This window comes from Parahaliea mediterranea (genome assembly GCF_003402235.1).
Classification (GTDB): Bacteria; Pseudomonadota; Gammaproteobacteria; order Pseudomonadales; family Halieaceae; genus Parahaliea; species Parahaliea mediterranea.
In genome coordinates this window covers 454,796-512,309 of the sequence record NZ_QEWO01000003.1, presented here as the reverse complement: position 1 = coordinate 512,309, position 57,514 = coordinate 454,796, and the positions used below count along the sequence as shown (strand labels likewise).

General features: G+C 63.1%; 48 protein-coding genes and 2 pseudogenes (2 of these 50 cut by a window edge). 25 read left to right on the top strand and 25 right to left on the bottom strand.

Features of this window, described 5'->3' with window-relative positions; translation table 11 throughout:
* Window positions 1-1,897, top strand: the 3' portion of a protein-coding gene (locus DDZ17_RS11745; RefSeq protein ID WP_116367034.1) for an efflux RND transporter permease subunit. It extends 1,241 nt beyond the left edge of the window; 1,897 of the gene's 3,138 nt are visible here — the last part of the coding sequence; its start codon lies beyond the left edge, outside the window; the stop codon is at window positions 1,895-1,897.
* 100 nt (window positions 1,898-1,997) lie between these two features.
* Here DDZ17_RS11745 and DDZ17_RS11740 read toward each other — a convergent pair whose 3' ends face one another.
* Window positions 1,998-3,116: an amidohydrolase family protein gene (locus DDZ17_RS11740; protein WP_116367032.1), complete on the bottom strand. Its 1,119-nt coding sequence runs from the start codon at window positions 3,114-3,116 to the stop codon at window positions 1,998-2,000.
* A 234-nt stretch (window positions 3,117-3,350) separates the two neighbouring features.
* On the opposite strand from DDZ17_RS11740, the gene DDZ17_RS11735 reads away from it, so the two are divergent.
* The 3 genes from DDZ17_RS11735 to DDZ17_RS11725 are packed head-to-tail and all read left to right on the top strand — an operon-like array spanning window position 3,351 to window position 5,564.
* The gene (locus DDZ17_RS11735) at window positions 3,351-3,689 is read left to right on the top strand and encodes a hypothetical protein (RefSeq protein ID WP_206613530.1); all 339 of its coding nucleotides are present in this window, start codon (window positions 3,351-3,353) and stop codon (window positions 3,687-3,689) included.
* A gap of 16 nt (window positions 3,690-3,705) precedes the next feature.
* Window positions 3,706-5,289, top strand: a complete 1,584-nt coding sequence (locus DDZ17_RS11730) for a PepSY-associated TM helix domain-containing protein (protein WP_116367030.1) — start codon at window positions 3,706-3,708, stop codon at window positions 5,287-5,289.
* A complete protein-coding gene (locus DDZ17_RS11725; RefSeq protein WP_116367028.1) occupies window positions 5,286-5,564 on the top strand; it encodes a hypothetical protein in 279 nt (92 codons plus the stop codon). Before DDZ17_RS11730 ends, DDZ17_RS11725 begins: the two co-directional genes overlap by 4 nt.
* 10 nt (window positions 5,565-5,574) lie before the next feature.
* Here DDZ17_RS11725 and DDZ17_RS11720 read toward each other — a convergent pair whose 3' ends face one another.
* From DDZ17_RS11720 to DDZ17_RS11710, 3 genes are all read right to left on the bottom strand, one after another.
* Window positions 5,575-7,296, bottom strand: a complete 1,722-nt coding sequence (locus DDZ17_RS11720; protein ID WP_206613529.1) for a potassium/proton antiporter — start codon at window positions 7,294-7,296, stop codon at window positions 5,575-5,577.
* A gap of 10 nt (window positions 7,297-7,306) precedes the next feature.
* Entirely contained in the window at window positions 7,307-9,301 is a 1,995-nt protein-coding gene (gene rep / locus DDZ17_RS11715) for a DNA helicase Rep (protein WP_116367026.1), read from the bottom strand.
* Between the two features lie 100 nt (window positions 9,302-9,401).
* Entirely contained in the window at window positions 9,402-10,889 is a 1,488-nt protein-coding gene (locus tag DDZ17_RS11710; protein WP_157976599.1) for a CAP domain-containing protein, read from the bottom strand.
* A 910-nt stretch (window positions 10,890-11,799) separates the two neighbouring features.
* On the opposite strand from DDZ17_RS11710, the gene DDZ17_RS11700 reads away from it, so the two are divergent.
* Together DDZ17_RS11700 and DDZ17_RS11695 are read left to right on the top strand one after the other, a co-directional pair.
* Window positions 11,800-13,002, top strand: coding sequence for an acetyl-CoA C-acetyltransferase (locus DDZ17_RS11700; RefSeq protein WP_116367022.1), 1,203 nt, complete (start codon window positions 11,800-11,802; stop codon window positions 13,000-13,002).
* A 17-nt stretch (window positions 13,003-13,019) separates the two neighbouring features.
* A complete protein-coding gene (locus tag DDZ17_RS11695) occupies window positions 13,020-15,176 on the top strand; it encodes a 3-hydroxyacyl-CoA dehydrogenase NAD-binding domain-containing protein (RefSeq protein WP_116367019.1) in 2,157 nt (718 codons plus the stop codon).
* 6 nt (window positions 15,177-15,182) lie between these two features.
* Here the strand turns inward: DDZ17_RS11695 and DDZ17_RS11690 are convergent, their stop codons facing one another.
* The 7 genes from DDZ17_RS11690 to DDZ17_RS11660 are packed head-to-tail and all read right to left on the bottom strand — an operon-like array spanning window position 15,183 to window position 23,329.
* Window positions 15,183-15,854 carry an NUDIX hydrolase gene (locus DDZ17_RS11690; RefSeq protein ID WP_157976598.1) on the bottom strand — a complete coding sequence of 224 codons (672 nt, stop codon included), beginning with the start codon at window positions 15,852-15,854 and terminating at the stop codon, window positions 15,183-15,185.
* Between the two features lie 18 nt (window positions 15,855-15,872).
* Window positions 15,873-17,429 carry a tannase/feruloyl esterase family alpha/beta hydrolase gene (locus DDZ17_RS11685; protein ID WP_116367015.1) on the bottom strand — a complete coding sequence of 519 codons (1,557 nt, stop codon included), beginning with the start codon at window positions 17,427-17,429 and terminating at the stop codon, window positions 15,873-15,875.
* A 30-nt stretch (window positions 17,430-17,459) separates the two neighbouring features.
* Window positions 17,460-18,653, bottom strand: a complete 1,194-nt coding sequence (locus tag DDZ17_RS11680) for an acetyl-CoA C-acyltransferase (RefSeq protein WP_116367013.1) — start codon at window positions 18,651-18,653, stop codon at window positions 17,460-17,462.
* The gene (locus tag DDZ17_RS11675) at window positions 18,650-19,882 is read right to left on the bottom strand and encodes an acetyl-CoA acetyltransferase (protein ID WP_116367011.1); all 1,233 of its coding nucleotides are present in this window, start codon (window positions 19,880-19,882) and stop codon (window positions 18,650-18,652) included. The genes DDZ17_RS11680 and DDZ17_RS11675 overlap by 4 nt, the downstream gene beginning before the upstream one ends.
* Window positions 19,883-19,885: 3 nt before the next feature.
* Window positions 19,886-21,553: a class I adenylate-forming enzyme family protein gene (locus DDZ17_RS11670; protein WP_116367009.1), complete on the bottom strand. Its 1,668-nt coding sequence runs from the start codon at window positions 21,551-21,553 to the stop codon at window positions 19,886-19,888.
* Window position 21,554: 1 nt separating this feature from the next.
* Complete coding sequence (locus DDZ17_RS11665; protein ID WP_116367007.1) at window positions 21,555-22,484, bottom strand: NAD(P)H-dependent flavin oxidoreductase; 930 nt, start codon at window positions 22,482-22,484, stop codon at window positions 21,555-21,557.
* A 47-nt stretch (window positions 22,485-22,531) separates the two neighbouring features.
* Window positions 22,532-23,329, bottom strand: coding sequence for a DUF1295 domain-containing protein (locus tag DDZ17_RS11660; protein ID WP_116367005.1), 798 nt, complete (start codon window positions 23,327-23,329; stop codon window positions 22,532-22,534).
* Window positions 23,330-23,478: 149 nt separating this feature from the next.
* Here DDZ17_RS11660 and DDZ17_RS11655 point away from each other — a divergent pair, with 149 nt between their 5' ends.
* The 5 genes from DDZ17_RS11655 to DDZ17_RS11635 all read left to right on the top strand — a co-directional run bounded on the left by DDZ17_RS11655 (window position 23,479) and on the right by DDZ17_RS11635 (window position 33,203).
* Complete coding sequence (locus DDZ17_RS11655) at window positions 23,479-25,002, top strand: carotenoid oxygenase family protein (RefSeq protein WP_116367003.1); 1,524 nt, start codon at window positions 23,479-23,481, stop codon at window positions 25,000-25,002.
* 86 nt (window positions 25,003-25,088) lie between these two features.
* On the top strand, window positions 25,089-27,410 hold the full coding sequence (locus DDZ17_RS11650) for a TonB-dependent receptor (protein WP_116367001.1): 2,322 nt from the start codon (window positions 25,089-25,091) through the stop codon (window positions 27,408-27,410).
* 87 nt (window positions 27,411-27,497) lie between these two features.
* Entirely contained in the window at window positions 27,498-28,445 is a 948-nt protein-coding gene (locus DDZ17_RS11645; protein WP_116366999.1) for a winged helix-turn-helix transcriptional regulator, read from the top strand.
* An 84-nt stretch (window positions 28,446-28,529) separates the two neighbouring features.
* Window positions 28,530-30,200 carry a phenylacetic acid degradation protein PaaN gene (paaN, locus tag DDZ17_RS11640; protein WP_116366996.1) on the top strand — a complete coding sequence of 557 codons (1,671 nt, stop codon included), beginning with the start codon at window positions 28,530-28,532 and terminating at the stop codon, window positions 30,198-30,200.
* 147 nt (window positions 30,201-30,347) lie between these two features.
* A complete protein-coding gene (locus DDZ17_RS11635) occupies window positions 30,348-33,203 on the top strand; it encodes a S8 family peptidase (protein ID WP_157976597.1) in 2,856 nt (951 codons plus the stop codon).
* A 10-nt stretch (window positions 33,204-33,213) separates the two neighbouring features.
* Here the strand turns inward: DDZ17_RS11635 and DDZ17_RS11630 are convergent, their stop codons facing one another.
* The 3 genes from DDZ17_RS11630 to DDZ17_RS22420 all read right to left on the bottom strand — a co-directional run bounded on the left by DDZ17_RS11630 (window position 33,214) and on the right by DDZ17_RS22420 (window position 35,340).
* Window positions 33,214-34,701, bottom strand: a complete 1,488-nt coding sequence (locus tag DDZ17_RS11630) for a YifB family Mg chelatase-like AAA ATPase (protein WP_116366992.1) — start codon at window positions 34,699-34,701, stop codon at window positions 33,214-33,216.
* 54 nt (window positions 34,702-34,755) lie between these two features.
* Window positions 34,756-35,019, bottom strand: a complete 264-nt coding sequence (locus tag DDZ17_RS11625; protein ID WP_116367269.1) for an accessory factor UbiK family protein — start codon at window positions 35,017-35,019, stop codon at window positions 34,756-34,758.
* Between the two features lie 66 nt (window positions 35,020-35,085).
* Complete coding sequence (locus DDZ17_RS22420; protein ID WP_157976596.1) at window positions 35,086-35,340, bottom strand: hypothetical protein; 255 nt, start codon at window positions 35,338-35,340, stop codon at window positions 35,086-35,088.
* Here DDZ17_RS22420 and DDZ17_RS22415 point away from each other — a divergent pair.
* The 4 genes and pseudogenes from DDZ17_RS22415 (at window position 35,333) to DDZ17_RS22815 (ending at window position 38,220) form a co-directional block, all read left to right on the top strand.
* A complete protein-coding gene (locus DDZ17_RS22415; RefSeq protein WP_157976595.1) occupies window positions 35,333-36,061 on the top strand; it encodes a TorF family putative porin in 729 nt (242 codons plus the stop codon). The two genes, DDZ17_RS22420 and DDZ17_RS22415, sit on opposite strands and share 8 nt — an antisense overlap.
* Window positions 36,062-36,125: 64 nt before the next feature.
* Window positions 36,126-36,464 carry a P-II family nitrogen regulator gene (gene glnK, locus DDZ17_RS11615; RefSeq protein ID WP_116366988.1) on the top strand — a complete coding sequence of 113 codons (339 nt, stop codon included), beginning with the start codon at window positions 36,126-36,128 and terminating at the stop codon, window positions 36,462-36,464.
* Between the two features lie 37 nt (window positions 36,465-36,501).
* Window positions 36,502-37,773, top strand: a complete 1,272-nt coding sequence (locus tag DDZ17_RS11610) for an ammonium transporter (RefSeq protein ID WP_116366986.1) — start codon at window positions 36,502-36,504, stop codon at window positions 37,771-37,773.
* A gap of 174 nt (window positions 37,774-37,947) precedes the next feature.
* Window positions 37,948-38,220, top strand: a pseudogene (locus tag DDZ17_RS22815) (DUF2149 domain-containing protein).
* A gap of 16 nt (window positions 38,221-38,236) precedes the next feature.
* On the opposite strand, the gene DDZ17_RS11600 reads toward DDZ17_RS22815, so the two are convergent.
* Together DDZ17_RS11600 and DDZ17_RS11595 are read right to left on the bottom strand one after the other, a co-directional pair.
* Complete coding sequence (locus tag DDZ17_RS11600; RefSeq protein WP_116366984.1) at window positions 38,237-39,487, bottom strand: ABC transporter permease; 1,251 nt, start codon at window positions 39,485-39,487, stop codon at window positions 38,237-38,239.
* The gene (locus DDZ17_RS11595) at window positions 39,487-40,155 is read right to left on the bottom strand and encodes an ABC transporter ATP-binding protein (protein WP_116366982.1); all 669 of its coding nucleotides are present in this window, start codon (window positions 40,153-40,155) and stop codon (window positions 39,487-39,489) included. The genes DDZ17_RS11600 and DDZ17_RS11595 overlap by 1 nt, the downstream gene beginning before the upstream one ends.
* 101 nt (window positions 40,156-40,256) lie before the next feature.
* Between DDZ17_RS11595 and DDZ17_RS11590 the strand changes: the two genes are divergently transcribed.
* The 5 genes from DDZ17_RS11590 (at window position 40,257) to DDZ17_RS11570 (ending at window position 46,709) form a co-directional block, all read left to right on the top strand.
* On the top strand, window positions 40,257-40,874 hold the full coding sequence (locus DDZ17_RS11590; protein WP_241505862.1) for a DUF3299 domain-containing protein: 618 nt from the start codon (window positions 40,257-40,259) through the stop codon (window positions 40,872-40,874).
* A 132-nt stretch (window positions 40,875-41,006) separates the two neighbouring features.
* Entirely contained in the window at window positions 41,007-43,160 is a 2,154-nt protein-coding gene (locus DDZ17_RS11585; RefSeq protein ID WP_116366978.1) for a TonB-dependent siderophore receptor, read from the top strand.
* Between the two features lie 2 nt (window positions 43,161-43,162).
* Window positions 43,163-43,939 (top strand): ABC transporter ATP-binding protein, encoded by a 777-nt coding sequence (locus DDZ17_RS11580; RefSeq protein ID WP_116366975.1) that lies wholly within the window; start codon window positions 43,163-43,165, stop codon window positions 43,937-43,939.
* A complete protein-coding gene (locus DDZ17_RS11575; protein WP_116366973.1) occupies window positions 43,936-45,354 on the top strand; it encodes an ABC transporter permease in 1,419 nt (472 codons plus the stop codon). The genes DDZ17_RS11580 and DDZ17_RS11575 overlap by 4 nt, the downstream gene beginning before the upstream one ends.
* Complete coding sequence (locus DDZ17_RS11570; RefSeq protein WP_116366971.1) at window positions 45,351-46,709, top strand: ABC transporter permease; 1,359 nt, start codon at window positions 45,351-45,353, stop codon at window positions 46,707-46,709. Before DDZ17_RS11575 ends, DDZ17_RS11570 begins: the two co-directional genes overlap by 4 nt.
* 300 nt (window positions 46,710-47,009) lie before the next feature.
* Here the strand turns inward: DDZ17_RS11570 and DDZ17_RS11565 are convergent, their stop codons facing one another.
* The 6 genes and pseudogenes from DDZ17_RS11565 to DDZ17_RS11540 form a co-directional block, all read right to left on the bottom strand.
* Window positions 47,010-47,405 carry a MerC domain-containing protein gene (locus DDZ17_RS11565; RefSeq protein WP_116366969.1) on the bottom strand — a complete coding sequence of 132 codons (396 nt, stop codon included), beginning with the start codon at window positions 47,403-47,405 and terminating at the stop codon, window positions 47,010-47,012.
* A gap of 44 nt (window positions 47,406-47,449) precedes the next feature.
* Window positions 47,450-47,902: a Fur family transcriptional regulator gene (locus DDZ17_RS11560; RefSeq protein WP_116366967.1), complete on the bottom strand. Its 453-nt coding sequence runs from the start codon at window positions 47,900-47,902 to the stop codon at window positions 47,450-47,452.
* A gap of 6 nt (window positions 47,903-47,908) precedes the next feature.
* Window positions 47,909-48,541 carry a ZrgA family zinc uptake protein gene (locus DDZ17_RS11555; RefSeq protein ID WP_116366965.1) on the bottom strand — a complete coding sequence of 211 codons (633 nt, stop codon included), beginning with the start codon at window positions 48,539-48,541 and terminating at the stop codon, window positions 47,909-47,911.
* Window positions 48,542-48,616: 75 nt separating this feature from the next.
* Complete coding sequence (locus DDZ17_RS22810; RefSeq protein WP_116366963.1) at window positions 48,617-48,775, bottom strand: GTP-binding protein; 159 nt, start codon at window positions 48,773-48,775, stop codon at window positions 48,617-48,619.
* Between the two features lie 2 nt (window positions 48,776-48,777).
* Window positions 48,778-48,954 (bottom strand): annotated as a pseudogene (locus DDZ17_RS22805) (GTP-binding protein); the annotation flags it as partial.
* 498 nt (window positions 48,955-49,452) lie between these two features.
* A complete protein-coding gene (locus tag DDZ17_RS11540; protein ID WP_116366961.1) occupies window positions 49,453-50,268 on the bottom strand; it encodes a crotonase/enoyl-CoA hydratase family protein in 816 nt (271 codons plus the stop codon).
* A 389-nt stretch (window positions 50,269-50,657) separates the two neighbouring features.
* Between DDZ17_RS11540 and DDZ17_RS11535 the strand changes: the two genes are divergently transcribed.
* From DDZ17_RS11535 to DDZ17_RS22410, 4 genes are all read left to right on the top strand, one after another.
* The gene (locus tag DDZ17_RS11535) at window positions 50,658-52,127 is read left to right on the top strand and encodes a carotenoid oxygenase family protein (protein WP_116366959.1); all 1,470 of its coding nucleotides are present in this window, start codon (window positions 50,658-50,660) and stop codon (window positions 52,125-52,127) included.
* Between the two features lie 53 nt (window positions 52,128-52,180).
* Window positions 52,181-52,663 (top strand): PaaI family thioesterase, encoded by a 483-nt coding sequence (locus tag DDZ17_RS11530; protein WP_157976594.1) that lies wholly within the window; start codon window positions 52,181-52,183, stop codon window positions 52,661-52,663.
* A 78-nt stretch (window positions 52,664-52,741) separates the two neighbouring features.
* On the top strand, window positions 52,742-53,731 hold the full coding sequence (locus DDZ17_RS11525; RefSeq protein WP_157976593.1) for a 5'/3'-nucleotidase SurE: 990 nt from the start codon (window positions 52,742-52,744) through the stop codon (window positions 53,729-53,731).
* A 134-nt stretch (window positions 53,732-53,865) separates the two neighbouring features.
* Entirely contained in the window at window positions 53,866-54,561 is a 696-nt protein-coding gene (locus tag DDZ17_RS22410; RefSeq protein WP_157976592.1) for a hypothetical protein, read from the top strand.
* Between the two features lie 30 nt (window positions 54,562-54,591).
* Here DDZ17_RS22410 and DDZ17_RS22405 read toward each other — a convergent pair whose 3' ends face one another.
* Entirely contained in the window at window positions 54,592-54,864 is a 273-nt protein-coding gene (locus tag DDZ17_RS22405) for a hypothetical protein (protein WP_157976591.1), read from the bottom strand.
* Between the two features lie 102 nt (window positions 54,865-54,966).
* Window positions 54,967-55,737, bottom strand: coding sequence for an SDR family oxidoreductase (locus DDZ17_RS11520; protein ID WP_116366953.1), 771 nt, complete (start codon window positions 55,735-55,737; stop codon window positions 54,967-54,969).
* Between the two features lie 167 nt (window positions 55,738-55,904).
* Here DDZ17_RS11520 and DDZ17_RS11515 point away from each other — a divergent pair, with 167 nt between their 5' ends.
* A complete protein-coding gene (locus tag DDZ17_RS11515) occupies window positions 55,905-56,768 on the top strand; it encodes a helix-turn-helix domain-containing protein (RefSeq protein ID WP_206613526.1) in 864 nt (287 codons plus the stop codon).
* A gap of 5 nt (window positions 56,769-56,773) precedes the next feature.
* Here DDZ17_RS11515 and DDZ17_RS11510 read toward each other — a convergent pair whose 3' ends face one another.
* Window positions 56,774-57,514, bottom strand: the 3' portion of a protein-coding gene (locus DDZ17_RS11510; RefSeq protein WP_116366948.1) for an acetyl-CoA C-acyltransferase. The gene runs 450 nt beyond the window's last position; only the last 741 of its 1,191 coding nucleotides appear in the window; its start codon lies beyond the right edge, outside the window — the gene reads right to left on this strand; its stop codon occupies window positions 56,774-56,776.

Sequence of the window (57,514 nt, the reverse complement as noted above, 5' to 3'; positions counted from 1 at the left end):
GATCGAGAACTGCGACCGCCACCTGCGGGAAGACCCGACCCTGTCGCCGGTGGATGCGGCGCTGATCACCATGAAGGAAGTGGGCGGGGCGGTTATCGCCACCACCCTGGTGCTGCTGGCGGTGTTTGTGCCGGTGGCCCTGCTGCCCGGCATTACCGGGGTGATGTACCGCCAGTTCGCCGTCACCATCTGCGTGGCGGTGGTGTTCTCCTCCATCAATGCCCTCACCCTCAGCCCCGCCCTGTGTGCCCTGCTGCTGAAATCCGGCACGCCCCGGGAGGCGCGCTGGTACCAGGCCTTCCTGCGCGGCTTTGCGCGGGTGACCGATGTTTACGACGGCGGGGTGGCGTGGGTGCTGCGGCGCCTGCTGGTGGTGGGCGCGGTGTTCGCCCTGTGGATCGGCGGTCTGGCGCTGGGGGTCATCAATACCCCCACCGGCTTTGTGCCCGATGAAGACAAGGGTGCCCTGCTGGTGAACGTCATGCTGCCGGATGCCTCGTCCCTCAACCGCACCCGGGATGTGATGGACAAGGTGACCGCCCTGCTGAGTGAAGACCCGGCGGTGGAGAGCGTGACCGCCATCACCGGCTTTTCGGTGCTGACCGGCGCCCTGGCCAGCAACGGCGGCACCCTGTTTGTGGTGCTAAAGCCCTGGGATGCGCGGCCGGAGCCTGAAAACAGCGTGTTTGGCCTTGCCCAGCGGGTCAACGCCCGGGCCTTCGCCGAGATACCCGAAGCCCAGGTCAACGCCATCGCCCCGCCGGCGGTGTCGGGCATGGGCGCGGTGGGCGGCCTGGAGCTGATGCTGCAGGACACCCTGTCGCGCTCGCCGGCAGCCCTGGCGGGGGTGCTCAACAACCTGATTGTGGACGCCAACCAGCACCCGGCCTTGCAGGCAGTGTTCAGCACCTACCGCGCCAACGTGCCGCAGTACTTCATCGACATCGACCGGGTGAAGGCGAAGAACCTGGGGGTGCCGCTCAGCGAGATATTCACCACCCTGCAGGCGCAGATGGGCTCGCTCTACATCAACGACTTCAACAAGTTCGGCCAGACCTACCGGGTGATCATGCAGGCGGAATCGGACTATCGCTCGGACCTCACCGACCTGGATCACTTCTACGTGAAGTCCGCCAGCGGTGACATGGTGCCACTGTCCACCCTGGTCACCACCCGGCCCATCCTCGGCCCGGATGTGGCGCCGCGCTACAACCTGTTCCGCGCCGCGTCCGTTCGCGCCGCCCCGGCACCGGGTTACAGCAGCGGCGCCGCCATGGCGGCCTTTGACGAGCTGGCCGAGCGCCTGCCCGCCGGCTATCGCATTGAATGGACCGGGCTGGCCTTCCAGCAGAGGGAGGCGGGCCAGACCGCCACCATCGCCTTTGCCATGGCGCTGATCTTTATCTACCTGTTCCTGGTTGCCCAGTACGAAAGCTGGTCGATTCCGGCGGCCATTATTCTGGTGGTGCCCATGGCCATTGGCGGGGCCGTGGCAGCCCTGCTGCTGACCGGCCACGCCCTCAACCTCTACGCCCAGATAGGCCTGGTGCTGCTGATTGGCATGGCGGCCAAGAACGCCATTCTGATTGTGGAGTTTGCCCGCCACCGGCGCGAAGTGCAGGGCGAGGACATCAAGGTGGCGGCGCGGGAGGCGGGCCGGCTGCGCTTTCGCGCGGTGTGCATGACGGCCATCTCCTTCATTCTCGGCATTCTGCCGCTGGTGTTTGCCACCGGTGCCGGCTCCGCCGGGCAGCAGTCGTTGGGGATTACCATCCTCGGCGGCATGCTGGCGGCCCTGCTGGTGGGCACCTTCTTCATTCCCGGCTTTTACGCCATGGTGCAGGGCGCCCGGGAACGGGCGAAGGCGCGGCTGGGCATTGGCCGCCCGGCGGGCTAGCTGGCCCGCGGCGCCGGTGCGCGGCAGGCCGGGCAGGTTTGCGGGGCCTATCTGGCTACCTGGCGTCGGGTTACCGGGTGTCGGGTTACCTGTTGTCGGGTTACCTGTTGTCGATAGTGGCGCCCTGTGCCGGCAGGGTGGCCAGGAAGTTGTCCCGCGCCACCGAGCGGGCTACGTCATCCGGCAGTGCGGCTAGGAAGGTCTCGTAGTCGGTGAGCTTCTCCCCCAGGTTCTTGTAGTTGCCCAGCAGGTCCGAGCCGAGCATGAAACGCCCGGGGTAGCGCGTTACCAGCGCCACCCACGCCGGGTCCGGCGTGTCGTTGCCATCCAGCAGGTAGGGGCGCAGCACCGTCCAGGACAGGTCGATGTACAGGTTTTCGTGGGCCGCCAGCAGGCGCTCCACCTCCGGCCGCAGGAAGTCCAGCTTGTCCTGAAAGCGGTGCAGGGTTTTGCTGGTGCCGGCGTGGGCCCAGATAAAGCGCACCTCGGGGAACTTGTTAAGCGCCGCCGCCACTTCCTCCGCGTACAGGGCATTGCGCTCGCGCTTGGAGGTGATGTTGCTGTGCAGCAGCACCGGCAGCTGGTGGCGGCGGGCGAAGGCGTACACCCGGTACATGGCCTCGCTGTTGGCGCGGGGCGTCTCCCCCTCGGTGAGGGCGGTGAGGTCGTCGTGGCGGGTAATCACCTCGCCAATGCCCTGCCACAGCCCCGGGTACATCGCCACCATGCGCTCCAGGTGCAGGGTGGCGTTTTTGTCGGTGGGGTTAAAGCCGCTCAGAAAGGGATGCAGGCGCTGGCGCTGGGCCTGCGGCAGGGCCTGCATTGCCTCGGCGAGATAGGCATCGGTGGCGCTAAACCAGTACACCGGGGCGTCGTCGCCCGCGTAGGTGTCGGGCCGCTTGGGCTCGTCTTCCTGCCATTTCTTCATCAATCCCATGCCCGAGATCATGGCGTCGCCCACGCTGGCGGCATCCATGGCGGCAATCAGTTCGCTTAAGGGCTTGCCCTGCTGGAAGAAGTCCACCGCGTGCAGGTGGGCGTCGCTGTAGCGGTAGGTGTCTTCTTGCGCGGCGCCGGCCAGCGGGACCGCCAGGGCCAGGGCCAGGGCCAGCTTGCCGGTAGTGGTGGCAAGCGTCGTGGCAGGTGTTGTGGCAAGTGAAGTGGCAGGTGCGGCGGTGATGCCTGGGCGGGCGCGCAGTGAAAGTGACAACAATGACATGGCAGCAGGCTGTGAATGCGATGGGCGGAGTGTAGCAGGGCCAGATGGCGCTGCGGCAGGGGTGAGCGCCACTACGGCAGGGATGTGAGCGGCGCTGGCAGGGCCGGCAGAGCGGTGTCGGCGCAGGTTGTGCTTGACGATTGTGTAAAACAAAAGACAATGAGAAGCACTATTGTTTAAATACACCCATTGTTTCACTACGCCAATGAGCGACAGTGCCGGGGGCAACGCGCTGTGAGTGTCGACACCACTGAAAAAACTACCCACCCACCCGACGGGCCGGGCCGCGGGCCGCTGATTGCCCGCTGGATCGTGGCCGGCCCGCTGGTGTTGATTGCCTCGATACTGGTGATGGCCGGCATGACCGTGTGGTTCCCCGAGGGTGCCGCCGGCATCAATCACCTGGCCTTTCCCCTTCTGCTGTTTCCCGCCATCTGGGCGCTGCTATTCTTCTATGCCCTGCTGGATGCGCGGCCCTGGCGCGCCGGGGCGGTGATTCTGGCGCTTGCTGTCGCCAACGGCATACCCGTGGTGTCGGCCCTGCAAACGATGATGCAGGGCGGCGCCCAGTGACTTTCAGGATGCAATCATGATCAAGCTTTCCCAGGAGAGAACCCGTCGGCTGATTGCCGTGCATGGCTGGTCCGCGGTGGTTTGCGGCCTGTTCCTGTACGTGGTGGTGCTGACCGGGGCGGTGGCGGTGCTGGTACACGAAATCGGCGCCTGGTCGGTGGGTGGCAGCAAGGTGGCCGAGCCCATGGCTGTGCCCATGGATGCCACCCTGCGCACGCTTGCGCAGCAGGTGCCCGAGGCCCAGCGCGAAGACGTGAGCCTGTTTGCCAATGCCGCCGGCGAGTTGGTGGTGTTTTTCCATACCCACCAGTTGAACCCGGCCACCGGCAATATGGAGGACTTTGGTACCCTGATGGACGTCGACCCGCGCAGCGGGGAGGTGTTGCGCAGCCGCGAAGGCTACGGCGGCGAGGTGTTCAACGCCGGCCCTGGGGATGCCCTGGACCGCTTTATTGTCGACCTGCACGTCAACCTGCACCTGCCAGACCCTTGGGGGCTGTACGCCACGGGCATCCTCGGGCTGGTGATGCTGGTGGCCGCCATTTCGGGCCTGCTGATCCACCGCCACCTGATTAAGGATGCCTTTGTGGCCCCGCGCCCGTCCGGCGCCCTGTTGCAGAAAAAAGACCGCCATGTACTGGCTGGCACTTGGGGCCTGGTGTTCGGCTTTGTGCTGGCCTTTACCGGCTCCTTCTTCAGCTTTGCCACGGCTTTGGGCCTGCCGCTGGTGGCCATTACCGCCTTTGGTGGCGACCAGGTGGCCGCCATTGAAACCCTGGTAGGCGCGCCCGCGGCCAGCGACGACACTCCGGCGCCCATGGCCAACCTGGACGCCATGCACGAGCGCTCCGCCCGGGAGGCGGGCTCGGTGCCGCTGTTTACCTCGGTGGCCCACTGGGGCCGGGCGGATTCGCAGGTGCTGGTGTTCCACTCGCCCGCCGAAGGGCAACTCACCGGCACCAGCAACCTGTTCGACGGCGCCAGCGGCGAATTTCTGGGGGTCAAACCCAGCTTGGGAACCGTGCCCTCCGCCGGCACCGTGGCCTTCGACCTGATGGGCCCCCTGCACTTTGGCAACTTTGCCGGCTTGCTGTCCAAGATTGTGTGGGTCTGCCTGGGGCTGGCCATGTGCTATGTGACCATCACCGGCCTGCAACTGTGGCTGCAGCGGCGCGAGCACGACCCCCTGTGGCAGCGCTTGGCCGGCAGTGTGGAGGTGGTGGCCTACGGCACGCCCATCGCCCTGGCCGGCGCCGCCCATGCCTTCTTCCTGAGCTACGGCCGCGCCGATACCCACCTGTGGGTGGCCAGCGGCTTTATTGGCTTTTCAATACTGTCCATCCTCGTTGGGCTGGTGCTGCCCCGGGCGGCCCTGCACCGCACCCTGGCCGGTTGCCTGGGCGCGTTGCTGGTGCTGCTGCCCCTTACCCGCATGCTGCTGGGCGGCACCCCCTGGGCCGCGGCCCTGGCCACCGGTAACGGTGTGGTGGTGGCCATGGATATGGTGATGGTGCTGTCGGGCGTGATCTGCGCCCGGGTGGCTGCGGGCCTGCGCTGGATGCCGCGCTTTGCCGCGCCGCTGCCGGGGGCCGCCACATGATGCTGACCCTGCTGCTGTTTGTGGCCGCCTGCCTGCTGAGCAGTCTGGGCTTTGCCTGGCTGGCGGCGGTCAACCCCAAGCGCCGGCGGGTTTACGGCCTGGCGCGGCCTGCAGCGCCTGCGCCCTGGCAGAAGCTGGCCATGGCCCTGCTGGTGCTGGCGCCCGGCGTGCTGTTGCTGCTGTGCGGACAGGTGGCCGGCTTTGTGCTGTGGCTGGGCGCTATTACCGTAATTGGCTGGGTGGTGGCCCTGCGCCGCCCGCCGCTGACCGCCTGATGGCGGCGGTCTAGCAGAGCTTCAGCCCCACCTGCAGGATGCGCCCCTGGGCCATGCGCTTCACCACCAGTTCGATATTCCCCACCCGCAGGCGGTCGCCCACCACCGGCTGGGCGTGCACGCGCCGGCGCAGCACGGCGTCGAGGTCCAGGCCCTTAAGGTCTGCCTCGCGCGGTACGCCGTAGGCGGCGCACACGTCGTCAAACAGCACATCCGGCTGCAGGGTAAAGGGGCCAAAAAAGGCGCTGCTGATCAGGTGGGAGCGGGTGGGCAGGGTGGCAAACAGGCCCGCCAGTTGCTCGCTCTCATGGCTGGGGGTGAGCAGCACGAGAAAGTCCTCCGGCTCCAAGTGCAGTTCCGGCGCCGGTGGCAGCACCTGTTCGGCGCGCAGCACGCCGATGGTTTTCACGCTGTCTGGCAGCGGCAGGCGGCCCAGCACGTAGGCGTCTGCCGGGCTGCCGGCGTGAATGCGGTAGGCCAGCAGTTCCCGGCCCACCTGGCCGGGAATGGCCACGCCCAGGTGTTCGCGGTCCTCCGCCATGGGCGGCACGTCCAGCGCCAGGCGCCGGGCCAGGGGGGCGATGGTCCAGCCCTGGAAGCACAGCGACAGCAGCACCACGAAGAAGGTGATCTGGAAGTAGGTGTCGCTGTGCGGCAGGCCCGACAGGTAGGGGAACAGGGCCAGGATGATGGGCACGGCGCCCTTGAGCCCCACCCAGGAGATGAACACCTGCTCTTTGAGCGGAAAGCGAAAGGGCACCAGGCAGGCAAACACCGCCAGCGGCCGTGCCACCAGCATCAGCACGGCGGCAATCACCAGGGCCGGCAGGGCCACGCCCAGCAGCGACGAAGGCGTTACCAGCAGGCCCAGCAGCAGGAACATGCCGATCTGGCTCAGCCAGGCCAGGCCGTCCAGCAGCCAGCGTATGTCGTGCAGGTAGTTGAGGGGGCGGTTGCCCAGCAGCAGGCCAATCAGGTAAATGGCCAGAAAACCGCTGCCGCCGGCCAGGTTGGTGAGCCCGAACACGCACAGCCCGAAGGAGACCGCCAGCAGGGGGTAGAGCACCCGCGGCAGGTGCAGCCAGTTCAGCAGCTTCAGCAACAGCCAGCCGCCGGCCAGCCCGGCCAGGCCGCCAAAGCCCATCTGGCGCAGAAACTCCACCAGCAGCTCCAGGCCAATGTTGCCGCTGCCGGCACTGCCCAGCAGGCCCAGCAGTGACACGGTGAGGAAGATGGCCATCGGGTCGTTGGTGCCGGACTCGATCTCCAGCGTTGCGCCGCTGCGCTGTTTCAGTTCCAGCCCCGCGCCGTGCAGCAGGCCGAACACCGCGGCGGCGTCGGTGCTGCCGACAATGGCCCCCAGCAGCAGGCCGTTGAGCAGGGGCCAGTCCAGTATCCAGGCGGCGGCCATGCCGACAATGCCGCTGGTGAGGGCCACCCCCAGGGTGGCCAGCGACAGGGCCGGCTTCAGGCCAACGCGAAAGCTGCTGACATGGGTGCGCAGGCCGCCATCGAGCAGGATGATGGCCAGGGCGATGTTGCCCACCAGGAAGGCGGTGCCAATGTCGTCGAAGTGAATGCCGCCGGGGCCGTCTTCACCGGCCAGCATGCCCACCAGCAAAAACAGCAGCAGGGACGGCGCGCCGAGCCGTTGCGACAGGCCGGTGATGGCAATGCTCACCAGCCCGAGGAAGGCGCACAGCAGGATCAGCTGGTAGCTGGCGTCGATCATGGCGCGCTACTCAGGCAAACAGGGCCTTCAGGCCGCTCAGGGTTTCCGCCGCCCGCTCCTGGTTGGCCTCGGGGCTGGCCTCGCTGCCGCCCTGCCACACCAGGTCTTCCTCGGGTAGTTCCGCCAGAAAACGGCTCGGTTCGCAGGGCACCGTCTCGCCGTACTGGCGCCGCCGCTCGGCCAGGCTCATGGTGAGTGTCTGGCGGGCGCGGGTAATGCCTACGTAGGCCAGGCGGCGCTCCTCGGCGATGTTGTCCTCCTCCACACTCACCCGGTGGGGCAGAAAGCCCTCTTCCATGCCGATGATGTACACATGGGGAAACTCCAGGCCCTTGGAGGCGTGCAGGGTCATCAGCTGTACGCAGTCGGGGCCGGCTTCCTCCTCGTCCTGCTGCTCCAGCAAATCGCGCAGAATGAGCCGGTTGATGGCCTCGTCCAGGGCCAGCTCCTCGTCGCGCATCAGGCGGTCGATGGAGTCCACCAGAAAATGCACATTGCCCATGCGGCGCTCGGCCACCTCTTCGCTGGAACTGAGCTGCAGCAGCCAGTCCTCGTAGTCGATGTCGCGCAGCAGCTGGCGAATGCCGTCGGCGCCGGATTTTTGCGCGCTGTGGCGGCGCATCTGCTCCAGCCAGTGGTGGAATTCCTTTAGCCGCTTCAGGCCCGCCTCGGGCAGCACGCCCTCGCTGAGGCGCTCGCAGGCGCCGCTCAGGCTCACGTGCTGCTCGTTGGCGAACTCGCCCAGGGCCTCCAGGGTGCTGGCGCCGAGCTTGCGCCGGGGCACGTTGGCAATGCGCAAAAAAGCATTGTCGTCGTCGGCGTTCACCAGCAGGCGCAGGTAGGCCATGATGTCCTTCACCTCGTTGCGGGCGAAGAAGGAGGTGCCGCCGCTGAGGTGGTAGGGTACGCCGCTCTGCTGCAGGGCCAGCTCGATCAGTCGCGACTGGTGATTGCCCCGGTAGAGGATGGCGTAGTCGCCGTAGCGGGTGCGCTTGCGCAGCCGGTGGTCCTGGATTTCCGCCACCACCTGGTCGGCTTCGTCCTGCTCGTTGGCGCAGCGCATCACCCGCAGCGGGTCGCCCATGCCCAGCTCCGACCACAGCTGCTTGTCGAACACGTGCTCGTTGTTGGCAATCAGCGTGTTGGCGGCCTTGAGAATGCGCGAGGTAGAGCGGTAGTTCTGCTCCAGCTTGACGATTTTCAGGGCCGGGAAGTCCTCCTGCAGCAGGGCCAGGTTCTCCGGCCGGGCGCCGCGCCAGGCGTAGATGGACTGGTCGTCGTCGCCCACCACCGTGAGCCCCCCGCGCAGGCCCACAATCTGGCGCACCAGCAGGTACTGGCTGGAGTTGGTGTCCTGGTACTCGTCCACCAGCAGGTAGTGCAGCTGGTTCTGCCACTTCTCGAGCACTTCCGGCTGGTGCTCGAAGAGAATCGTGGGCAGCAGGATAAGGTCGTCGAAATCCAGCGCGTTGTAGGCCTTCAGGGCGCGCCGGTAGCGCAGGTAGGCCTGGGCGCAGAGTATGTCCGCCGGGCTGGTGGCCTGGGCGATGGCCTCCTCGGGCAGCACCCGGTCGTTCTTCCAGTTGGAAATGCGCTGTTGAATCGTACCGGCCTGGTCGCCGTCGGAGCCGTGCTCCTGGATCAGCAGATCCTTGATCAGGTTCTTGCTGTCCTCACCATCGAAGATGGAAAAGCCGCTCTTCAGGCCCAGGTGCTTGCGCTCACGGCGGATAATGTTCAGCCCCAGCTGGTGGAAGGTGCTCACCGTCAGGCCGTCGGCGCCACTGCCCAGAATCTTGCCCACCCGCTCCTTCATCTCCCGCGCCGCCTTGTTGGTGAAGGTCACCGCGGCAATGCGCTTGGCATCAATGCCGCACTGCTCCACCAGATAGGCGATTTTGCGGGTAATCACGCTGGTCTTGCCGCTGCCGGCACCGGCCAGCACCAGCAGTGGGCCGTCAATGTAGCGCACGGCCTCGCGTTGGCGGGGGTTGAGTTGGGTCACTGAGGCACACGGGTGGTGAATGGGGCGCCAGTGTAGCAGGAATGCCCAGGCCGCATCAGGGCTTGTCGCCTTTGCGCCTGGGAAGGCAAGGGTTCAGATATCAGTCAATCGTTATATGGTAGCTGGTGGGTTTGGCCAGACAACTCAATTCATACTCATCACAAAGAGATAGCCTGACAGTGTACCGTCCAGATGGCAGGTTCTTTACTTCCGGATGAGAATTGACGTCGGCCAACATCTTTGAGGCTATGCTCGAATACACCAGTTCCCGCTGTTGCGAGTAAAGCCTGATGCGATAGGCGGCACCCGTTTCCAGCGAAGATGTGTCTCTAAAGACAACATCGCCGGACAATTCGACCTGATAACTATCGGAATCACCGGGTTCGGAAAGTGACCCTTTCAGGTCGACATCGCCTGATTCGAGTGGAGCGTTGATATAGGCCAGGGCCGAATGGTCAATAAATACTGGATAGATGATCGTGTGAACATTGCCGTCACCAGAGACAACACCGCTGATAGTGACAGTGTAATTGGTATCCAGGCTGATGCCTTTGTAGCGATTGCTGGTGACGTCATCACTCTCGATAGGCCACCACGTAGCGTAATCGACAGCGGTTCCGAAACCCGTGACTTCCACCTCGCTACCAGTATTTGTATTAATAATGGAAATGGCGGCGTTTGAAAAATCATAGTTTGATCCAGGGGTCATTTCGATATGCCATTTGCCGTCGTACAGTAGAAAAGGGAAGCGCCCATAGGGATACGCGACAAAATCCAGATCAGGGTCTACCGTGTTTACCTCTCCTTCATAACCATTTACTTTCACAGCTGCATAGGCATCGACCTGCCCATAAGCCACGCTGGGTAAATCCGGACGTAAAAGAGCCCGGCGATTCGGCAGAAGTGAATAGGCAGGAATCACATCGGTGAACGTTTCTTCGTAACCACGTAACCATTCGGCCAAAAATATCGAAGGAGAGGCGAGCTGGTTGTTGATACTTTTCCGTAACCATACGCTGGTCTGGGCGCCCCGATAGGCCGGTTCGGAATAACACTCACCGCCCTTCCCGGGGAAGTCCTCGCTGCGCCAGTTACGGTTTATATACAGTGCGGCGGCAGCCATTTCGCTGTTGTAGGCTTCAGCATAGGTGACTGGGGCGAGTCCGTGGAGTTGTCGAGCCTGATTAATGTAGTCCAGGACTTCTGTTGCCACTTCCGGTTGCAGGGCACCCGGATCACAGTGGTCTGTATTTGGCGTAGTGGCATAGAGCTCAGCAGGTTGAATAATGGGGCTTGAAAGAGAAGCCCTAACCTTTCCACACCAGAATGTCCTGTTGTAATCCCCGGATTTTCCTTTGAGTTCCGAGGTAGCGCTACCGTTATACGGATGGTCTGTGTCAGCATCGCTTTCACAATTACCTGGCTCCGGCTCCGGCTCCGGCTCCGGCTCCGGCTCCGGCTCCGGCTCCGGCTCTGTCGGCATTACCGGAGAAGGTTCTGCTGCACCGCTCCCGCTCCCGCCACCGCCACAAGCCGGTAGTGCGCTTATTAACAGCATTACAAAAATCCGTAAAAAAGCCGCCTTCATTGAAAAAACTCCTGCTAGTTTTTATACCTTTCCACCAATCCTGTTAATTATTGTTTTTCGAAATGTTCATGCCGTTTTGAATGACCGCAGCAGTTTGGTAGGGAATACTGTTATATCCTGATGGTCTCTTGGCAGGGGAGTATTCAGGAAAATATCTGTTATACAAGGTGACTCCAGGCCAGGAACCGCTGGTTATTTCCGATACAACACGTGAAACATTTTGTGCAGCGATATATCGCAGTCGTGAGCCACAAGTGTGGTTTACGAGTAGCGTCGAAGTGGCACACCATACGCCAGGAGTGAAAAGATTGGGATTCGACATTATTGTAGTTGCTCTAATCTTTCCAGGAGACACAGTAGTATCGTAGCCATTTGCTGGCATGGAAAATCCCCGGCCACCATAGCCTGTTGAATTGCCTTGTCCATAGGCATGGTTATGGACAAGACTGACTCCATGAAGCAACACTTCAGCAGCGTAACACGTCATGCACGCCTGCAACGGGCATTTCCATCGATCAATTTTGCCCTACCCCCCCCGGCGCTGGAATGTCACAGCGTCTATCGCCAGCAGTGCGTCAATCGCATCAAAGGACATCGGTTTACTGCACTTTTACGCCACTGCGCCATCTGCTATAGCACCCACCGGGGTGGTTAGCGACTGCTTCTGCTTTTCACAGCCGCCGGCGAATGGCGCGCATGGACAGGTGCAGGCTGTCGGTGGCGCGGGTAAGTCGCTGCTCGCCCGGGCCGCAATCCCGTGACGCCAGGGCCGGCATCGCGGCTGATGGATTAAGTCAGCGCACCCTGACCCCTGACGCAATGGCCGGCCGGGGCGGTGGCGGGGATGATGGCGCCACTTGAAATCCGGCGGGCGCGCTCGGCGCCGGCCAGTCCAGGCAAGAGGAATCCCATGACCCAGGACGCATACATCTTTGATGCCCTGCGCACCCCGCGCGGGCGCGGCAAACCCGGGGGTGGCCTGTACGAGGTCAAGCCCGTTGATCTGGTGCGCAACCTGCTGCAGGCCATGCGCGACCGCCACCACCTGCCCGAGGAGCGGGTGGAGGACGTGCTGCTGGCCACCGGCGAGCCGGTGAAGGAGCAGGGCCAGAACATCGCCAAGACGGCCCTGGTCTACAGTGGCTGGCACCAGGCAACGGTGGGCGCCCAGCTGCACCGCTACTGCGCCGGCGGCTTGGACGCGGTGAATACCCTGGCCATGAAGGTGATGTCGGGCATGGAGTCCCTGGGCATGGCCGGCGGCGTGGAGAGCATGTCGCGCCTGGGCATGGGCGCCGGCGGCGCGGCGGCGGGAGACCCCTGGGTGGCGATGCACAGCTACGGTATTTCGCAGGGCCTGGCGGCGGATTTGATGGCCCACCTGGACGGCTTCAGCCGCGAGGATGCCGACCGCTACGCCTGCGAATCCCAGCGCCGGGCCGCTGCGGCCCGGGACGCCGGCTACTTCGACCGCTCCATTGTGCCGGTGACCGACCTGAACGGCGTGGTGGTGCTGGATAAAGACGAGCACATCCGCCCCACCACCCTGGATGACCTGGCGAGGCTCAAACCCTCCTTCAGCGTGTTTGAGCAGTACGGCCACGGGGATTTCCTCAAGTTCAAGTATCCCCAGGTGGAGAAGCTCACCTGCATCCACACCCCGGGCAACAGCTCCGGCGTGGTGGATGGCGCCTCGCTGGTGCTGGTGGGCAACCAGGCGGCCGGCGACGACCTGGGCCTTGCGCCCCGCGCCCGCATTCGCGCCTGCGCCCTGACCGGCAGCGAGCCTACTCTGATGCTGGGCGGCCCCGCCCCGGCCTCGCAAAAAGCCCTGGCGCTGGCCGGCATGAGCGCTGGCGACATCGACCTGTTTGAACTGAACGAGGCCTTTGCCGCCGTGGTGCTGCGCTACCAGCGCCTGCTGGATATCCCCGACGACAAAATCAACGTCAACGGCGGCGCCATTGCCATGGGCCACCCCATCGGCGCCACCGGCGCCATGATCCTTGGCACCGTGCTCGACGAACTGGAGCGCCGCGATCTCAACACCGCCCTGGTGACCCTGTGCGCTGGCGGCGGCATCGGCATTGCCACCATCATCGAGCGCGTATAAGGGGTTAGGAGAGAGTCATGAGCTATATCCGTTTGGAAAAAGACGCCGATGGCATTGTGGAGCTGATCTTCGACCAGCCCGGCAAATCGGTGAATGTGATGGGCGATGAATACGCCGAGGCCATGCCCAGGGCCCTCGATGAACTGGAGGCCATGAAGGGCGAGATAGCGGGGGTGTACATTCGCTCCGGCAAGCCCGGCCAGTTTTTTGCCGGCGGCGACATTACCGCCATGCTGGAGATGGACCTCAACCCGCCGCCGGCCGAGCGCCAGCGCATGTTCGAGGGCATTCTCCAGAGCAAGGCACCGCTGCGCCGGCTGGAGGCTCTCGGGGTGCCGGTGGCGGTGGGTATCAATGGCGCCGCCCTGGGCGGGGGCTACGAGATTGCCCTGGCCTGCCACTACCGGGTGGCGCTGGACGACGCCAAGGTGCAGATCGGCCTGCCGGAGGCCATGCTCGGGCTGATGCCGGGTGCCGGTGGCGTGGTGCGCCTGGTGCGCCTGCTGGGCATGGAAAAGGCCCTGCCGCTGATTGCCCAGGGCAAGCGCCTGCGCGCCGAGCGTGCGCTGGAGGCCGGGCTGGTACACGAACTTGCCGATTCCGAGGCCGACATGGCGGCCCGGGCCAAGGCCTGGATCAAGGCCAACCCGCAGGCCAAGCAACCCTGGGAACAGCCCGATTATCACATGCCGGGTGGCCTGCCAGGTGATGACGCCACCCAGGGCCTGACCTACTTCGGCCCGGTGAACGTGATGAACCAGACCAAGGGCAACATGCCGGCGCAGCAGGTGATTTTTGCCGCCGTGGTGGACACCGCCCGGGTGGACTACGACACCGCCCACACCGTGGAGGCGCGCTACTTCCAGCGCCTGCTGCTGGATCAGGTCTCGCGCAACATGATGACCACCTTCTTCGTGCAGATGAACCAGCTCGACGCCGGCGCCTCGCGGCCCGAGGGCATCGACAAGCGCCGGGTGAAGAAACTCGGCATTCTCGGCGCCGGAGTAATGGGCGCGGGCATCGCCTTCAATGCCGCCAAGGTGGGCATCGAGGTGGTGCTGAAAGACCTGGACCAGGCTCGCGCCGACAAGGGCAAGGCCTATGCGGTAAAAGCCTGCGAGCGCGACCGGCGCCTGGACGATGCCGCCAGCCAGGCCCTGCTGGCGCGCATACATCCCACCGGGGATGTGCAGGACCTGGCCGACTGCGAGCTGGTGATTGAGGCCGTGTTTGAAGACCGCGGGGTCAAGGCCGCAGTGACCAAAGAGACCGAGGCGGTGCTGGGGGACAGCGCCGTGTTCGCCAGCAACACCTCGGCCCTGCCCATCACCGAACTGGCCGCAGCCTCGGTGCGCCCGGCCAACTTCATTGGCATGCACTTCTTCTCGCCCGCCGAGCGCATGCCGCTGGTGGAGATCATCACCGGCGAGCAGACCTCGGACGAAGCCCTGGCCCTGGCCTTCGATCTGTCCCAGCAGCTGGGTAAAAAGCCCATCGTGGTCAAGGACGCCCCCGGCTTCTTTACCACCCGGGTGATCGGCCAGACCATCACCCAGGGCCAGCGCATGTTGGCCGAAGGCGTGAACCCGGCCCTGATCGAAAATGCCGCCGCCTTCAACGGCTCGCCCATGGGGCCGCTGGAAACCCTGGACAGCATCTCCATCGAAACCGCCTACCACGGCATGCAGCAGCGCAGGAAGGACGCCGAGGCGCGGGGCGAAGCCTTCGAGAGCGCCCCCGAGTCGGAAGTGATCCGGGTGATGATCGAAGACTGCCAGCGCAAGGGCCAGCAGGCCGGCGGCGGCTTTTACGATTACGATGAGCGCGGCAAAAAAGTGGCTACCTGGCCGGGCCTGAAGGCGCGCTTTGCCCCCGAGGGCTACACCGACATTCCCTTCGAGGACGTGCGCGACCGCCTGCTGTTCCCCCAAGTGCTGGAGGCCATTCGCATCATGGAGGAGGGCGTGCTCACCAGCGTGCCGGACGGCAATATCGGCTCCATCATGGGCATTGGCTTTCCGCCTCACACCGGCGGTGTGTACCAGTGCGTGAACGCTTACGGCCTCAAGGCTTTTGCCGAGCGCGCCGCGCAACTGGCCGAGCGCTACGGGGCGGATTTTGCCCCGCCACAGCTGCTGCTGGACATGGCACAGCGCGGCGAGCGCTTCAGCTAGCGCCGTCTAGCCGCCCAGCAGGTTGGGCGGCAGGGTGTGCTGCTCCACCAGCTCATAGCGGGCCACGGCGGGCTCCACCGCCACTGCGCGGCGGCGGGCCTCGCTGTCGCCCAGGGCCTCCTGCACCAGCGCCAGCACCAGCCGGGTGATGCCGATCATGGGCAGGCCGGCGGTGTCAGCCAGGGGCACCCAGTGCAGGTTTTCCAGCTCGCCGTTGCTGCGCAGGCGTCCGGCGCAGTGGCGGGCATCGGTGGCAAAAAAGCGCGCGTCGAAGCGGCGCACGTTGTTGGGCGGGGTGATGGCGCGGGCGAAGTAATCCATGTGCTGCAGCGCCGGCACCAGGCCCTGGCGGTAAAAGGGCCGCCACGAGGGTGAGCGGGTGCGCAGTGTTTGCGCCGGGGGCTTGCCCAGCAGCAGCCCGGTTTCCTCCCAGGTTTCGCGCACCGCCGCCATGGCGATGGCGCGGCTGCGGGCGGCGCTGGCACTGCGCTCCAGGCGCTGGCGGCTGTGCTCGCTCAGGGCAAAGGGCGCGGCCACGCGGCCGTCACCGGCATCCACCCGCCCGCCCGGGAACACATACTGCTGCGGCACAAACACGTGGCGCGAGCTGCGCAGGCCCATCAGTACCTCGCGCCGGTTGCGCACTATCACCAGGGAGGCGGCGTCCACCGGCCTCATGGCTGCACCGCCCCGGCCTCAGGGTGCCTCGCAGCGGAAGCTGTCGGCGCTGTCCGGGTCGCCGCCCTGGTACACCGCCCGGGCCGGCAGGGCGCACAGGGTGCGGCTGCGAATGATGGCGCCGTCGGCGTCGCGCTGGTGGGCCAGCACCGCATCCGGCGCCTCGCCCTGTTCCACCCAGCGGTCAATAATCTGCAGCGGATTGAAGTCATCGGCGGTGAGTCCCGTGCGTTCCCAGCAATGGCCAAAGCCCGGTACGGTAACAAAGCGCGCCGAATCCGTCAGCGTTTGCGCTTGGGAGGCCGCGCGGACTTCATCAAAATAGGTGAGGGTGCGGCCGGGGAGGATCAGCGGGTCCGCCAGCCCCTGATAATAGAACAGCCGGGTGCCGGCGGCGGCCAGGGCGTCCAGGTTGGGGTCGGTGGCATTCACCAGCGGGGCCAGGGCCTGAATGCGTTCGATTTCCCTGCCCAGCTGGTAGTCGTGGGGGTGGAAGGGCGCATCGGCGGGAATGCCGTAGGCCAGGCGCAGGTAGCCCTCGCCGGCGCGCTCGCCCCAGGCCATGGCCTCGTCGGTGCCCACCACCCAGATCGGCCAGTAGGCCTCGGAGCCGGGGGCAATGCCCGGGAACAGGGATTCGCCGTCAACGGTGGCACCCTGGTACAGGCGCTCGATGGCGCGCACTTCCTGCGCGCTGAAGCAGTCATCGGCCGCCTCGCCGCTTTGGCACTGCAGTGCTGCCGGGGCGGGGTCACACAGCTCCGGGCGGGCGACAATGCCGTCTTCAACCCCGTCCAGGGCGTCGCAGCGCTGCATCACGTGCCTCGCCAGCAGGGGCACCTTGGCCTGTGAGATCACCGCGCTGCCGTCCGGATTGCGGGTGGTTTGCAGCAGCCACAGGCCGTGAATGCCGCCGTTGCCGCTGAGGTCGAAAATGCCATCGCCGGCGGCAATGCCGTCGAACAGGGCCGGGTAGCGCTGGGCGGCGTACAGGCCCAGGCGGCCGCCGTTGGAACAGCCGGAGAAATAGGTGCGCCGCGGTGCGTCCTGGTAGTAATCAGCCGCCAGGGAGCGGCCGCTGGCAACGGCCAGGGGCATCCAGGCGCCGGCGTACAGTTCCAGGGCGCGGGGGTCATCCAGTGCCCAGTCGGTTTGCCAGTTGGGGGCCTGGTGGCCGCTGTCGCTGAGGATGGCGGCATAGCCCTCCGCCAGGGCGGTGTTCAGGCTGTTGGAGTAACCGGCCTTGTCCGGGTCCAGCCCACCGCAAAAGCCGCCGCAGCCGGCCACCACAAATTTGTGGTTCCAGTCGGCCACCGGCATACGCATCACAAAACCCACTTTGCCCTCAATGTGGCCCTCAACCTGGCAGAAGGGTGGCAGCTTGTCGTGGTCGCGCACTTCCCGGGCACTGGTGACGGCGGTAGCCGCCGCGGTGTGCCCGGCCAGGGCGGCGCAGTGGCCGGCGGTGTCGCGGGTTGTAGCAACGTCGGGGGTGCCGGCAGTGTTGGGCACCGAAGGATTGGCGCAGGCGGCGATCAGCGCGATGGCCGCGAGCAGGGTCAGGCGGTAGTGCATGGCAGATCCTTGTTATTACAGTGGTGTGGGTCAGGGCAGGCGTTCAATCAGCAGGGCGCTGCCGGTGCCGGCGGCGCCAGCGGCAGAGACGATGCCGCGCTGTAGGTCGCGCCGCTCCAACTCGTCCAGCAGGGTGCCCAGCATCATGGCGCCGGTGGCGCCCATCGGGTGGCCCAGGGCGATCACGCCGCCGTTGACGTTGTACTTGTCCTCGGAGATGTCGAGTTCGCGCATGCCCATCACCGAGATGGCGGCAAAGGCCTCGTGAATCTCGAACAGGTCGATATCGGCGGCGGTGAGCCGGTGCTGCGCCATGAGCGCGCGGGTGGCTTCCACGCAGCCGGACAGCACCTGGGTTGGGTCTGCCGCCACCGTGTTGCTGGCCACAATGCGAGCGCGGGGCCGGGCATCCAGCGCGCCCTCGGCGGCCACCAGCACCAGGGCGGCGCCGTCGGCCATGGCGGGGGAATTACCGGCGGTGTGGATGTGCTGCACCGCCGACAGTTGGCGGTGGGCCGCCAGTTGGTAGTCATCAATGCCCATGGCGCCGGCCCGGGCGAAGGCAGGTTCCAGCGCGGCGAGGGATGCGGCGGTGGTGTCCGCGCGAATGCACTCATCCTGCTGGCACTGGCTGCCATCGGCGCGGGTGATGGGCACGATGGAGGCAAAGTAGCCGGCGTCGCGGGCCTGGGCGGCGCGCTGCTGACTGCGCTCGGCCAGGGCGTCGGCCTGTGCCCGGCTGACGCCGTGCAGGGTGGCGACAAGGTCGGCGCCGTTGCCCATCATCAGCATCTGGCAGCGGGCGGCGAAGGCCGGGTCTTTGAACACCCGGGCGTCGTCCGCCAGCATCGGCACCCGCGACATCATCTCCACGCCGCCGCCGAGGGCGGTATCCACCAGGCCGGCCTGTACCTTCAAAGCCGCCAGCGCCACGCTGTCGATGCCCGATGAGCAGTAGCGGTTGATGGTCATGCCCGGCACCTGGCTCGGCCAGCCGGCGTACAGGGTGGAGGCCTTGGCGATATTGCCGGCCTGCTCGCCGTGCTGGGTGGCGCAGCCGAGGATGACATCCCCCACCTGCGCCGGTGCCAGGCCGGTGCGCTCGCCAAGGGCGCTGTAGAGCTGCTTGAGCAGGGCGTGGGGCGTCAGTTCGTGCAGGCCGCCGTTGTCCTTGGCGCGGCCGCGGGGGCTGCGAATGGCATCGTAAATCAGCGCGTGTTTCATTCATCCACTCCGATAATCAGGCTGGCGCAGGTGGTGGCGCTGCCGCCGAGGTTGAAGGTGGCCAGGTTGCGGGCCCGGGGCAGTTGGCAACCGCCGGCGCGGCCGCTCACCTGGCGCGCGCAGTCCAGCGCCATGCGCACGCCGGTGGCGCCCACCGGGTGGCCAAGGCCAATCAGGCCGCCGCTGGGGTTGATGGGGAAGTCGCCATCAACGGCGATGCGGCCGTCTTCCACTGCCTTCCAGCTTTCACCCGGGGCGGTCAGGCCGCTGTGGTCGATGGCCATGTACTCGGTGACCGAGAAGCAGTCATGGGTTTCCAGGCCGTCCAGGTCGGTGACCGCAGCAAAGCCGGCGCGGCGCAGGGCGTCGTTGAACATGTCCCGCACATGGGGAAACAGCAGCGGCTGGCCGGCGCTGAGCGTGAGTTTGTGCTCCAGCGACAGGGGCGCGCTGCGGTGGCCCCAGCCCTTGATGCGTGGAATGGCCGCCAGCGATAGCCCCCGGGCCCGGGCGTGCGCCCGGGCGGTGGCCGCATCGGCCAGAATCACGCAGGCGGCGCCGTCGGTGATCTGGCCGCAGTCCATCTTGCGCACCCGGCCTTCAATCACCGGGTTGAGGTCGTCATCGACGCTGAAGCAGCCCGCGGGGAACTGCCAGTCGCGGCTCTGGGCCAGCGGGTTGCGCTTGGCGTTGGCGAAGTTGTTCTGTGCAATGCGCAGCAGGTGGTCGCCGTCAATACCGTGGCGGGTGTCGTACTCGCGGGTAATACGGTCGAACATGAAGGGCCAGGGAAAGTCGCAGTCGGTGGCTTCGCGGCCGACCCAGGCGGCGGCGCCCAGGTATTCGGCGCCGGTTTTGCCGTTTACGTTGCGCATCAGCTCCAGGCCGACCACGGCGGCACAGCGGTAGTGGCCCGCCTCGATATCGCGCATGGCCGCCAGCATGGCCATGGTGCCCGAGGCGCAGGCCGCCTCGTGGCGGGAGGTGGGTATGCCGCACAGCTCGGGATACACCTCGGCGAAAAAGCCGTTCAGCTGGCCCTGGCGGGCAAACAGGTCGCCGACAAAGTTGCCAACGTGGCCCACTTCAATCTGTGCCGGTTCGATACCGGCGTCGGCGATGCCGGTGCTGAGGGCTTCGCTGAACAGGTCGTAAATTTCCAGCCCCTCGCGGGCCCAGTTGCGGGCGAAGTCGGTCTGGCTGCCGCCCAGAATATAGATATCTGTCATGGTTTATTCCTCTGTGATCAGCCGCTGCAGGTCGCCCCGCACCACTTTGCCCACCGGGTTGCGGGGCAGGGCGTTCAGCACCTCAAGGCGCTCGGGCAGCTTGAATTTGGCGACGCCGCGCTCCAGCAGCCACTGTCCGAGTGCTGCCAGGGTGGGGGCCTCGCGGCCGGCGGCGGGCACCACGCAGGCGCAGACCTTCTCCCCCAGCATGGCGTCGGCATAGGCGCACACCGCGGCTTCGGCCAGGTCGGGGTGGCCCTCCAGCACCGTGTCCAGGTCCGAGGGCGAAATCTTCATGCCGCCGCGGTTGATGATGTCCTTGCAGCGCCCGACGATGCGGTAGTAGTTGGGCGGGTCGCCGGCAATCTCCACCAGGTCGCCGGTGCGAAACAGGCCGTCGGCGGTAAACACGCCCTCGCCGTTGTGGTCCAGGTAGCCGTCGAACACGGCCGGGCCGCTGATGCACAGCTCGCCGGCCTGGCCGGGGGTGGTGATCTCGCGCCCGCTGTCCGGGTCGATCACCCGGGTGGTGGTGCTGGCGTGGGCCCGGCCCTGCCAGGGCATGCCCGCCACGCCCAGGCGTGGGAACAGGGCGGCGCGGGTCTCGGCGTCTGCTGCCGTGGCGGGGGTGGCAAACAGGCTGATGCCTTCGTTGGAGCCGTAGAAGTTGATGATGGCCTTGCCGTAGTCCCCCTCGATGGTGTCGATCATGGCCGGCGACAGGGGCACGGAGCCGGAGCCAAAGGCGCGCAGGGCGCTGAAGTCACCCTGCTGCCAAAGTGCCGGCTGGTGGGCCAACTGGTTGAGCAGGGCCGGCGGCGCGATGGTGAAGGTGACGCGCTCGTCCTGCAGCTGCTTGAGGTACAGGGGCGGGTCCATGGGGTGGTGCAGCACCAGGGTTGCGCCCAGCAGTGCCGCCGGAAACAGAAAGCCGCCAATGGCCGCCATGTTGATCAGCGGGAAGGGCGCCAGCAGGGTTTCGCCGGGCTGGTAGTCGCCGGCCTCCATGGTGTTGCGGGCGATGGCGACCCACATGTTGTGGGAGCGCGGCACGCCCTTGGGGGTGCCGGTGGTGCCGGAGGTCCAGCACAGGGTGACGATGTCGTTGGCATCCGTGGGGTGGGCGGCGCTGTGGCGGGCCAGGTTCTGAAGGTCATCCCGGGTGACGGTGGCGCCACCGCCGATGTCCGAGCCCAGGGCCCACACCGGGCAGTCCGCCAGGGCGCTGGCGGCGCGCGCGGCCAGGTCTTCCCCGCGAAAGTCTCCCAGCGTGATGCAGGCGGCCGGCTGCAGGGTGGCGGCAAACTGGCGCAGTTCGTGGGCGCCGTACTGCACCGGAATGGGCGAGATCACCGCGCCAATGCGGCTGCAGGCGTAATACAGCGCCACCAGTTCCACGATGTTGGGCAGCTGCACCAGCAGGCGGTCGCCGGCGGTAATGCCCTTGTTCAGCAGTTGGCAGGCCAGTTGGGCGCTAAAGCGCTCCAGCTCGGCAAAGCTCAGGCGCAGTGGGTCGATGCCGCACAGCGCCGCCTTGTTGGGCTGGTCGGCCACCGCCAGGGTGTCGGGGCTGCGCTGGGCGCAGTCGGCGAGCAGGCTGTGCAGGGTGTCACTGCCCCAAAAGCCCTGTTCGGTGAGCTGGCGGATGCGGTCGGGTGAGCTGGTGCGCATGTCAGGGGCCCTCGCAGGCAGAACGGTATTCGGCGACCAGGCGGTCCACCAGTGTCGCCACGCTGAGCACTTCGTCGATGGCGCCGGCACCTTGGCCGGCGGCCCACACGTCCCGCCAGCGCTTGGCGTCGCCGGCGGAGCGGGTGATGTCGATGGCGCCCGCGGCTGGCATGTCATCCGGGTTGTAGCCGGCTTTTTCCAGGCTGCCGCGCAGCCAGTTGGCCTTCACCCCGGTGAGGGCGTCGGAGCAGATGATGTCCTCGCCACTGGCGGCCACCAGCATCTGTTTGTATTCGTCCACCGCCATGCTCTCTTCGGTGGCGATAAACCGGGTGCCCAGGTAAGCGTAGGTGGCCCCGAGCACTTCTGCCGCGCGGATGGCGCGACCTGATGAAATACCGCCGCCGAGCACGATGGGGCCATCCCAGAAGCGGCGCACCTCTTCGACAAAAGCAAAGCCAGACAGCTGCCCGGTGTGGCCACCGGCGCCGGCCGCCACCAGCACCAGGCCATCGACACCGGCGGCAATGGCCTTGCGGGCAAAGGTCACGTTGATCACATCGGCGTAGATCTGCCCGCCGTAGCTGTGGATGGCCTCCACCGCGTCCCGGGGGCTGCCGAGGGCGGAGATCATGATCGGCGCGCGGTACTTCACCGCCAGCGCCAGGTCTTCGTCGCGGCGCTCGTTGGAGCGGTGCATCATCAGGTTGATGGCCCAGGGCGCATCGGTGGCAGGGTCCAGTTCGCTGGTGATGCGCTGCAGCCATTGCTCCAGCTGTTCGGTGGTGCGGGCGTTGAGGGACGGAAAGCTGCCCACCATGCCGGCCTTGCAGGCGGCGATCACCATGTCGGGCCCCGACTGCAGGAACATCGGCGCCTGAAAGGCCGGCAGGCGCAGGCGGGAGAGCGAAAAATCAGAACGTGTCGGCATTGCTGTATTCCGTGTGGTCAGGGGCAGGATCAGGGTCAAAATCAGGGTCAGGCGCCGGGCCGGCGCGGGGGCAGGGGAATGAGTCCGCTGGTGACGGCCATGTATTGCCGGTAGGCCGGTTTTTCCCGGGCCATTTTCTTGTCGAGGGTGCGCTGGCCGGTAACGTTGACCACCAGGTGGCTGTAGGCCAGGGGGCCGATGATGGTGGCAAAGCCCCAGGGTGCCTGGCAGGCCACCAGGAAGATGCCCCACCACACGCAGAGCTCACCGAAGTAGTTGGGGTGGCGGGAATAGCGCCACAGGCCGGTGTCGAGCACGGTGCCGCGCCGCGAGGGGTCGGCGCGAAACTGTGTCAATTGCCAGTCGGCCACGGTTTCAAAGGCCAGGCCCGTCGCCCACAGGGCCAGCCCGGCCCAGGCCAGGGCGCCGGGGGTGGTATCCGCCGGCGCCAGCATGCCCACCTGCAGCGGCAGGGCCACCAGCCAGATCACCACGCCCTGCAGCAGAAACACCTGGCGCAGGCTGAGCCAGATAAAGGCGCGGTCGTTATCGACCCAGGTGCGCAGCCGGGCGTAGCGCGGGTCTTCGCCGTGGCCCCAGTTGCGCCGCAAAAGGTGGGCGCTCATACGCAGCGCCCAGGCCAGCACCATGCCCAGCAGCATCAGCTGCAGCGGGGCGATAGTGTCGGCCAGTACATAGGCCAGCACCGCGATGCCCGCCAGAATGCCGGCAAAGGCCATGTCGATAATGCTCACATCGCGCAGGGGGATGCTCAGCAGCCACAGCAGCAGCACCGCCCCCAGTGCCAGGGCGGCGGTGGCGAGAAACAGTCCGGGGTAATCCATCGGGGCTCCGCAAATTATTATGCTTGTCACTTTTGTAAATAGACTATAAGCTTTAGTCTTGTTACGCAAGCAAGTGTTGAAAAAGAGGACACTGGTCCTGCGGCCCGGCGCGAGCGGGTCGCCCACCCGAAACCCCGAGGGAGACAGCCATGCAGCCCCTGAGCCGAGTCACCGAATACCCGTCTGTCGAGCAGTGCATTGGCGGCGTTGCCGAATTCGAGAACACCCAGCCGTGGATTTACGCCCACGACAACCCCTACCTGCACGGCGTTTACGCACCGGTCAATACGGAGATGGACGTGGGTGACCTGCCGGTGGAGGGCGAGTTGCCCGCCGACCTCTGCGGCGCTTACTTCCGCAATGGCCCCAACCCGCGATTCGAGCCCAAGAACCGCTACCACCCCTTCGATGGCGACGGCATGATTCACGGGGTTTATTTTCACCAGGGCCGGGCGCGCTACCACAACCGCTATGTCGATACCCTGGCGCGCAACAGTGAACTGCGCGATGGCCGCTCCATCTCCCCGGGGGTGATGGGGCCCTTTGACTACGAGCTGTCGCCCTTTGGCATCAAGGACACCTCCAACACCGACATCTTTCTTTACGATGGCTCCCTGATGAGTCTGTGGTACAACGCCGGCCACCCCTACCGGGTGGACGCCCACGATCTGGGCACCCGCGGCTACTTTGAGCTGCAGGGGCGCGACAAGCGGCGTATGTCGGCCCACTCCAAGGTTGACCCGCACACCGGCGAGCTGCTGTTTTTTGATTATGGCAACGAGCCGCCCTACATGACCTACGGCGTGGCCGACGCTCGCGGCCGGCTGCTGCACGAAGTGGCCATCGACCTGCCCGGGCCGCGCCTGCCCCATGACATTGGGGTCAGCCGCAATTACACCGTGCTGCACGACCTGCCCTTTTTTCACGACATGGACGTGCTGCGCCGCCACGGCTACCGGGTGCTGACCTTTCACCGTGACCTGCCCATCCGCTTCGGGGTCATCCCCCGCCACGGCGCTGGCAGCGAGGTGCGCTGGTTCGAGTGCGAGCCGGGCTACATCCTGCACACCAGCAACTGCTGGGAAGAGGGCGACTGGCTGATCATGGACGGCTGCCGCTCCACCAACCCCATGCCCGCCGCCCAGCCCGGCGAGGGCGAACTGGCCTCCATGCTGGCCTACATGCGCCTGGAGGCCAACAACTACCGCTGGGCCTTCAACCTGCGCACCGGCGAAGTACGCGAGGGTGACCTGGACGACCTGAACACCGAATTCAACAAGACCAACCCGCTGTACATGGGCATCAAGGGCCGCTACGCCTACCACCAGCATATTCCCCTGCACCACGAAGGCGGCTACACCCTGCGCTTTACCGGCCTGGTGAAGTACGACAACGACAGCGGCCGCCGCTGGCAGTGGGACTACGGTGCCGGTGTGTTTGGCAGCGAAGCCGTGTACGCCCCGCGCCGCGGTGCCACCGCCCAGGACCCGGAAGATGACGGCTATGTGATTACCCTGGTGACCGATAGCAAGAACTGGCAGTCCCACTGCCTGGTGTTTGACGCCACTGACATCGAGGCCGGCCCCATCGCCCGGGTGCGCATGCCGCAGCGCGTGCCCTACGGGTTTCACGCCACCTGGGCCCGAGGAGAAGATCTGTACCCGGCGGCCTGAGCATGCGCTCCGGCCCGCCGGCTTAAAGCCGTACCCGCAACACGCAGCCCCGACCCATAAACCATAATGTTCATTCAGAGGCTCCCATGAAAAAAACCCTGTTCCGTGCACCCGCAACAGCACTGCTCCCACTGGCGCTGGCCGTGCAGCAGGCTGCCTACGCCCAACCCCAGCTCGAAGAGGTGATCGTCACCGCCGAGAAGCGCAGCCAGAGTATCCAGGACGTGCCGCTGTCGGTGGCGGCGGTCGATGGCGGTAATGTCGAGGTGGGCAAAATCGAGGGGCTGAACGACATCGCCTATCGCACCCCCGGGCTCACCTTCAACCAGTTCAACGTGGGCGAGCCGCGTATTTACATCCGCGGTATCGGCAACAGCTCCGATTCCGCAGCGTCGGACCCGGCGGTGGGCGTGTTCATCGACGAGGTGTACATCGGCCGTACCGGCGGCATCGGTTTTGACCTGTTCGACCTGGAGCGCATCGAAATCCTGCGCGGCCCCCAGGGCACCCTGTATGGCAAGAACACTAACGGCGGCGCGGTTAATATCGTGACCAGCCGGCCCTCCGAGGAGGGGGAGCTGCGCCTGCGCGGCTCGGTCGGCAGCGATGGGCTGTTGCACCTGCAGGGGCTGGCTTCCGGGCCGCTGAGCGACGGCACCGCCGGCAAGCTGGTATTTTCCTGGCGTGAGCGCGACGGCTTTGGCAAGAACGTCATCACCGCCGACGAGATTGCCAGCATGGGGGATTTCTCGGCGAGCAAACTGATCGGTGGCAGCATCGGTGCCGCCAACGCCGGTGACGACATGGGCAGCCTGGAGAACTGGAGCGCGCGCGGCCAGTTGCTGTTCGATATCGGCGACAACGCGGAATTGCTGCTGGGCGCCGACTACGCCGACAACGAAACCAACGGCAGTTGCCGCCATGTGGGCAACCTGGACAAGGCCATCGCCGGGCTCGGCCCCTTCTGGGAGGGCGCCATGTCTGATCGCTACCGGTCCGATGTGCGCAACTGCGCGTCGCAGTTCGATACCACCCAGGAGCGCGAAACCGGCGGCCTGATGGCGCGCCTTGAGTACGACATGGACGTGGCCACCCTGACCTCCATCACCGCCTGGCGCTTCAGCGACTACAACAGCCTGGACGACCTCACCGGCCTGCCGCTGATTGACCTGGACGCGCCCTCGCCCCCGGGGGTGCCCCTGCCTCCCGGCTCCTTCACCGGGCCGGAGAACGTGATTGACGCCGCCGAGGAAGAGGCGTCCCAGTGGTCTCAGGAGTTCCGCCTGGCCGGCAGCACCGATCGTTTCAACTGGCTGCTGGGCGCCTTCTACATGGAAGAGGACGTCGAGCGCGAAGAGGAGTTCTACACCCAGTACAGCACCCTGCTGCAGGGGCTCGGCCTGGCCGGCACCGGGGATGTGCTCTTTACCCAGGACAATACCACCAAGAGCATGGCGGCCTACGGTCAGGCCGACTGGCATATTACCGAGCAGCTGACCCTGACCTACGGCCTGCGCTGGGCGGAGGACGAGAAGGACATTACCCAGAATGCCATCGACCTGCTGGGCACCACGCCTTCGGGCGTCCCGCTGATCCTGCCGGAATTCGCAGCGCCGGTGTCGGCCAGCGATTCCTGGTCCAAGGTCACCCAGAAGCTGTCGGTGGCCTGGCACCCCTGGGATGGCATGATGCTCTACGCCACCTATTCAGAAGGCTACAAGAGCGGGGCCTTCCAGTCCCAGACCAACCTGCCCTCGGTGGCCGCCCAGCCGGTGGACCCGGAGTTTGTCACCAACCGCGAGGTGGGCATGAAGTCGAACTGGTGGGACAACCGCCTGCAGTTCAACCTGTCCTACTTCGACATGGACTACGAAGACCTGCAGGTATTCGAGCTGAACAGCCTGTTCCTGCTGACCCTGCTTAACGCCCAGGCGGCATCGGAAGGGGTGGAAGCCTCCTTCGATATCGTGCCCACTGAAAACCTCACCCTGAGCGCCAGCTACAGCTGGAACGATGCCACTTACGATGAATTCGTCAACTCCAACGGTAACGATCTTTCCGGCAACAACCTGGCCTACGCGCCCGAGCAGGCCTACACGGTAAGCGCCAACTACCGCTGGCCGCTGAGCGGCGGCAGCACGGTGGACTTCGGCGCCACCTACAGCTGGAAGGACGAATACTTTCTGGGGCCGCAGAACCGTGAGCGGGAAGCCCAGCCGGCCGAGGGTCTGCTGGATGCCAGCGTGAGCTGGGCCAGTGCCGATACCAGCCTGACGGTTGACGTGTGGGGTAAAAACCTCACCGACGAGCTGGTGCTGTCGAACCTGATCGTCGACCCCACTGGCGTGACATCGGAGTTCTACATGGCCCCGCGTACCTATGGGCTGACCGTCACCAAGAGCTTCTGAGCTCCCAGTGATGCACCTGCCCAGTGCCGGTATGAATTCCCCGCCGGCATTGGGCACAATAGCCGCTTGCGATTGCCAGGCGGCTGTATGACTGAATTAACAACACGTGCCAGTTCCATCAACCGGGCGCTGGACCAGATTGGCGACAAGTGGTGCCTGCTGATTCTGCAGGAAGTATTCTGGGGGATTCACTCCTTCGGTGGCATCCTGCAGGAGACCGGTATTTCCCGCGGTGTGCTGTCGGACCGGCTCAAGTGGCTGCAGGATCACGATTGCCTGCGGCGCCGTGGCGGCGCGCGCCACCCCACTTATCACCTGACGCGCAAGTCGGTGGACCTCTACCACAACGCCCTGATGGCCGTGGTGTGGGAGGATCGCTACTACGATACCCCGGACATCCAGGCGGTAAGGCTGGTGCACCGCAACTGCGGCAAAGCCTTTGTGCCGCGCATGGATTGCAGCCACTGCCACCAGGCGGTGGATGGCCGCGCAGTGCGCTACCAGCCCGGTCCCGGTGCAACACGTGACGTGCGCGATAAGAAAGTACGGCGTCGCTCGTCCCTGTCGGCAGATGCGGTGCCCAGTGAGCGGCACGTCTATCGCAACCTGGTGAACCTGGTGGGCGACCGCTGGACCGCAAATGTCATCGCACTAGCTTTGCATGGCTTGCATCGTTTCGATGAGTTCCACCGGGAGCTGCCGGTGGCCACCAACATCCTGTCGGACCGCATGCGCTTTCTGGTGGAGCAGGGCATCTTCGAACAGCGGCCCTACCAGCAGCGGCCCCTGCGCCACGAATACCACCTTACCGACAAGGGGTGGGATCTCTTCCCCTGGTTTCTCACCCTACTGCAGTGGGGGGATCGCTGGTGTGACTCCAGTGGTGCAGGGCACCCGATGGCGCTGACCCACACCACCTGTGAACGCCCGTTGACAGGCCAGGTGGTCTGTGACCAGTGTGGCGAGGAAGTGCGGGCGCACGAGGTGGATTTCACCATTCAGGGCATGAGCCCGTCCTCAGCGGCTGGCGGTTAAACACCCTGTAAAACCAAATACTTGCATAAAAAGACTTATCTGTGGCATCGTGCTTTCCCCCCTTGGTAGACACGTGCCTCACACATGACTGACTGGTTCTCAAAACACCGCCCCCTGCTGGATAAAGCCCTCGACGCCTGCGCCAGGCGCTATTCCTGGAGTGGCTGGCCGGAAAGCCCCAGCACCAAGATTCACGGCGAAGAAAAGCCCGCCGCCGGCCAGGCGGCCTTCGAGGCCATGCTGCAGGCGGACTTTCCACTGACCCAGCCCGGCGAAGTCGCGCGGGTGGGTGAAGAGGTCTCTCCCTACACCGGCGAGCCGCTGGGGGTGCGCTACCCACGGCCAGACCCGGCCCCGCTGTTCGCCGCCATTGCCGCGGCGCGGCCGCAATGGGGTGCAACAACCCCTGAGCAGCGCGTGGGCGTGTGCCTGGAGATTCTGCAGCGTTGCGGCGAGCAGCTGTTTGCCAATGCCCACGCCACCATGCACACCTCCGGCCAGTCCTACGTGATGGCCTTTGCCGGCAGTGGCGCCAATGCCCTGGACCGCGGGCTGGAAGCACTGGCCTATGCCCACAAGGCCATGGCCGACGTGCCGGCCACCGCGCGCTGGGAGCGCAGCTTTGGCGGCGACGGTGCCGCCTGCCTCGACAAGCAGTACCGCCTGCTGCCCCGTGGTGTATCGGTGGTGATCTGCTGCGCCACCTTCCCCCTGTGGAATACCTACCCGGCCCTGTGCGCCTCGCTGGCCACGGGCAACCCCGTCATCCTCAAGCCCCACCCGGCCGCCACCCTGCCGGTGGCCATGGTGGCCAGGGTGTGCCGCGAGGTGCTGGCCGAGGCGGGGTTCGATCCCAACCTGGTAACGCTGGCGGCTGATACCCGCGAGGCGCCCATTGCCCTGCAACTGGTGGAGCACCCGGACACCGCCATTGTCGACTTTACCGGCAGCCCGCGTTTTGGCGCCTACCTGGAGCAGAATTGCCCCGGCAAGCAGGTGTATACCGAAACCGCCGGCTGCAACTCGGTGGTGCTGGAATCCACCGATGACCTCGCCGCCACCGCCCGGGCCATTGCCCAGTCCCTGTGCCAGGCATCGGCGCAGATGTGTACCAGCGTGCAGAATATCCACCTTCCTGCAGACGGCGTGCGGGTGGCTGGCAAAAAAGTACCGGTCGCGCAGGTGCAGGCGGCAATCTGCGAGGCCGTGGACGGCTGGTTGGCAGAGCCGCGCCGGGCGGCGACGCTCTGCGGCACCCTGTTCGATGATGCCGTGCTGGACAACGTGCAGCGCTACCGCGAATTGGCCGGCGAGCGCCTGCTGCGCGACTCGGCGCCGCTGGCGTATGCCGAGTTCCCCGCTGCACGCACCGCGTCGCCGCTGATCATTGCCGCCACCGAGGCCGACCGCGACCTGTACCGCCAGGAAGTGTTCGGGCCGGTGTCCTTTATCGTGGCCAACCACAGCGCCCAGGGCTGCCTGGACGATGCCACCAGCAATGCCCGCGAATGCGGCGCCATTACCTCCCACGTGTACTCCACCGACGAGGCCTTCATCGATGCCGCCGTAGAGGCCTACCACGCCGCCGGCGCATCGGTGGCGGTGAACCTGCATGGCATGCCGATCAACTTCGCCGCGGCCTATTCCGACTTTCACGTAACCGGCCTCAACCCGGCGGGTAATGCCTGCCTGGCCGACCTGGCCTTTGTCACCGCGCGTTTTCGGATCGTGCAGAGCAAGCGCATGGCCGCATAGCGCTCTTTCCCCTTGCGCCGCTTGCGCTGCCAGTGGGTATCGGCCCGCGCCTAGCTGGCTTATCGGCGTATAGCTGTTGACCCGGCCGGATGCTAGGATCAGAGGCGCTCAAAAGCGTCGATAATATCCTGCAGGGAGGCTGGGGTTTTGCTAGTTCGTCAGTGGTTGATTGTCAGCGTCGTGCTGTCTGTATTGGGTGGCTGCAAAGTCCGCATTGAAGTGCCTGAAGGTGGGCGGGTCGAATCCGCGTCTGGCCGCTACCAGTGCAATGCTGGAGCCGTGTGTGAGTTGGATGTGCGCGACACCAACTTCAATGAGCGATTTCTGGCGATAGAGGAGAGTGGCTACGTCTTTCGCGGTTGGCGGCGGGACAATGGCTATTTCTGCGGTGGCAGCGTGGGTGCCTGTGTACTGAACACGACGGGGTTTGTTGGCAATGCCGACCTGATGGCAGTGCTGCGGTCGAACCAGGTGTTCCATTTGGAGCCGGTGTTTGAGCCAGCGCGGTATTACGCATTGGCTGGCTCTGTGGCTGTTGCTGCGCAATCCCGGACAGACAGTGATGTCAACGACGTCAATGCCACCTATACCCCTAACGATACGCCTTTCCAGGCTCAGCCAGTGTCCAATCCCGCCACCATCGGGGGCTACGCCAATGTCATTGGCGAGGGCGAACCCGGGCCATCCACGGATTTCGGCGATAGCGAAGATTTCTATTCGGTGGACTTGCTGGCCGGCCAGGTCATCGCCCTGAATGTGGCGGATCCCGAGCAGGGAGACCTGGATCTCTATCTATTCGATCCTGCCGGGCGGATCATCGATTTTTCGATCAATACAAGCTTTCATGAATCGCTTGCAGTGACACGCAGCGGGCGCTACGTGGTGAATGTGAGTGCCTATTCGGGCGCATCCAACTATACATTGTCCATTGGGCAGTTGCCTTCGGCACTCGGTGGTGGTTTAACGGCATCGGCTGATTTTGAAGCCGATACAGCGGTGGTGCAGTACCGGCCGCCGAAGGTGGCGCGTGGCCAGGCGGCCGCTTCGGCAACGGCTGCTCGCACAGAGCCCCTGAAGCTTGAATCGCTCTCGAACCTGTCTGCAGCGAGTATCACAAGTTCAACCCCCGCCCCCGGTAAGACAGGCAATTTTCTTACCACGGAGCTGGAGCAAAAATGGCGCACGTTGTTGCAGGTGAAAGCGCTGAATCACCGGGCTGATGTTGAGTTTGCCGAGCCGAACTACCGCTTCCATGCCACGGCTGTGCCCAATGACCAGTACTATCCTCTGCAGTGGCACTATCGCCAGATCAACCTTCCTGATGCATGGGAAGTTACCCGTGGTAGTCGCGATGTCATTGTCGCGGTGGTCGATACCGGCGTGTTGCGCAGGCATCCGGACCTGAGTGGTAAATTTGTCGATGGCTATGACTTTATCCGTGACCCCTATCGGTCGGGTGATGGTGACGGGATCGACCCCGACGCCAACGACCCGGGCGATGAAGGTGTGGCAGGGCAGAGCAGCTACCACGGGTCCCATGTCAGTGGCACCGTGGGCGCCATTACCAACAATGGCCGCGGTGTGGCGGGCGTCGGGTGGCATACTCGGGTGATGCCGATACGCGTGCTCGGCGAGGGCGGTGGCACTTTGTACGATATTGTTCAGGGAGTGCGCTACGCAGCCGGACTTGAAAACGACTCAGGAACCGTTCCCGCCAGGCGGGCCGATGTCATTAACCTCAGCCTGGGTGGCGCAGGAAGCTCTGAAGCCATGCGCAACGCCATCGCCAGGGCGCGCCAGCGAGGCGTTATTGTGGTGGCCGCGTCTGGTAATGACAACAGCAGTCAACCCAGTTTCCCCGCTGCCTACCCGGGGGTGATCTCTGTCGGCGCGGTGGATCTTAGCGGAGTCCGGGCACCTTACTCCAATTTTGGTACAACCCTCGATATGGTAGCGCCCGGGGGCGACATGGGGGTCGACCGGGATGGCGACGGCAATACCGATGGTGTGATTAGCACCGTGGGCAGCGATACGCTGTTCGGGGTGAATTACGGCATTAGCTCACAACAGGGCACGTCCATGGCCAGTCCCCACGTTGCCGGCGTTATCGCGTTGATGAAAGCCGTGCGCCCATCATTGACCCCCGCTCAGGTGGATCAGTGGCTGAGTCAGGGGCGCCTCACTACTGACTTGGGCCCGCCGGGTTGGGATGCCCAGTACGGCCATGGTCTGCTCGATGCGGCGCAGGCGGTGCGCACGGCCCGTGCTGCGGGAAGCGCACCCGACGTTGCGGTACCGGTGCTCCAGGTGTTTCCTAGGGATGTGGCTTTAGGCGTCGGCTCCAGCCTGATCACCATCGGCAACAGCGGCGGCGGCACGCTGCGCGTCAAAACCATTCAGAGCCCGGCGCCCTGGCTTGCTGTGCATCCGCTGGCAACGGATGACAAGGGTCTTGGCCAGTATCAGTTGAGTGTGCGAGCGGGCACCCTTAGTCCCGGCGTCTATGAGAGCACCCTGCGTATCGACAGCACCGCCGGAAGTGAAACCTTGCGGTTGATGGCGACCGTCGACTCGGTTGAGGCTTCGGCGACCAGCACCGGGGTGTTGTATCTGTTGCTGGTGGATAGCGAAGGTGAGACGGTTGACCAGCAAATACTGGAACCCGCGAATGGTCGCTATGCATTCAACTTCCGGCGGGTTCTGGAAGGCAGGTACCAACTGGTGGTTGGTTCAGATATGGATAATGACCAGTTCATCTGCGACGCCGGGGAGGCATGCGGTGCCTACCGAACCCTGTTCGATACCGACGCCATTGTTCTCGACCGAAACCGGCGCAACCTGGCCATCAGCGCCAGCTTCAGCCCCGGTATTCGTAGTGAGGCTGCCGCCACCCCTGGCGCAGTCACGCCGTTCCCAGCATTGCGTCGACAGGAATCGCCAGCGCAGGACGCAGACGCCCGCTTCCGAAGTCTGCAGCAGCGAGCCACCAATACACAGCGCTAGCCGGTTTGCCCTACAGCCGCCGGTAGGCCAGTGCTTCCGCCAGGTGGGGCTGGGCCACCTTGTCGCACCCTTGCATGTCGGCCAGGGTGCGGGCCACCCGCAGCAGGCGGTGTACGGCGCGCATGGACAGGTGCAGGTTGTCGGCGGCGGTGGTCAGCAACTGTTCCCCTTGCCGATCCAGTTGGCAGGCATCCATCAGGGCCTGGCTGTGTAGGGCGTCGTTGGTGCAGCCCTGTCGCTCGCGCTGGCGTTGCTGACAGGCGCTGACGCGCTCGCGCACCACGCTGGAGGGCTCTCCCCGCACACCGCCCTTTAGCAGGTCACCGGCGCTGATGCGCTGCACTTCCAGTTGCAGGTCGATGCGATCCAGCAGGGGGCCGGAGATGCGCTGGCGGTAGCGCTGTACCTGGTCGGGGGTGCAGCGGCAGTGGTGATCCCGGTCACCCAGGTAGCCGCAGGGGCAGGGGTTCATGGCGGCCACCAGCTGGAAGCGCGCGGGGTAGGTAAGCCGGTGGCGGGCCCGGGACAGGGTGATTTCGCCGCTTTCCAGCGGCTCGCGCAGGGTTTCCAGCACCTGGCGGTTGAATTCGGGCAATTCATCCAGAAACAGCACGCCACCGTGGGCAAGGGAGATTTCCCCCGGCATGGGGCGGCCGCCACCACCCACCAGGGCGGCGGCACTGGCGCTGTGGTGGGGCTGGCGGAAAGGCCGCCGGTAGCACAGTGTGGCGGCGTCCCCGCTCAGATCCTGCAGGGCGGCGTGAGTGATGGCCTGGGCGCCATCCATGGGCGGCAGAATGCCGGGCAGGCGGCTGGCCAGCAGGGTTTTACCCGTGCCGGGCGGGCCGCTCAGCAACAGATGGTGGCCGCCACTGGCGGCGACTTCCAGTACCCGGCAGGCCAGGGGTTGGCCGATGACATCCGCCAGGTCTGGGTGATTGCTGCTCTCTGTGGCCGGGGTGAGCCCCTGGCAGGGGGTGAGTGTAGCGCGGCCCGCCAGGTGGGCGCAGAGGGTGAGCAGGTCGTCGGCGACAATCACCTCACTGTGCGGAACCGCGGCTGCCGCGGGGCCGCAGGTGGGTGCGGTCACCAGGCTGCGCCCCGCTTTGGTGCAGCACTGGGTGGCGGTGATCACTGCTGGTGAGCCGCGCAAGCGCCCGTCCAGGGCCAGTTCGCTCAAAAATTCATACTGCGGGAGTTTGTCCGCTGGCAGCTGCCCCGATGCGGCAAGGATGCCCAGGGCAATGGCCAGATCAAAGCGGCCGCCCTCCTTGGGCAGGTCCGCCGGGGCGAGGTTGACGGTGATGCGCCGGTCGGGAAACTGGAAGTGGGAGTTCAGCAGGGCGCTGCGCACGCGGTCCTTGCTCTCGCGCACAGCGGTGGCCGGCAAACCGACGATATGAAAAGCGGGCAGGCCATTGGCGAGGTGGGTTTCCACCTGCACCAGCGGCGCATCCATGCCGGCAGACGCCCGGCTGTACACCACCGACAGTTCCATTGCTCTTCCCTGAGCCGGCACGGCCACGCCGCGCCATGTGCTGTGCTTTTGGCCCTACTGAGGGCCTTTTTCCAGTGTTTCCACGTCCCGGGTGAGGGCTTCCAGTTCCGCCTCCAGGGCGGCGAGGCGAGCGCGGGTGCGCTGCAGCACGGCGGCCTGGGCGTCGAATTCTTCCCGGCTCACCACATCCAGGCGCTTCATGGCGGCCTGGGCCAGGGTGCGCACGCCGCGGTCCACGTCGTCCTTCAGCCCGCTGGAGCCCACTAGGTCATTCACTTGCTGGATGACATCGCCGATGGGGGGCGGTTTGAGCGCCATGTGCTGTACCTGTGCTTTGCCGTGGGGTTGGCGGGAGTCTAGTGGAAAACGCTCCCGGGGCACAGGTCATTTGGGTGCACCGTTTGCGAGCGGCGCACCATTAGTGTGCGCAATGCCGGTGCTGTCGCGCAGGCCGCTATCGGTAATTGCCTGTGTTTTGCCGATATCCGCTTGTTTTGTAAGAAAAAAATACATTCTGGCACATGCCGTGCAATTTCCGCAGCGCAGGTTTGACAACGTCTCCGAAGCCGCACGCAGCAAGTTACCCCGTAAACAAAGGCGGCCAGGGGATTCATTACAAGGAGAACGAACGATGCTCAACAAAAAACTGCTCACCGCAACGACGGCCGCTGTGCTTCTGACCGGTGCCGCCGGCGCGATGGCCGAGGTAGAAATCAGCGGTAACGTCGCGCTGACCAGCGATTACCGCTTCCGCGGTATTTCCCAGTCCAACGACGACATTGCCGTACAGGGCGGCTTCGATCTGTCCTTTGGCCCCGGCTTTTATGTGGGCACCTGGGGTTCCACCGTGGACTTCCTGACCGCCGAAGGGGAGGGCGTGGACGGCTCGCTGGAGCTGGACTACTACGCGGGCTGGAGCATGGAGACCGAAAGCGGTGTGGGCGTTGATGTGGGTTATCTGTACTACGACTACCCCGGTGACGATGGCCTGGAAGGGGATTACCAGGAAATCTACGGCAGCGTGTCGTTCTGGGATGTGACGCTGGGGGCGGCCTACTCGGATGACTACTACGCCGAGACCGGCGAGTTCTACTACTACTACGCCGACTACAGCCTGGGCCTGGGTGACAACCTCTCCCTGGACCTGCACGTTGGCTACAACGACGTGGAAGACGGCGGTGGCTACCTGTCCACCGACAAGGACGGCTTTGTGGATTATTCCGTTGGCCTGACCGCCTCCTACTGGGCGGTGGACTGGACCCTGGCCTACATCGGCACCGACCTGGACGGCGATGAGTACTTTGATCTGGACGACCTGGTTGAGCCCGATCTGGTGTTCTCCATTTCCAAGAGCATGTAAGCAGGGGCGTGTAACGCAGCAACCGGCGCCCGCGCGGGCGCCCACCTAACACCGGGAGAGTTCCATGAAATTAATCACGGCTATCGTAAAGCCATTCAAACTGGACGACGTGCGCGAGGCACTGTCCGAGATCGGGGTGCAGGGCATCACGGTCACCGAGGTCAAGGGCTTCGGGCGCCAGAAGGGCCACACAGAGCTCTACAGGGGTGCGGAATATGTGGTCGATTTCCTGCCCAAAGTAAAAATCGAGGTTGCAGTGGCTGACGGCGTGGTCGACCAGACCATCGACGCCATCACCAAGGCGGCGAACACCGGCAAGATCGGCGACGGCAAGGTCTTTGTGTCCGATCTGGAACAGGTGATTCGTATTCGTACCGGCGAGACCGGCGAAGACGCCATCTAATAAAGCGCCCAGGATCACACAGAGAGACTTTTATCCCATGGAAAACAATATTTACGAATTGCAGTACGCAATGGACACCTTTTATTTCCTGGTGTGCGGCGCGCTGGTGATGTGGATGGCGGCGGGCTTCGCCATGCTTGAGGCGGGCCTGGTGCGCGCCAAGAACACCACCGAAATCCTGACCAAGAACGTGGCCCTGTTCTCAGTGGCCTGCACCATGTACCTGATCTGCGGTTACCACTTCATGTACGACGGTGGCTTCTTCCTGTCCGGTGTAACCACCGTGGCGCAAATGGACGACGCGGCCGTTGCCCAAGTGCTGGCGGATTCTGCCGAGGCGGGCTTTGGTGGCGATTCGGTGTACTCCGGTGCCTCTGACTTCTTCTTCCAGGTGGTGTTTGTTGCCACCGCCATGTCCATCGTGTCCGGTGCCGTGGCCGAGCGCATGAAACTGTGGGCTTTCATGGCCTTCGCCGTGGTGATGACCGGCTTCATCTACCCCATCGAGGGTGGCTGGACCTGGGGCGGCAAAGAAGTGCCTTTCATCGGCGCTCTCAGCTACAGCGACTACGCCGGCTCCGGCATTGTTCACCTGGCGGGTGCCGCCGCGGCGCTGGCAGGTGTGCTGCTGCTGGGTGCGCGTAAAGGCAAGTACCGCGCCGACGGCAGTGTCAACGCCATTCCCGGCGCCAACATGCCGCTGGCCACGCTGGGTACCTTCATCCTGTGGATGGGCTGGTTCGGCTTTAACGGCGGCTCCACCCTCAAGCTGGGCGGTATCGCGGTGGCCAACGAAGTCGCCAACGTGTTCCTGAATACCAACGCCGCCGCTGCCGGTGGTTTGATTGCCGCCCTGCTGCTGGCGCGCATCATGTTCGGCAAGGCCGACCTCACCATGGCCCTGAACGGCGCCCTGGCGGGCCTGGTGGCCATCACCGCCGAGCCGGCCGACCCCTCGCCCCTGCTGGCCACCATCATCGGCGCCATCGGCGGTGTGATTGTGGTGTTCAGTATCGTGATGCTGGACAAGCTGAAAATCGACGACCCGGTCGGTGCCATCTCCGTCCACGGTGTGGTCGGCCTGTGGGGTATCTTCGCCGTGCTGCTGTCCGACGCCGACGCGACCTTCATGGGTCAGCTGGTGGGCGCGCTGGTGATCTTCGCCTGGGTCTTCGTCACCAGCCTGATCGTCTGGTACGTCATCAAACTCATCATCGGCCTGCGCGTCAGTGAAGAGGAAGAGTACGAAGGTGTGGACCTGTCCGAGTGTGGCCTTGAGGCCTACCCGGAGTTTGTCTCCGCCAAATAAGCTTGCGGGCGCATTTTCGGATGCGTGTTTGGGGGCCCTCTGGGCCCCCTTTTTTGTGCGCCAGGCATGGCGCGTAGCGCCGTGACTAGCGCTGTTCCGGTACACGTGGTGGTGGACGGATGACTTGGCGGTGCAAGTCCGCTATCGGCCCGGTAAGGGGAACGATGGTCCTCGCTGACCAGCCTGTTCGATATCGCCATGGTGTTTTCCGTGGCTCTGATGGTCACCATGGTGAACTACCTGAGCATCGGCGAACTGCTGTTCCCGGAAGAATTCACCATCGTGACAAGCCGGGGATAGGACAATATGGAAATTGTCGCGAAACAGGGCAAGGAAATCCGCCGCTACCGGGCCGAAGGACGCCTTGCCGGCCAGGGTAATGGCAAGAAAATCGGCACGGCCTACCAGTTGGAATCGGGGGAGATCGTCTACCTGCCGGACGAATGACAGTCGCCCTTTGGCTTCAGTAAGTTAACTGCTGGGCTAGGGCACTGCGGTAAATACGAATGCCCGGTACTAGGGCGATGGCCATCGCGCCCGCAACGATGGCCAGCAGATAGGGCGGGGCGGTGCGGGTGATGGCGGCGCTTTCGATGAACAGACTGATCTGTGCCGCCAGCCCGTCGGCGGACAGGGTCGTGCACAGGGACAGCAAGGCCAGTGCCAGCAGCGAGCCACCCACGGTGATGATCAGGGCTTCGGCCTCGATCAGGGCGAGCAGGAACCACGGCGATGCGCCAATGGCGCGCAGCACGGCGACTTCCCGTTGACGCTCGCGCAGTGATGCCAACAGCATGGCCGCGAGCCCCAGTAGCGAAGCGAGCAGCACCAGGGCGGAGGTCAGCCGCAGGGCATTTTCCATGATGGCCGTCATCTGCCAGAGCTCCGCCAGGGTGACGCCGGGAAGAATGGCCAGTAGCGGCTCAGCGCGGTAGGTGTTGATCTGGCGCTGCAAGCGGAAGGTATTCAGCTTTGATGTCAGTCCCACCATAAAAGCGGTGATGCTCTCAGGGGTTAGTTCCTGCCGGGTGTTCTCGTTCAGACGGTGAGAAGCGCCTGGGAGCTTGACGCCATCGCGCCAGCCGATATGCATGGCTTCGATACCTTGCAGGCTGACATGCAGTGTCTGGTCCACTGGCGTGCCGGTGGGTGCCAGAATGCCGGTGACCTGAAAGGGGGTATCGGCGTGCTGGCTGAAGCTGGTGCTGCCGAGACCGTGGGCCAGTACCAGTTTGTCCTTTAGTTGGTAGCCGAGAGAGTGCGCCACCTCACTGCCAAGCACCACGTCGAATCGGTCAGAGAACGGCGCTCCCTTGGCAAGTTGCAGGGGCCTGTCCTGCCCGTAGTGAAAATGGGTGAAATAGTCGCCAGTGGTGCCCATCACCCGATAGCCCCTGTGGGAGTCGCCCAGGGATATCGGAATAGTCCAGGCGACACCCGGGTCGTCGGCGATCTCCCGGTAGCTTTGCCAGTTGATATTGTTGGTGGCGTTGCCCAGGCGAAACACCGAGTAGAGCAGGAGGTTGATGTCGCCGGTGCGGGCGCCGACGATCAGGTCGATGCCGGATACCGTATTGCCAAAGCTGGCCCTGGCTTGATGGCGAATCTGCTCAACGCCCAGCAGTACAAAGACGCTGACCGTGACGGCCAGCAGGGTGAGCACGGCGGAGCCGCGACGATTCCAGAGGCTCGCTAACGTTAGGCGGAAGAACATCAGTGTCTCCCGCCGGCGTGATTGAGGTCCGCCAGCGCTTCAACCCGGGAAAAACGTTTTGCCAGGTTGAGGTCGTGACTCACAAAAATCAGTGCTGTGTGATTGTGCGCGACCTGTTCCAGTAGCAGTGACAGAAAGGCGTCGCGGTTTGTCCTGTCCAGTGCCGAAGTCGGTTCGTCCGCCAGCAGCAGTTCCGGGCGGTTGATCAGTGCTCTGGCGATCGCCACCCGTTGCTGTTGCCCGATACTGAGTTGGGCAGCCGGCCGCTGAAACAGTACGGTTTGAATGCCCAGCGACCCGAGCAATTGTTGTGCGCGTGCGGTGGCATCCGCCTTACCGCCGAAGTGCGATGCCAGGCGAATGTTGTCGATGGGGCTGAGGTAGGGGATCAGGTTGAACTGCTGGAACACAACGCCGATATGGCGTGCGCGCCATTTGTCCCTTTGCCTCGCACTCAGTGTACTGATTCGCTTGCCGAGGATGTCGATCGTCCCGGTGTCGGGGAGCAGCATGCCGGCGAGCAGGTTCAGCAGGGTGGATTTGCCGGTGCCTGAGTGGCCATGCAGGAAGATCTGTTCACCGCCGGCAAGCGACCAGCGCGGGATGTCAAGCAATGGCTCATCGGTACCAGCGTAGTGGAAGCGGAGGTTGTTGATGGAGGCGATCAAGGTTTACTCCTGACGACGCTGAGTGGTAGCAATCTATTATGATATAACATATCATTTTTGTGTCGCCTTGCGTCAAGTGCATGCGTTCCCCGGAGGGTACTTTGCTTGTTTCTGTTTTAAGCCCTTGCATCCGCGCAGCCTGCGCTATGGTCGTGGCAACGCTGATTTTCCTTACTCCCCTGCCATTGCCAGCCGAGGAAGGCGGCGCGCAGCCCATTGACAAAGCGTTTCGCACCATCGAATGGATCGACCTGATACCGCAGGACGATCTCGATGCGTTGCTCAATCCACCGGAATCGCTGGGTGACATTGTTGACGGTTCCGTTGAGGACCAGATAGCCAGCCAGATGCAACTGGCCATGGATCAGGCCAGTGACAGTCGCTACCAGCAGGCGCTGGTATCGGCGAGAGTGGTTCCTGAGTTTGACGGCCAGGCCATACGGTTGCCGGGATTTATCGTCCCGCTGGAATTTGGCCAAGATCAGCGGGGGATCACTAAGTTCTTTCTGGTTCCCTACTTTGGCGCCTGTATTCATATGCCGCCACCACCGCCGAACCAGATTGTCTATGCCGAATACGACAGGGGTATCGTCCTGGATTCGCTGTATCAGCCGTACTGGTTGCTAGGGGTGCTGAGCACCTCGTTGGTCGAGAATGACACCGCGATCGCGGCATACAGCATTCGTGTAGAGCAAATCGAAGTCTATATAGAAGAGTAGGGAGGGTTGCTTTCATTAAAAGATATAATATATCATTTCATTTAAATGTAGGGCTTGCCTGCAAAGTATGACAATGGAAAAGACCCTTGCTTCCTCGTTCTTCACGCTTTCCTGAATCTTCCTGGTAGACCCATGAGCACTTTGACCCATCTCGCCGCTCTTGCGACGTCGATAGCCCTGGCGATGGCCTGGATGCCCGCCCAATCCCAGACTGTTGACGCCATCGCAGGCCCGCCTATGGGGCCCGAAGAGGTTGTGGTGGTCGGCGTCAGGCAGGCCTACCGCGGTAATTTCGCGCTGACCGAGATACCCCAGTCCATTGACGTGATCGAAGCCGGTACGCTGGAACAAAACGGCATTATCCGCCTCAATGATGCACTTGACCTGGACGCATCGGTCGCCCGGCAGAATACGCTCGGTGGCTTGTGGGATTCCTTTGCCATTCGCGGTTTCGCCGGTGACGAGAACATACCGACCGGCTATCTCGTCAACGGTTTCAACGGCGGGCGCGGTTTCGGTGGGGAGCGCGACGTCGCCGGTATCGAGCGAGTCGAGGTGTTGAAAGGTCCGTCGGCAGCGCTGCTGGGCCGCGGCGAGCCTGGTGGAACGATCAACCTGGTTACCAAGCAGGGGCGGCTGGGCGAGACCTTCGGTACAGTCGGCGTGCAGGGTGGTAGTTTTGACCGGCAGCGCGGCGACGCCGACCTCAACCTCGCCTTCACCGATTTCCTGACCGCGCGGCTGATTGGCTATATCGAGGAGGCTGAGAGCTTCCGCGATATAATCGAGGAGTACCGCTGGGGTTTTCTACCGTCCATCGGCCTGGCCGTGGGGGAGCGTACCCGTCTGACTTATGGCCTGGAAAAGACCCGGGTCGAGGTGCCCTTTGACCGCGGTATCGTCGTATTGAACGATGATTTCGATACGGTTCCGCGCGAGCGCTTTCTCGGCGAGCCCGGCGACGGCGATCATGTGGCCGAGGCGGAAGGCCACCAATTGCGCCTGCAGCATGATTTCAACGAGCAGTGGAGCCTGCTGCTGGGCGCCAGTGTTCGCGACACGCTGCTGACCGGCTTCTCGTCGGATCCGGAACTGGCAACGTCGCGCCAGCCGATTTTTATCGATGGCGAGTCGCTGTCGCGGCAGCGCCGCTCGCGGCTCTACGATTCAAAGCAGTCGGTGTACCGGGGCGAGCTGAGTGGAGAGTTCCACACCGCAGCGGTGCGGCATCGACTCCTCGTTGGCGCTGATCACGATGAGTTTGAAAACTATCAGGACTTCCGTCGCGTACGCCCATCCTCCGTGGCCAGTCATCCCAGCGAGGAAGAAGCCTACGTTATTGATATCTTCGATCCGGAGTACGGCCGCTTCTCCCTGCCGACGCCGCTGCCCAACAATGACCGTCTGGACGTACAGGAGTCGATGGGTGTCTTCATCCAGGACCAGATCGAGCTGACCGAGCGCCTGCAGATACGCCTCGGGGCGCGTTATGACGATTTCACCCTGCGCACAGAGAACTATCTCACCGATATCGTCAGCGAGCGCGACGATGACCGTATCAGCCCGCAGGCCGGCATCGTGTTTGATCTGAACGATGCTCTTACCCTCTATGCCGCCTACAGCGAGGGCTTCCGCGCCAATATCGGAACCGATGTAAGTGGTGTGATTTTCGACCCCGAGGACAGCGAATCCATCGAGGCGGGCGCGAAGTTTGCATTCGTCGATGGCAATCTGAGCGGCACATTTACCGTGTTTCAGTTGGAGAAGGGCAATGTCCTCGCCAGCGATATCAACAATCCCGGTTTTTCCGTCACTATCGGCAAGGCGCGCAGCCAGGGCCTGGAGTTTGACCTCAATGGTCAGCTTCCCGGCGGTATCGAGGTGCTGCTGAGTTACGCTTACGTTGATGCGCAGTCCCGTTCGAGTGTCCTCGACCCAAATTTTTCTTTTGTGATCGAGCCCGGCGATCCACTGATCAACATCCCAGATCACCAGTTGAATGCGCAGGCCCTAAAGCGCTTCCGGCTGTGGCAGCGGGAGATAATGGCCGGTGCCGGCGTTCAGTATGTTGGAGAGCGGCTGGGTGCAACGGGCACCGATTTTACCCTGCCGGACCACACCCTGGTCCGCATCTTTGGCGAGGTAAAGCTGACGGATCACATTACGATGAACGGCAGTATTACCAACCTGTTCGACGAGGACTGGTACGCCAACAGTTATTCCCAGCTATGGGTGCAGCCGGGAGCGCCGCGCACCACCACTATTGGTATCAAGGTAGGATTCTGACAATGTCTGACAAACAGCAACACAGCGCACCAGGGCCGGCGATTGCGATTGAGAACCTGCAGCACCGTTATGAAGAGAAGGCGGTACTGCACGGCCTGAACCTGGATGTTCACAGCGGGGAGATCTACGCGCTGCTCGGGGGCAATGGGGCGGGCAAGTCCACTACACTCGCCGCGTTGCTGGGATTTATTGCTCCCAGTGCAGGCTCGGTGCGCGTATGTGGCATCGATCCCGTCACAGAACCGCGCAGGGCGCGAGCCCAACTCGCCTATGTGCCCGAGAACGTCTCCCTGTACGAGCACCTTACGGCGCGGGAAAACATCAGCTATTTCCTGGCGCTGGCCGACGCCGGGCAGGGCACCGACCGGCGCACTGACCAGAGCACCGACCGGATCGAGCCCGCCCTGCAGGCGGTAGGCCTGGCCGCGGACGCCTGGGACAAGCCGCTAGCTGGCTTTTCTAAGGGCATGCGCCAGAAGACGGCCATTGCCCTGGCATTGGCACGCGATGTCCCGGTATTGCTGCTGGACGAACCGACATCGGGCCTTGATCCGCGTGCAGTGCTGGAATTCAACCAGTTGCTGGATACTGCAAGGGAGCGAAAGGTTGCGGTGTTGATGGTGACCCACGATCTGGTCAGCGCCGTGGATATTGCGGATCGCATCGGCTTTCTGGCGGAAGGGCGCATCGAAGAAGAGCAGCAGGCGAGTGCACAGAGCGTACGCTTTGATCTCAACGCCCTGCACGACCGTTATACCCACCCGGGTGCTGCGGCATGACAGGGGCCACATTGATTGCCCGCGAGGAATGGCGGGCCCTGCTGCGCAACCGGGCGGGCCTGGTGGCAACCGCGCTGCTGGTTCTTCTGGTGTTGGTGGCTAGCTTTACCAGCCTGGAGCGGCATAGCAGTATCGAGGCTGATCGCGCGCACTACCAGGCGACGGTTGACCACGCCTTTGATCAACAGCCCGACCGGCACCCGCACCGTATGGTGCACTACGGCCAGTTTGTTTTCCGGCCGATTGCACCGCTGGCCTTCTTCGATTCCGGTGTGGACAGCTTCACCGGCAATATCATTTTCCTGGAGGGACACCGCCAGAACAGCGCCAACTTTGCTGAGGCCCGCCAGTCCTCGCTGCTGCTGCGCTTCGGCCAGTTGACTCCGGCCTTCGTGCTGCAGACGCTGGCACCGCTGTTACTTATCTTTCTCGGCTTTGCCAGTGTGGCGCGAGAGCGGGAGCGCGGGACCTTGCGATTGATGCTGGCGCACGGGATCAACGGCCGTGAGCTGCTGCTTGGCAAGCTTCTGGGCCACGCTGCTATCGCCCTTGCCGTGGGCTTGCCAGCCTTTATTGTCCTGCTCGGCTTTGCCCTGGCTGGCGCCGCAGCGTGGCCGGAGACATTGCTGATGCTCGGTGGCTATAGCGCCTGGCTGTTGTTGTGGGTGTTGCTGAGCGTTTCGGCCTCGGCCCTGGTGCAGCGCCCGCGGGACGCGCTGGCTGTGCTGGTGGGGTTGTGGATGGTGGTGGTCATCCTGCTGCCGCGCGTGTTGCCGGAAGTGGCGGCGGCGCGCATCAGCCTGGATACCAAGATTGAAACTGAGATTGTCCTGCATCGCGAACTGGCGGCGATCGGCGATAGCCACGACCCGGAGGATCCCTACTTCAATGAGTTCCGGGAGAAAGTGCTGGCTGAGTACGGGGTCGAGTCAATTGAGGAGCTTCCCGTCCAGTACGCCGGGCTCGTCGGCATCGAGGGTGAGCGTTTGACCAGTGCGATCTATGCGGAGGCCGCCAGCCGCAGCGCAGCGCGGGAGTCGGCCCAGAATCGATTTGTCCATGCCTTTTCCGCACTCAGCCCGCTGCTGGCGATTCGCCAATTATCGATGACACTGGCGGGCAGCGATGCCGGCGCGCACAGCGACTTCCTGCAACAGGCGGAGGACTTTCGCTACCGCTTCGTGCAGCAATTGAATCGCATGCAGGCCGAGCTGTTGCCCGGTATCAGCGGCGAAGACCCACGGATCTCGGCGACCTACTGGCAGGACATTCCACGCTTCGACTATCAGGCGTTGGATCCCCTGCGGCGCCAGGAAGACATTCTGTGGCCATTTGTTGTGTTGGTGGGCTGGATCGGCGGGCTCCTGACCATTGCGGCGTTTGCCGCGCAACGTTTAGAGAGGATTGCCAAATGACCCCAGTCCATGCAGAAGCCCTGTTGCTGCTGAAATCCGGGCGTAACCTGGTCGCGCTGTTGTTGTTAGTGGCGCTGTCGGTGGCGGCCGTCTGGTCGGGAAGCGTGCAGGTGAGTGGCCAGCAAGAGGTGATTGAACGGGTCGCACAGGCACAGGAGGAGGATCTCGCCGCGGTCGAGCAGGCTCAGGCGGGCCCTCGGGGCGATCCAGGCTATGCGGGCTACTATGCCTTCATGCTCACCCAGGATCCGCCGCCCGCGCTGGCCTTTGCCGCGATGGGTCTGCGCGACCTGCAGCCCTATGTACTAAGGGTTCGTGCGCTTGGCCTGCAGCAGCAGCTCTATGACGCAGAAATCTATAACCCAGAACTTGCCCTGCCCGGGGTTTTCGACTGGGCCTTTGTACTTGTTTACCTGACGCCGCTGGTGATCATTGCGCTCGCCCATGACCTCGTGACAGGGGAGCGCGAAGCGGGCCGACTGCGGCTGTTGCTGTCCCTGCCGGGCGGTGGGGTGTGGCGTCGCCGGGTAATTCTGCGCTACCTGCTGGTGGTGATTGCCCTCGGCCTGCCACTGATTGTGGGTGCCTGTTTGGCGGCGGCACCGATGACGGGCACGGCTGCAATGCTGCTGACCGCTGCCTTGTACTGTGCCTTCTGGTTTGGCCTGGCGCTGCTGCTAGGCAGCCTGTTGCGCGCATCGACCACCGCCGCTGCGGCTATGACCGGTTGCTGGATTGTGTTGACGCTCATCCTGCCGACTCTGGGTAATGCGGTGATTGCTCGTGCCATTCCAGCGGGCAAAGGCATCGATCTGACGCTGGCGCAGCGTGAGGCGGTTCACGCCGGCTGGGATATCCCCAAAAGCGAGACCTTCGAGCGCTTTTTCTCCAGCCATCCCCAGTGGCGCGAGAAGGGGCAGTTTGAAGGTCGCTTCCACTGGAAGTGGTACTACGCCATGCACCAGGTCGGTGATGAGGCCGTTGCGGAAGACGTCGTCGCCTATCGCACCAGCCTCATCGCCCGCGAGGATTGGACTCGCCGCCTTGGCTATGTTCTGCCGGGGGTGGGTGCCATGACTATAGTTCACCGCCTCGCCGATACCGATCAGCTGGGGCAGTTTGCCTACCAGGACAGTATTGCTGGCTTCCACGAAAAACTGCGGCACTTCTACTATCCTTACCTGTTCAACGACCGCCCCTTTACGCGGGCTGATTTCAACCAGATCCCACGCTACGCCCCGCGCGTACAGAGCGATTCCCTGGCAGTTGTATCACTGCTAATGCTGATGCTTGTGGCTGCACTGCTGGCGTATCTTGGCGCGCGAGGCATTGCCCGCGTGTCGGGTGTGCAGTAGGTCGTATACTCGATAAGGCGCTATGTTGCAGCGTTTACCCGTTTCCCTTGCGGTTCTTGCTCGGATATTCGTGAGCCAGAGCCGGGCCGAGGGGAGAGCAGTGGGTAATGCCCAGTCCAGAAAGGCGTCTCCAGGGTTTCCAGGGCGCAGGGGAGTTCGGGGGTTTCGAACAAGGTGGTTAAAACTGCTTGCCCGTGCCCCGATATCCAGAAATCCGGTGATGACACTGGAGGGGACGGCCTTCAATTTGGACATTGCCGTTATCCTGGAACAATGCCTTTGCTTGTGCATGGCATCTCGCTATTCGTTGCGGGTGTCACAATCATCACACTGTGAACGTCTGCACAGCGTGTGGTTTCGTAGGTGACTGATCGCAATCAATAAAGCGCCTGTCAGAGAGGCGATCTTCTCGCCATCGTCTCCCAGCAGGTCATGACCAAAAAGCACCGCCAGGGTGAGCAAGGCGAGCCCCGCTAGGGCCGGTATCAGCACCCCAAAATTCCGGTGGCGCCGGCATCCCATGGTCAAGGCGAAGGCGCTGGTGGGGATGACAACCAGTAGCATCCATTGATGAAAACGTTCGTCGCCGAAGGCTGTGCCAGCAAGGGCGGGCAGCATGACCACCGCAAGGGGGAGCAGCAGGCAGTGGATGGCGCAGGCCAGGGACAGGCCGATGGCCGCCCTGTCGATGTTCATTGAAAGGGGTATCACTTTGTCTCCATGTCATGGCTGCCAGGCGGTTAGCGGGCGCAGTCCTGGCAGAGGCAGTGCAACTCCAGCTGCGGGCTTCTGAGGACGTAGCCCGCTTCCTCTACGTTGCGTTTCAGGGTGTTGATCAGGGTCTTTTTGATCCCGATCTCTTTGACGTTGCTGCATTCGTCGCAGATCAGGAACTGGGGAACCTCATGAGCGTGGTCGCAGGTGATATGGGAACAGGCGACGTACTTGTTGGCGAGGTGGAGCTTGTGCACCAGGTTTTCGCCCGCGAGAAAGTCGAGGATGCGATACACGGTGGTCGGGGGCAGGGACTCGTCGAACTCCTTCTGCATGTAGTCAATCAGCTCGTAGGCCGACTGGGCCTTTTCCGAGCGCAGTAGCCCGGTGAGGATGCGTTTGCGTTTCTCGGTCAGCTTGGCGCCGCTGGCGCGACAGCTTTCCTCGGCATGGTCCAGGATGGTGGTGATTCTGCTCATGTTCGGTTACCTGAAGACAAGGTGGACCTGGCTATTATCCAGTGTTGCCATGTCCTGTCGACCATTCACGATCCACTGCGCTTGCACGGACTGAATGCCCGGGAAGTGGCTGTGCAGCCGGACAGACACGGACTCCAGGTCCTTCGGCTGTTCGCAGAAGTACTGATAACTTGCGCGGATATCGCTGTGCGTCCGGACCTGATGATCCTGTTTGCGATGCTTGCCATCGTTCTGCTCGCCATCTTGGTCGGCCTGATGCGCGCCGCTACTGGCGACCAGGCTGCCAAAATCCACCTCGTGCGCGGCCAGCCGGCATTCTCCCCGGCCAATCTGAAAGAGCTTGCCGGCATCCTGCAGTATCTCCCTGGCGTTGTTCATTGCCACCTGCCGCTCCGGGCTGTCGGCGGCGCCCTCAAAACCAACCATATTCACCGCGGGGGATAGCAGTTCTATGTGCAGTTGTTCCCCTTCGAGTGCCACCAGCAGCTCTGCTATGCCATGCACATGGGCATGGTGCCTATTGTCACTGGTGGCATCCCTGGGTTCAGCGTGGTTCCCTTGATGCCCGTCAGGCATCGCGCTACCGGAGATCGGTGCAATGGCGAATGCCAGAGGGACGAGAATGGCGAGGGTATGCATGGGAAGTTTGTCCTAGAGCACATCAGGCGTCAGAGGAGGCGCTGCTGTCCGTTCTCGACGGCGGGGGAGCGGTCCTCAAGCAGGCGCCGGGATTCCGCTGTCACGGCTGGGCAGGCTCTGCCAGTATTCACACCCCGCCAGCAGCTCATCATCGTTCAGCAGGCAATCGTCCAGAGCCAGCACAACCTGGTTCCTGTCCAGGTTCTGGCCGATGAATACCAGTTCCTGGCGCATGTCAGTTGCACCTCGTTCTGCACGGCGCTGGCGTCGATATTGATTTCGCTGATATCGTTAACGATTACCGCCACCCGCCGGCCTTCCCGGTTGTTCAACACGTGGCTCAGTACCGTGGTTTTGCCGGCGCCGAGGAAGCCGGACAGGACGGTGACAGCCAGTTTTCCGGGTGCATCCATCCTCTTACGCTGGTTGTCTGTATTGGGCTCGGGGTGCTGGTGGGTCACTTCGATCGCCTTGCATAAAAATGATATAACATATCATAAAATGCCAAATCCGATTCCGGCAAGGGCCAAAACCCGAAAATGAGAAAGGAAAATGAGAAAGAAAAATGAATTGCAGGCGGCGCCAGTGCGGGCCGGGAGCTAGGAAAGCCGTGATCTTTGCAGCGACAGGAGCCTGCTGGCGATCCAGCCGCGTTTCTTGGTTTCGGTCCGCCGCAAGATTAGCAGCGGTTGGGTCTGGACACGCTGAAGCACGATTTCGCCTTTAGTTCGGCGCTTACACGCTCCACCCTCTTTCAACCCTCGCGCAGCGAGCCTGGGAGCGCCTGCATCTTCCCTGGCCTCATCCGTTTGCTCGGGAGCGATACATCTGTCCCTTTTAAAAGTTTCGTAGCGAAAAGAGCGTTACGGCTGCTCAAGCGCCCGGCTCGGCGGAATGCCGCCAGATCTCGGTCACGGCTCTTTGCTTTCTGATCGGTTGGCCTGGCTGCTGTCAAACTGTCCATGCCGTCCGGCCCCCGCTGCAAACCTGCCAGCACCCTCAATGGCTTCGGTAAAGACGATCGGGTAGCCCCGGGCGCCTTCATTGCGAAGGGCAGCCTCCTGCGATGTGTCCCACTGTTCAATGGCTGATGCCCTGTCTGCGCGTAAGCAATGCTGTGGAAATGCGGCGATCTCGTGCGCCAGCGCAATGGCGCTGTCCAAAGCACTGCCATCGTCAACCACACGGTTGGCCAGGCCAAAGCTGAGGGCCTCGCTTGCGGTGACAGGCCGGCCGGTCAAAATCATGTCCATTGCCCTGCTGTGCCCAATCAATCGTGGAAGACGTACCGTGCCGCCATCAATCAGCGGCACACCCCAGCGCCGACAGAACACGCCGAAGGTTGACGATGCTTCCGCAACGCGCAAATCGCACATCAGCGCCAGTTCCAGGCCGCCGGCGACGGCGTAGCCGCTAATGGCGGCAATCACTGGCTTGCTGAACGCCATGCGGGTTGGCCCCATCGGGCCCGGCGCTGTCCCTTGTGGCTCAACATCGTTGCGGCGCGCGGGGTCCGACATGGCGCCAAGGTCCGCGCCGGCGCAGAAGTTGCCGCCCTTACCATGCAAGATTGCTACGTGCAGCCCTTCATCCTGCTCGAAGGTTTCAAAGGCCTCGCGTAGCGCGGTGGCGGTGGGCCGGTCAACGGCATTGCGCACTTCCGGGCGGTTGATGGAAACGATAAAAACCGCCCCGTCGCGGGCGGTGATGACGGCGGGTGAACTCATTCTGACGCAGACTCCTATCCTTTGCTGTGCAGGGTTGGCTGAAGTCGCTGGCCGGGACCGCAAAAGAGCCGGTTATGACATTCAGTGTGCCGAGCTGTTGCGTGGGCATTCCCCGAATGAAGTGGGAGCAAGGATGTTATACGGCCGGGACCTCAAGGGCCATGATACCGTTCGATGCAGGTAAGGATCTGGCCAATGGCCTGTCTGGGGGCAAAACAGATTGGGATTTTCCGATAAGTCTCATAACGCCTGTAAAAAATCTAAAGAATAAGCAGGAAAAATTGATAAAAAGTGCTTGTTAAATTTCCTTTTCAGTTGTTAGTCTAATAGTGCAAGTTAATATCGTGTCGTAACTTGTGTGCAGTCAACCTCATTCAGGAGTTAAAGCAATGGCAAGGGTGCTCAGTCAGTTAACAGAACCGTTCAGCAGTGGGGGCAACCCCTATCTGGAGTGGCATCATGCGCCCCTGCGGCAGGAGCTGGAAGCCACCGATCTTGAGGTGATAGGCGAAATACCCCGTGACTTTTCCGGTGTGTACTTCCGCAATGGCCCTAATGTGCGCCACAGTCCGATCGGGATGTATCACTACTTCGACGGTGACGGCATGATCCATGCCGTGTCGATAAAGGATGGCAAAGCCAGCTACCGAAACCGTTGGGTACGGACCGATGGTCTGGCCGATGAAGATGCAGCAGGGCAGGCGCTTTACCCTGGCCTGGCGGCTGATAGCCGGCGCGAATTGCCGCACTTGTCCGGCTCCGACGGGTTTCTGAAGGACTCATCCAACACAGACGTTGTGTTCTTTAACGGCCAGTTGGTATCCACCTTCTACCAATGCGGCGATGGCTACCTGCTGGACCCTGAAACGCTGGAAACCAGCGGCCGGCTGGATCTCGATCAGCTGGGCATCCGCTCGCTATCCGCACACAGTATGGTGGACGAGCGCACGGGAGAGCTGATCTTCTTCGACTACGCGGCCAAACCGCCCTATATGACCTACGGTGTGCTCAATGCCGATGGCAGCCTGCGTCACTTCACACCCATCGACCTGCCCGGGGCGCGGCTGCCACATACCCTGGCCATCACCCAGCAATACACCATCCTGATGGATTTGCCCCTGTTCTGGGACCCGGAACTGCTGCGCAAGGATATCCACAAGGTCACCTACTACCCGGACATGCCGAGCCGGTTTGGCGTGATTGGCCGTTACGACGGTGGCGAAACCATTCGCTGGTTTGAGTGCGACCCCTGCTACATCTATCACATCGTCAATGCCTGGGAAGAGGGCGACGAGATTGTGATGGAAGGCTGCAAAACCAACACGCCCGAGCCGAAGGGTACCCTGCCCGGCGCTTTTGGCAACCTGCTGGCGTGGATGAAGATCGATCCGACTTACCACCGCTGGCGCTTTAACCTGCGCACCGGGCAGGCGCGGGAAGAGCCGGTGTTTGACGTTGCCTCCGAGTTTCCGATGATCAATGCGCGGTATTACGGCCAGAAGAGTGACATCAGCTATCACGTGAGCTTTGCCGATGCCGATGTCCAGTTGTTTGATGGCCTGGTGCGCTTCGATATGGCCAAGGGCTCGGTACAACAGTACAAGTTTGGGCCTGGCCGCTATGGCTCTGAAGCGCCCTTTGCGCCGCGCGACAACAGCTCCGGCGAGGACGACGGTTACGTGGTGACGCTGGTGAACGATACTGAGGCCGGGCGCGGGGAGTTCCAGATCTACGATGCCAGAGATATAGAGCAAGGTCCCCTGGCGCGGGTCATTATGCCCCAGCGCATTCCGGGGGGATTCCACAGTTGCTGGGCGCCGGGCGATTTGCTGGCTGAGTCGGTGGAGCGCTGGCGCTAAACACGGAAACAGGCGCCACCGGCATAATAAAAGCCAATAAAGGTATCAGCTACGTGCAAAGCAACATCAATCAGCATCATGCCTACATCCAGCTCAGCGGCCTGACCCGGGCGCGCATTCTCGAAGAAGACGAGGAATGCCGGCCGGGTGTCGCCTGTGACTTGGCGTACGAGGTAGAGCGCATTGCCAAAGGTAATGTTTGCTACCGCTACACACCGCGCGCGGCGCACGTTGACCATCAGGGCACTGTGCATAGGGGCATACTGGCTTCGCTGCTTGATACGGCGATCGGATCAGCGATCACCACAACGCTGAGTCCGGGTAGCAGCTACACCATGATGGATCTGTCGATCAAGTTCATCGATTCACTGTTGCCGGATGACCAGGCTGTGCTGGTGGGCGCGCGAATAGAGCACAGCGGCCGTCGCACTTGCATGGCGGAAGGCTGGCTGCGCAATGATGAGGGCCGCCTAATAGCAAAAGGTACGGCCACAGCGCTGATCTTAAAGGCGCGTGGAGCGACGGATGGTCATTGATCCTGGGGTCCGAATCGCTGCGCGCCAATGTCAGGGATTACACCGATACATTCAAGGGAGTGATAAGAGGCAATGGCAATGAAGCAACTACTTACAGGTTTCGCACTCAGTGCGTCTATTCTGGGCGGCGCGGTATCGAATGATGCAGCTGCTCTGAATATCGTGCTCACCAACGACGATGGTTGGAGTGCGCAGGGCATACAGGCGATGAAATCCGCTTTGGTAGGAGCGGGGCACAGTGTCGTGCTGTCCGGGTCGTTGACCCAGCAAAGTGCATCCAGCGCGGCGATCAACCTGTCATCGCTGGAGATTGTTAAGCAGAACTCCATGGACGGGGCGTTGGAGTACTCGGTGGCCCTGAGTGATGGTATTACAGGCGCTGAACCGGTCACCGCCGGGGCGGTGGGCATTTCCATTGCCGAAACCGTGTTGGGCGGCGCTGCGCCGGACCTGTTGATATCCGGCATCAACGCTGGCCAGAACACCGGCGCCATTGCTCTGCTCTCAGGGACGGTCGGCGCAGCTAACAGCGCCCTGTCGACGGTTATTGGCAATCACCAGCTGCCGGCGATTGCCATCAGCACCGATGAACGCTGCGACGACCACACGCCCGAATGCGAGGCGCTCAACCAGCGGCAGTTCGACACTGTTGCGCAGTGGCTGGTGGACTTTATTGCTACGCTGGAATCGGTATCCCGTAGCGGCGAGCTGATGCCGCAGGGTGTTGGCCTCAACATCAACTACCCGCCGGCTGATCAGATCTATGGCGCCCGGATTGCGCGCCAGGGACAGGTCGGCATCTTGCGTGGTGTCCCTAGCTCGGTGGTCTATGGCTGCAGAGAAGAATGTGTCGACGTTGACGATGGTACCGCTGTTGCCGGCGGTGTTCTCGACTATGCGCCAGTCAGCCTGCAGGAAGCGCGCGATGCCGATACCACCCTTACCGGGTTGAACTATGTAGCGATCGTGCCGATAGATGGTGATTTCTCGCTGAACAAAAAGCCGCGGAAAGGCTCGCGAAAATTCCTGTCCAAGCTGCGGCGGACACTGCGAATGATGGGTTACTGAGGGGCGGGTCGTATACCACCGCTCCATTGATGGGCGCGTTGTCTGGTAATTCCCGGGCTTGTACTGCATGCTAGGTGCGAGCTTGGGTAACGGCGACCCTTGGCGATGTGGTTATGGAGCCGGGGAGAAGGGACATGGCGTCGGGAAAATTGGCAGCGGTGTTGTTATTTTTGCCCTGTTTTAGTTTCGGGCAAAGCACACGTTACGAGTATACAGGCGCGCCGGTAGAGCGCATTGATGCCGGCACTGCCTACGTAACGGGTGCCGTGGTGACAGGATTTATCGAAACCACTTCACCGCTGCCAGCCAACCTTGTAGACGTTGATATAGGCGCTCAGATTAGTGATTGGTCGTTCAATGACACAGTGAACACCGTCGCGGCTGGTGCGGGTATCTTTTACGATGCCCTGGGCGCCGGGCCGCAGCTTATTGTCAGTACTGATGCGACAGGAAATATCGTTTCTTGGAATTTCTTTCTCTACAGCCCGCTGCCACACAGTCATGACGCACCGATAGACAGAATGTGGCTATCCTTCGTGAATTCGCGGGATGAACTGGTCAACGACGCGCCCTGCCGTAGCTTTCCCGCCGCGGATACTCCCTGCTCATCGCTGTTGTTTGGGCGCGGGTACTCGCGCGCCTCGTCGCTAGCAGCCGGGCAATGGCAGATTATCCCGGGTGGCCCCCCCGTCGTCCCACCTGACCCGCCCGTTGAGCCACCTGTTCCGCTATCGCCACGTGCTGTGCCCACACTGTCGCCTGCGGCCATCGCTCTGTTGGTGGGCCTGGTGTGTGTCCTGGGTGGTGTGAGGGGGAGGAAGCTCTGGTAGCTATCGATAGGCCGCAGCGTTTTCCCGTTGTCAGGATTTGGGTGTGATATTCGCGCGAATCAGCAGCGCTGCGATAGCAGGCGGCGAGAAAATCAGGGCGAAGATGGGCAGTTCTTCCGCGAGTGAATAGCCGCTACTCAAACCCAGCCAAAGGTTATACAGGGCAGCCAGACCCCAGGCGGGAATAAACAGCATGAGCGCCAGTCGTATGATACCGGGGCGATCCCTTGCCAGCGCACGGACAGCGTAGACCAATGCGAAAAGTGCCAGAAACCCCAAACCAATAATAATTAGTGTTCGCATAGCCTACGCCTTTCGGTTGCGTAAAGAGAAGAGCGTTTGGTTCCCACAGAAGTCGTTAAGTCGACCACCCGACTTGTGATGATTCCAGCTGATTTCTGCTGCCTATTTCGTGGTGTACCCACCGTTCACCAGAATGGTCTGGCCGGTCATCCACCAGCCCTCGGATACCATGAACAGAATCCACGGAACTATATCCTCAATGTCGGTAAGCCCGGTTTTGGAAAAGGAGGATAGCGCGGCAGCGGACCGGTGATAGGCTACGGCGTCGTCACCCTCGGCGGGGTAGAAGAAGGGGGTATCCATTGGGCCAGGGCCAATGGCGTTGACGGAGATACCCCGTTCTCCCAGTTCCTTTGCTGCTGCGCGAGTGAAGTGCTCGACCGGCGCCTTGAGGCCTTCGTAAGCTGCGTAGAAGGGCGTAAAGGCGCCGAGCAGTGAGGTTACAATGGTGCAGATCTTTCCGTTGTCGTTGATGTGTTGGCCAGCTTCCTTGATAAAGAAGAAGGCGGACTTGACATTGACGGCGCAGGATTGATCGAAGACTTCCTCGGTCACCTCAGACAGGGGCTTTTTCACCACCATACCGACGGTATTGATGGCGATGTCAGGTGGCCCGACAGCTTCTACCACATCGGAAAACAACTGCTCCATGGCCGCTGCGCTGGTGAGGTCTGCCTGGAAGGCAACCGCTTCGGCGCCAGCGGCGCGAATGGCTGCGATGGTGTCATCAGCCGCCGCTTTCGTACTGTCGCTGTTGTAGTGAATGGCAACCGCCTTGGCACCTTTTCTTGCACATTCGCGCGCCAGAAGACCGCCCAGATTCTTGGCGCCGCCGGCGATGATAACGACTTTTCCCTGCAGTGAATTGTTCATAGTTTGCCTCTGATGCGTGATTGGGTCGTATAAACATGTGGCAGCCTGTTAGGTGGTTTTCTGTCGGCTGCTGTACGGCGCCCCGTCGCCGAAAGCTATGGTACGATTCTCGCTACCGCGTTGCTTTCACATTCCTTGGGCGCTTGCATATTTCTGTTGAGGGACTTATGGAGAAAACGGTGTCGGCAGAGGTGGCTCGCTCTACCAGAAAATGGGCTTTTCTGGATGGCGTGGATATTGAATTTACGCGTGAAAATATTGAAGGCGGAGTTGAATGGTCCATCCAGGATCGGCGGCATTCTGTCATTGTGCATCTCGCCGGGCGTATGACCGAGCTGGAAACTGAACTTGACGGATGCTCCATGTCGGTTGCGCCAGCCAACGTAGAAGAAGTCTGGATTGTTCCGGCGGGATACCGATATGCCAGCCGTGCCCGCGGCGGCGATATTGAGTATGCGGTTATCACGCTGCATGAAGATTTCATGATCAGATTGTTCTCCGGCCTGCCTAGCCTGGAGACACTCTCGCCTATGCAGGGGGTGCGTGACCCCTTCTGCTACTGGGCCATGCGCGAATTCATGCAGGCGACGGCGTGCGATGCCGACGACGTATCGGCCATGCTTGCTGATTCCGTACTGCGCTCCCTGTGTTTACACCTTTATCGTGCATACGGCTGCGCGCCGGCGCGGGAGCCTACCCACCCGCAGTTCGATAGTGCGAGGATCAAGGCCCTGCGCACCTATATCCACAACAAGCTGGCTGAGCGCATTACGGTAGCGGAACTGCAGGCGATGGTGGGTATGAATAGTGAAGCATTTCTTAGCGGCTTTCGGCGTGCGTTCGGTGCCACACCTGGCCGATATGTAATTGAGCAGCGCATACGCCGCGCCCAGTGGCTGCTGATTCACTCAGCGGCCTCTATTACAGAAATTGCCTGCAGCACAGGTTTTTCCAGCCACGCCCATCTGAGCAGAACCTTCAAGCAGCATGTGGGCCAATCACCGAGCGTGTACCGTGATCATCACATTTAGGTGTTTCAGCATCGTTCAATCAACATCGCGCTACCGGTGCCCGCCGCTCCCGCGGCGGACACCACGCCCCGCTGCAGGTTGCGCCGCTCCAGTTCGTCGAGCAGCGTGCCGAGCATCATCGCGCCGGTGGCGCCCATAGGGTGGCCCAGCGCGATCACGCCGCCATTCACGTTCAGCTTGTCCAGCGGAATGTTCAGCTCGCGGTGCGCCATAACCGCAATGGCGGCAAAGGCCTCGTGGATTTCGAACAGGTCGATATCCGAAGCCTTGAGCCGGTGTTTTTTGAGCAGCGCCCTGGTGGCTTCAACACAGCCCGACAGCACCTGTGTGGGATCGGCGGCTACAACCACTGATGACAAAATCCGTGCTCTTGGCTTGGCATCCATGACATTCTCGCCACCGACGATCACCAGTGCCGCGCCATCAGCCATGGCGGGTGAATTGCCCGCGGTGTGAATGTGCTGAACGGCGCCGAGCTGGGGGTGAGCGGACAGCTGGTAGGCATCGACCCCGGCTGCGCCGGCCGCAGCGAATGCCGGCGCCAGGGCGGCCAGGCTTTCTGCGGTGGTATTGCGGCGGATGCACTCGTCCTTGTCGATCCAGCCCCCGCCGGGGGATTGGATGGGTACTATGGAGGTGTAGTAGTTGTTGTCCTGGGCGTAGGCCGCGCGGGTGTGGCTGCCAAGGGCAAGGGCATCGGCCTCCTCGCGACTGACGCCCTGCAGGCTGGCCACCAGGTCGGCGCC

Coding starts and splice junctions, on each gene's coding strand:
- DDZ17_RS11695 (WP_116367019.1), top strand. CDS start 13,020: ATGAGCTATATCCGTTTGGAAAAAGACGCCGATGGCATTGTGGAGCTG.
- DDZ17_RS11585 (WP_116366978.1), top strand. CDS start 41,007: ATGAGCACTTTGACCCATCTCGCCGCTCTTGCGACGTCGATAGCCCTG.
- DDZ17_RS22410 (WP_157976592.1), top strand. CDS start 53,866: ATGGCGTCGGGAAAATTGGCAGCGGTGTTGTTATTTTTGCCCTGTTTT.
- DDZ17_RS11625 (WP_116367269.1), bottom strand. CDS start 35,019: ATGGCGCTCAAACCGCCCCCCATCGGCGATGTCATCCAGCAAGTGAAT.
- DDZ17_RS11645 (WP_116366999.1), top strand. CDS start 27,498: ATGACTGAATTAACAACACGTGCCAGTTCCATCAACCGGGCGCTGGAC.
- DDZ17_RS11535 (WP_116366959.1), top strand. CDS start 50,658: ATGGCAAGGGTGCTCAGTCAGTTAACAGAACCGTTCAGCAGTGGGGGC.
- DDZ17_RS11630 (WP_116366992.1), bottom strand. CDS start 34,701: ATGGAACTGTCGGTGGTGTACAGCCGGGCGTCTGCCGGCATGGATGCG.
- DDZ17_RS11720 (WP_206613529.1), bottom strand. CDS start 7,296: ATGATCGACGCCAGCTACCAGCTGATCCTGCTGTGCGCCTTCCTCGGG.
- DDZ17_RS11575 (WP_116366973.1), top strand. CDS start 43,936: ATGACAGGGGCCACATTGATTGCCCGCGAGGAATGGCGGGCCCTGCTG.
- DDZ17_RS11675 (WP_116367011.1), bottom strand. CDS start 19,882: ATGACAGATATCTATATTCTGGGCGGCAGCCAGACCGACTTCGCCCGC.
- DDZ17_RS11565 (WP_116366969.1), bottom strand. CDS start 47,405: ATGAACATCGACAGGGCGGCCATCGGCCTGTCCCTGGCCTGCGCCATC.
- DDZ17_RS11650 (WP_116367001.1), top strand. CDS start 25,089: ATGAAAAAAACCCTGTTCCGTGCACCCGCAACAGCACTGCTCCCACTG.
- DDZ17_RS11540 (WP_116366961.1), bottom strand. CDS start 50,268: ATGAGTTCACCCGCCGTCATCACCGCCCGCGACGGGGCGGTTTTTATC.
- DDZ17_RS11560 (WP_116366967.1), bottom strand. CDS start 47,902: ATGAGCAGAATCACCACCATCCTGGACCATGCCGAGGAAAGCTGTCGC.
- DDZ17_RS11610 (WP_116366986.1), top strand. CDS start 36,502: ATGGAAAACAATATTTACGAATTGCAGTACGCAATGGACACCTTTTAT.
- DDZ17_RS22415 (WP_157976595.1), top strand. CDS start 35,333: ATGCTCAACAAAAAACTGCTCACCGCAACGACGGCCGCTGTGCTTCTG.
- DDZ17_RS11730 (WP_116367030.1), top strand. CDS start 3,706: ATGATCAAGCTTTCCCAGGAGAGAACCCGTCGGCTGATTGCCGTGCAT.
- DDZ17_RS22810 (WP_116366963.1), bottom strand. CDS start 48,775: ATGCGCCAGGAACTGGTATTCATCGGCCAGAACCTGGACAGGAACCAG.
- DDZ17_RS11515 (WP_206613526.1), top strand. CDS start 55,905: ATGGAGAAAACGGTGTCGGCAGAGGTGGCTCGCTCTACCAGAAAATGG.
- DDZ17_RS11700 (WP_116367022.1), top strand. CDS start 11,800: ATGACCCAGGACGCATACATCTTTGATGCCCTGCGCACCCCGCGCGGG.
- paaN (WP_116366996.1), top strand. CDS start 28,530: ATGACTGACTGGTTCTCAAAACACCGCCCCCTGCTGGATAAAGCCCTC.
- DDZ17_RS11670 (WP_116367009.1), bottom strand. CDS start 21,553: ATGCGCACCAGCTCACCCGACCGCATCCGCCAGCTCACCGAACAGGGC.
- DDZ17_RS11525 (WP_157976593.1), top strand. CDS start 52,742: ATGAAGCAACTACTTACAGGTTTCGCACTCAGTGCGTCTATTCTGGGC.
- DDZ17_RS11725 (WP_116367028.1), top strand. CDS start 5,286: ATGATGCTGACCCTGCTGCTGTTTGTGGCCGCCTGCCTGCTGAGCAGT.
- DDZ17_RS11665 (WP_116367007.1), bottom strand. CDS start 22,484: ATGCCGACACGTTCTGATTTTTCGCTCTCCCGCCTGCGCCTGCCGGCC.
- DDZ17_RS11685 (WP_116367015.1), bottom strand. CDS start 17,429: ATGCACTACCGCCTGACCCTGCTCGCGGCCATCGCGCTGATCGCCGCC.
- DDZ17_RS11690 (WP_157976598.1), bottom strand. CDS start 15,854: ATGAGGCCGGTGGACGCCGCCTCCCTGGTGATAGTGCGCAACCGGCGC.
- glnK (WP_116366988.1), top strand. CDS start 36,126: ATGAAATTAATCACGGCTATCGTAAAGCCATTCAAACTGGACGACGTG.
- DDZ17_RS11660 (WP_116367005.1), bottom strand. CDS start 23,329: ATGGATTACCCCGGACTGTTTCTCGCCACCGCCGCCCTGGCACTGGGG.
- DDZ17_RS11710 (WP_157976599.1), bottom strand. CDS start 10,889: ATGAAGGCGGCTTTTTTACGGATTTTTGTAATGCTGTTAATAAGCGCA.
- DDZ17_RS11580 (WP_116366975.1), top strand. CDS start 43,163: ATGTCTGACAAACAGCAACACAGCGCACCAGGGCCGGCGATTGCGATT.
- DDZ17_RS11555 (WP_116366965.1), bottom strand. CDS start 48,541: ATGCATACCCTCGCCATTCTCGTCCCTCTGGCATTCGCCATTGCACCG.
- DDZ17_RS11740 (WP_116367032.1), bottom strand. CDS start 3,116: ATGTCATTGTTGTCACTTTCACTGCGCGCCCGCCCAGGCATCACCGCC.
- DDZ17_RS22405 (WP_157976591.1), bottom strand. CDS start 54,864: ATGCGAACACTAATTATTATTGGTTTGGGGTTTCTGGCACTTTTCGCA.
- DDZ17_RS11655 (WP_116367003.1), top strand. CDS start 23,479: ATGCAGCCCCTGAGCCGAGTCACCGAATACCCGTCTGTCGAGCAGTGC.
- DDZ17_RS11600 (WP_116366984.1), bottom strand. CDS start 39,487: ATGTTCTTCCGCCTAACGTTAGCGAGCCTCTGGAATCGTCGCGGCTCC.
- DDZ17_RS11680 (WP_116367013.1), bottom strand. CDS start 18,653: ATGAAACACGCGCTGATTTACGATGCCATTCGCAGCCCCCGCGGCCGC.
- DDZ17_RS11520 (WP_116366953.1), bottom strand. CDS start 55,737: ATGAACAATTCACTGCAGGGAAAAGTCGTTATCATCGCCGGCGGCGCC.
- DDZ17_RS11570 (WP_116366971.1), top strand. CDS start 45,351: ATGACCCCAGTCCATGCAGAAGCCCTGTTGCTGCTGAAATCCGGGCGT.